The organism is Dermacoccus sp. 147Ba (assembly GCF_004151355.1).
In the GTDB taxonomy this organism is placed as follows: Bacteria; Actinomycetota; Actinomycetes; order Actinomycetales; family Dermatophilaceae; genus Dermacoccus; species Dermacoccus abyssi.
Genome location: NZ_SEHL01000004.1, coordinates 114,362 through 172,032 on the forward strand (window position 1 = coordinate 114,362; position 57,671 = coordinate 172,032).

Here is a 57,671-nt window from a genome sequence, read left to right on the forward strand (position 1 = left end):
TCGGTGCGGGGGCCAGCACCTCGGTGCAGATGCCGTCGGTCTGCACGGTCTCGACGACGGGCCAAACCGCCACCTGGCCGCTGGGGCTGCGACCGATCATGACCGACAGTTCGCGGGTGAAGTCGACGGCCTCCTCGACGAGCAGCGGAGCGCCTTCGGCCTTGGCGAACCAATCCGCGGCGTCCTCGGCCGCTTTCACGACGCGAACGCCCTTGCCGTCGTAGCCGCCCGTCGGCGTCTTGAGCACGACCGGCCAGCCGTGCTCGTCACCGAAGGCTGCCAGCTCGTCGACGTCGACGACCGCGCGCCAAGCCGGGCACGGCACGCCGAGACCTTCGAGCCGCTCGCGCATCGCGAGCTTGTCCTGGGCGAAGCGCAGGGCGCTGGGCTTGGGGTGCATCGGCACACCGTCCGCCTCGAGGGCCGAGAGGACGTCGGCCGGCACGTGTTCGTGATCGAACGTGACGACGTCGCAGCCCCGGGCCCACTCGCGCACGGCCTCGGGGTCGGTGTAGTCGCCGACCGGCGAGTGCGGCACGACGAGGGCTGCGGCCGCGTCCTCGGACTCGGCGAAAATCGAGAGCGTCAGGGCCAGCTCGACCGCCGGAGCGGTGCACATGCGGGCCAACTGGCCCGCTCCGATGATGCCGACGACGGGGAATCCGCCGGGCGCGGTGGGGGCTTGGGTCTTGGAGCGCGTCACGGCCCCAAGGGTACGTGGCGGCTCGCAGGAATCAGCCTTCAGCCCGTCACGGACCACACCGTCGCGCCACCGCCGTGGTCGGCGTCGGCATCGCCGGGCGCCAGGACGAAGCCCGCACCCCTGACGGTCTCGATGCGCCAGGCCTCACCACATACCTGCGGCAACTTGCGGCGCAGGTTTGCCACGTGCATGTCGATGGCCTTCGGCGTACCGCTCCAGTGCCCGGTCCACAGCGCCGCCCCGATGTCGTCGCGCAGGACCACGCCGTCGGACGCTGTCAGCATCTCGAGGACCATGGCCTCCTTGGCCGTGAGCTCGACGCGGCCGCGACCTCCGACGACCTCCCGACGCCGCACGTCGACCCACGGACGCGAGGAGGCGGTGAGCGCTTCGCCCCGTTCACGCGTGACACGGCGTACCCGCGCGGCAACTCGTGCCCCGAGTTCGGCTGGGTCACCGTCGAGCAGGACGACGTCGTCGGCTCCCGCGAGCAGGAGTTGTGCCACGACACCGGAGCGTTGCGCCGTAGCGTCACCGAACGCGACGGCGGCAACGAAGGCCGTCTTCGGGTGCCGCTCGGTGAGACGGCAGAGAGCCTCGAGGACGTCGGCATCGAGGGGCTCACCGGCGCGGCCTGCGGCGAAGAGCACACACGCGGGAGCACTGCGGTGCGTGGGCGCCACGTGGTCGGAGCAGATGTCGACGAGCGAACCGGCGACCGTCCGAACCGACAGGTCGGCGGCCTGGTGGAGCCGTAACAGCGTCGTGTCGTCGCCAAATCCGCCGCGCGCGAGGAGAACATCGGTCATGTCGACCGAGAATATGGACCTTTTCGGCGTAGCGGGGTGAAAGAAACCGGTTGATTTCTCAACAACCAAGCGCCCCGTTCAGTTGTGCGCTACAGGAGTACCCATGACGGCGACGTTCCGATCCCTGAGAGGTCGAGCGCCTCGTGCGCCCGAAGCGTCGACTGGGGGTCGTGACGCAACGCGTCCGCCGTGGTTTCGTCGATGAGAATCTGCCCCGCCTCCGCGGCGTTGGTCAGGCGAGCGGCGCGGTTGACCGTCGTGCCGTAGATGTCGCCGAGGCGCGCGAGCACGCGCCCGGTCGACAGGCCGACGCGCATGCGCGGGATGACGTCGTCGGTTTCCGAGGCTTCCTTGAGCGCCCGGGCGATGCGGGACGCACCTGCCGGATCCTGGTGCGAGAAGAGCACCTCGTCGCCGACCATCTTGACGACGGCGCCGGAGTGCTCGCTCACGATATCGGAGGCCATGGCCTCGAACCGCGTCACGAGGGCCGCGAGGTCGCTCTCGCTCAGGCTGCGAGCCAAGCGGGTGAAGGACACGAGGTCCGCGAACCCGACGGTGCGCACGACGCCGAGGTGACTCTCGGGCTGCGCGTCGGCCAGCAGTCGCGACAGCGCCACCGAGAGGTTGCGCCGCCACACGTAGTTCATGATCGGTTCGAGGTCGTCGGCGATGTCGGCCATCGTGCGCGCGGTCGCCTTGGCCAGCTCCTTGCCCTCCGGTGGGGCGTCCTGACGCTGGGAGATCATGTCGGCGACGAGCTGCGTCTGCCACATCGCGAGGCGATCGGTCGTGCGGCCGAGGGCCCGCGCCAAGCCGAGCAGCGTGTCGACATCGAGGTCGTGCGTCGCCGTCACGGACATTGCGGCGCGCAAGGCGCGAAGGTCGGTGTCGCTGAAGGCCACGTCACCCTCGCGGGAGTTGACGAAGCCGAGCGCGCGCCAGACGCGGCGTGTCTCCTCGGGGTCGACGCCCGCGTGTTCGGAGAGTTCACGACGTCGGTAACGACGCGAGCTCCCCATGAGGATGCGCTCGATACCGTCGATGAACGTCGAGTCATCGGCGGTGAACTGGTGGGGGATCTCGCTCATCACTGGCCCGTTCTCAGATCGTCGCTGCGGTGCAGCCGCGCATGGACGATGTCGGCCACCGAGTACGCCATCCTATTCGGCGAGTCGGCCTGCTCGCCGAGCGGCACGGCCTCGAGCCGGCCCTCGTCGTCGATGCCGGTGGCGCACCGGCGATGCACCGCCCCGTCGGGGGTGTGGATGTCGACGTCGGCACCGATGGTGAGGCAGTGATCCCGCATCCGCTTCCGCAGCGCGGCGACTTCGTGGCCAGAAGCCCTCCCCCACGTCACAGCCGACGCCATGACGTGGGCGGCCACGGCCTCGATGACGGCTTCGCGCCCGATGTCGTACCCGGCACAGCGCAGCGACGTAGCCGTCTCGACGGGCAGTTCCTCACGCTCCTGGCTGACGTTGAGTCCGACGCCCGCGACGACGAGCGGTGTACCGTCCGCCGAACGCGTCATCTGACACAGAATGCCGCCGACTTTGCGCCAGGTGCCGTCGGGGTCGCGCACGAGCAGGTCGTTGGGCCACTTCGTTCCGACTCGCCCGACGCCCTTGTCCCCCAGGACGTCGACGAGGGCCCCGCGCACGGCGTCACCGACGAACAAAGGAGCCCACCCCCAGGTGGCGCCGTCGGCAGGGAGCGGCAGCGTCATCGACATCGTGACGGCGGAACCCGCCGGCGCCTGCCACGAACGGGTCAGACGGCCCCGGCCGGAGGTCTGCAGATGGGCCGCGACGAGGGCCCAGGGCTGGGGCTTCCCCATGGCTCGGGCGTTCGTCGAGTCGACCTCGTCGAGCAGCTCGACGACCCACCCCGCACGACTCAAATTCCGCGCCAGGCGGGGTGAAAAGCCTACTGACAAGTTCACTTCCGAGGTCACGACCCCAGGTTAGGGTGTGGCCCATGACCTTGGAAGACGTGCCCCCGGACACCTCGATCGACCTGCACACCACGGCCGGCCGTCTGCAGGACCTGGCCAACCGAACGGAAGAGGCGGTTCACGCCGGTTCTGCTCGCGCCGTGGAGAAGCAGCACGCCAAGGGAAAGCTCACCGCGCGTGAGCGCGTGGAGCGGCTGCTCGACGAGGGATCGTTCGTCGAACTCGACGCCCTCGCCCGTCACCGCTCGACGCAGTTCGGTCAGGACAAGTCGCGCCCCTACGGTGACGGCGTCGTCACCGGGTACGGCACCGTCGACGGCCGTACGGTCTGCGTCTTCAGCCAGGACTTCACCGTCTTCGGCGGCTCCCTCGGCGAAGTCTTCGGCGAGAAGATCTGCAAGGTGATGGACCTCGCGATGAAGCTGGGTGCGCCCGTCATCGGCATCAACGACTCCGGCGGCGCGCGCATCCAGGAGGGTGTCGTCGCCCTCGGCATGTACGCCGAGATCTTCCGGCGCAACGTCCACGCCAGCGGTGTCATCCCGCAGATCTCGCTCGTCATGGGCCCGTGCGCCGGCGGCGCGGTCTACTCCCCCGCCATCACCGACTTCACCGTCATGGTCGACCAGACCTCACACATGTTCATCACCGGCCCGGACGTCATCAAGACGGTCACCGGTGAGGACGTCGGCTTCGAGGAGCTCGGCGGCGCGCACACCCACAACTCGCGCTCGGGTGTCTCGCACTACATGGCCACCGACGAGGATGACGCCATCGAGTACGTGAAGTCGATGCTGTCCTACCTGCCGAGCAACAACATGGACGCGGCGCCCACGTTCGACGCCGAGGCCGACCTCGAGATCAACGACGACGACCGCGCGATGGACACGCTCGTGCCCGACTCGGCCAACCTCGCGTACGACATGAACGACGTCATCGCGCACATCGTCGACGACGCCGGTGACGGCCCCGACTTCCTCGAGGTGCAGCCGCTGTTCGCGCCGAACATCATCTGCGGCCTCGCCCGCGTCGAGGGCCACAGCGTCGGCATCGTCGCCAACCAGCCGGCCCAGCTCGCCGGCACGCTCGACATCAACGCGAGCGAGAAGGCCGCGCGCTTCATCCGCTTCTGCGACTCGTTCAACATCCCGATCGTCACGCTCGTCGACGTGCCCGGCTTCCTGCCCGGCACGGACCAGGAGTGGGGCGGCATCATCCGTCGCGGCGCGAAGCTGCTCTACGCCTACGCGGAGGCGACGGTGCCGCTCGTCACCGTCATCACGCGCAAGGCGTACGGCGGTGCGTACGACGTCATGGGGTCCAAGCACCTCGGTGCCGACATCAACCTCGCGTGGCCCACGGCTCAGATCGCCGTCATGGGCGCCCAGGGCGCGGCGAACATCCTGTACCGCAAGGAGCTGGCGAAGGTCGCGGAGAAGGGGTCGAGCGAGGACGTCGAGGCACGCCGCGCCGAGCTCATCACCGAGTACGAGGACACCCTGGCCAACCCCTACATCTCGGCCGACCGCGGGTACGTCGATGCCGTCATCCCGCCGCACGAGACGCGCGTCCAGGTGACGAAGGCGCTCCGCGCCCTGCGCCACAAGCGCGAGGAGCTGCCGCCCAAGAAGCACGGGAACATCCCGCTGTGAGCGCCGAGAACACCGAACCCACGCCGGGCACCGACGAGGCTCCTGCCTCCGAAACCCCGGACGCAACCCTTGCTGCCGCGCCGACGATCCGCGTCGTCTCGGGTGCACCGACGGATGAGGAGTTGGCCGCCGTCGTCGCGGTGCTCACCGCTCGCGCCGCGGCTGCGGCAGACTCCGTCGAACCACCCCGCGAGGTCGCCTACTGGGGTCGCCCGGCGCACGTGCGTCACGGCCGTCCGCGCAGTTGGGCCGAATCGACGCTGCCGCGCTGAGCGCACGTCAACAGTGCCAAGGGTGCTGTCACCGAGGCCGGTGACAGCCCCCCTTGGCGTCGGCCCGGACGAGCGTCGAGCGGACCGTCACTTACGCAGGCGGGCCTCGTAGTCACGCTGATGGACGCTCGGAAGAACACCGGCTTCGACGACCCGCGCAAGGACGTCTCGCCCACCGGTGGTGCGGGCGCTGAACACGTCGGCCACCGTGATGCCGTGGGCAGGCCGGTACACCTCGACGATGTCGTCGCCGGCGCTGATGCGCCCGGGTTCGACGACGCGCGCGTACGTCCCCGCCCGCCCGCGCTGGGTGAAGCGCTTGAGCCACCCCGGAACGTCCATGGCCCAGGCGAACGTGCGGCACGGAATACGCGGCAGGCTCGCCTCGAGCACTGCGGTGCCGACGCGCCAGCGCGTGCCCACGAGGGCCCCGTCGAGGTCGATGCCCGAGGTGGTGACGTTCTCACCGAAGGAGGCGTTCGGTAGGGAGCGGCCGAGTTCGCGCTCCCAGTGGTCGAGTTCCTCACGTGCGACGAGATAGACGGCCTTGTCGCTGCCTCCGTGATGCTTCTCGTCGCCGACGAAATCGCCCGCGACACCACTGCGCCCGCCGCCCTCGCGCGGGCCGGGGTCGCTCACCTCGAGGTACCCGACGGGCTGTTTGTGGATGCCCGTCCGGTGCTGCTTCGGATCCCACTCCTCCGGGCGCCCCACGTTCACCGAGAGCACGTTCGGCCCCGCCGCTGAGGTTTCACGCACCCCGTCATCAGCCATGGCGCGAGACTACCGAAGGCGATCGGGCCCAAGTCGAACCTCTCGCCTACAGTCGTGGCATGAACACCTCCGCGTCCCCTCGCGCCACGACCCGTGTCGACGAACTGGCCGACTCGTACTTCGATTCCGCGGTGGAGCTCTCTCCCATCGAAGCCACCAGCTTGGGCGTTCCGGGCCAGGACGAAATGCTCGACGACTTCTCCCCCGAGGGCTATGAGCGCATCAGCGAACTGCGTCGCACGACGCTGTCCGCGCTGCGCACGGTCACGGCCGAGGACGACGTCGACGAGGTCACGATTGCCGCCATGACGGAGCGGCTCGAGCTCGCCGAGGAGATCCACGAGGCCGGGTACGACCTGGCCGACCTCAACGTCATCGCCTCGCCCCTGCAGAACGTTCGCGACGTGTTCGACCTCATGCCCACCGACACTGACGAGGACTGGGCCGTCATCGCCACGCGCATGCGCGCGGTGCCGGAGGCCCTCACCGGGTGGCTGCAGTCGCTGCGCGTCGCAGCGGACGCCGGCAACCGCCCCGCGCGCCGTCAGGTGGAGCGCTGCATCGAGCAGTGCGCTGACCACATCAGCTCCGAGGGCTACTTCCACGCGCTGACACAGCAGGCCGTCGACGGAACCGAGGACGAGGCACTCGCCGACGAGCTGCGTCACGCTATCGACGAGGCCGCCCGGGCTTATGAGGAGACGGCCGAGAAGCTGCGCGAGGAGGTGCTCGTCGACGCTCGGGAGGCCGACGCCGTCGGCGCCGAGCGATACGCGCTGCACAGCCGGCAGTTCCTCGGTGCGCGCATCGACCTCGAAGAGACCTACCGCTGGGGCCAGGAGGAACTGGCGCGCATCACGGCGGAGATGAAGGAGGTCGCAGAGCGCGTCGCCCCGGGGGCCGGCGTCAAGGGCGCCATCGCGTCGCTCGACGAGAGTGCCGCCTACACGCTGCACGGTACCGACGCGCTGCAGGAGTGGATGCAGCAGAAGGCCGACGAGGCCGTCACCGCCCTCGCCGACACCCACTTCGACGTGCCGGATCCGGTGCGCCGCATCGAATGCATGATCGCGCCGACGAACTCGGGCGGCATCTACTACACGGGTCCGAGTGCGGACTTCTCGCGCCCCGGCCGCATGTGGTGGGCGGTACCGCGAGACGTCGAGAAGTTCGGCACGTGGCGCGAACTGACGACGGTCTACCACGAGGGCGTACCCGGCCATCACCTGCAGATCGGGCAGACGATGTACCGCTCGGGGCTGCTCAACCGCTGGCGGCGCCTTGGCGCCTGGACGTCCGGGCACGGCGAGGGCTGGGCGCTGTACGCCGAACGCCTCATGGCCGAGCTCGGCTACCTCGACGACGACGGCAACCGTCTCGGCATGCTCGACGGGCAGTCGTTGCGCGCGGCCCGCGTCGTGCTCGACATCGGTGTGCACTGCGGTTTCGAGGCGCCGGCCGAGGTCGGCGGCGGCGAGTGGACCTACGACAAGGCATGGAGTTTCCTCAGTGCCCACGCGGACATGGCCGAGGGCTTCCTGCGCTTCGAACTGGACCGTTACCTCGGTTGGCCGGGGCAGGCGCCGTCGTACAAGGTCGGCGAGCGCCTGTGGTTCGACCTGCGCGAGAAGACCCGCGAACACGAGGGAGCCGACTTCGACCTCAGGGCCTTCCACCGTCGCGCGCTCGACGTCGGAAGTGTCGGCCTCGATGTCCTGCGCGATGCGCTCCTGCCCCCTGCCTGAGGCTCGTTCGCACGGCTGCGTCAACCGTCGCCCGGAGCTCAGCACGCCCGCGCGCCCTCGATACCAAGCGGAGCGTCGCGGGTAAACTGAACCGGATCTCGAGAAGCGCCGGTCAATCGGCTTCCCTCACCATTCGGCCAAGGAGGACGACTGCATGTCGCCTGCACCCACGTCCGGTTCGACCTCGTCGACGTCGCCCGCCTCCCTCGTGAAGGATGGTCTGCGTTCGGCGATGTCGATGGCAGAGCGTGTGAGTTCGACGGCTGCGGCGAAGGTCGCCCCGGCGCGCGGACGCACCCCGGGTGAAGGTGGCACACCGCCCGTCCTGCCGGTGGTGCTCGACTTCACGCTCTCGGGGTACGCGCTGGCGCGGGCCTTCCACGAGCGTTACGACCTGACGAGTGTCGCCATCGTGCCGCTCCACACCCCGGCTGTCGGTGACTCGAGCCTCTTCCACGAGGTGCGGGTGCTCGGTCACGAGGCTCTGACGAACCATCAGCTCGTCATGGACGAGCTCGTTCGTGTGGCCGCAGCGCACCCAAACCTCACCGTCATCCCGTTGACGAACAACGACAGCTACGTGCAAATGCTCTCCGCCCAGCGCGACTCGCTCGGCGCGAACGTCGTCGTCCCGCACGAGTCCCCGGAGATGCTCGTGCGTATCTCGGACAAGAACCACTTCAACGCCGTCTGCGCCGAGGCCGGCGTCCTCACCCCCGGCACGGCTGTGCTCGACTTCGGTGCGGGGCGTCCCAGCGCGGCTGAGGTGACGTTCCCGTTCCCGATCATCGTCAAGCCTGCTGACTCCGCGCTGCACAACAAGCTGACGATGCAGGGCAAGCGCAAGCTCTACGAGATCGACGACTCCGCGGCCCTCGAGGACCTCATCGACCGGCTTCACGCCGCCGGCTTCACCGGCGAGATGCTGGCGCAGGATCGCATCCCCGGTGACGACATCCTGTCGGTCACGATCTATCGGGCACGCAACGGTGAGGTGACGCTCGCGCGCACCTCCAAGGTGCTCCTGCAGGATCCGCGTCCGGCGTACCTCGGAATCCCGGACGTCCAGGTCGTGCAGGACATGCCCGACGTCGTCGACGCCTCCGTTCGCATCCTCGAGACGGCCGACTACTACGGCTTCGCGAACCTCGACGCCATCCGAGATCCACGTGACGGCTCGGTCAAGTTCTTCGAGGTCAACCCGCGCTACGGACGCAACTGTTACTACGCCACGGGATCGGGCGCGAACATCGCCGAGCAGCTCGTGACCGATCTCGTCGAGGGCCGACCGATGGCCGCACCCGCACTCGAGAACGAACTCGTCTACACCGTGCTTCCGCCGCGTGCTCTGCAGCGCCTGCTGCCCGAGGGCAGCGACCGCAGCCTCGTCGAGCGTCTCGTCAAGGCCGGCCACTGGGCCGACCCGCTCAAGTACGGCGGCGAGCGCAACCCGAAGCACAAGGCGTATGCACACGCCGCGGCCTGGCACCACGCCCGTGCTTACCGCGGTGCGCCACGCGTCATCGGCGGCTGACCGCCCGCACCGGCGCGTGACTCCCCCGCTGGACACCGGCGGGAGGGGTCGCGTCCAGCCGTCATAATGGCCGGGTGCATGTCGCCCTCCCCATCGTCCTCCTCGTCGCCACGACGATTCTCGGAAGCCTCGTGGCCCGGCGGGTCGGGCTCTCCGGTCCTCTGCTGCTGACGGCGGTCGGGGTCGCGCTCTCCTACGCCCCCGGCGTGGGCGAGGTCCACCTCGACTCCGAGGTCGTTCTCCTCGGTTTCCTGCCGCCGCTGCTGTACGCGACGGCGCTGCGCATCTCGCTCGTCGATCTGCGGCGCGACGTGTACCAGATCATCCAGTTGTCGGTGCTGCTCGTGCTCTTCACCGCGATCGTCGTCGGACTCGTCTCCTGGTGGCTCATGCCCATCGGTTTCGCGGCGGCACTGGCCCTGGGCGGTGTCGTCGCTCCCCCGGACGCCGTCGCGGCCACCGCCGTCGCGCGTCGCATCGGGTTGCCACGCAGGCTCGTCGCCGTCCTCGAGGGTGAGTCCCTCTTCAACGACGCGACGGCCCTCGTCACCGTGTCCACGGCCACGCTCGCGCTGCAGCAGTCCGTCACGCCGCTGAGCGTCGGGGTCGACTTCCTCGTCGCGACGGTGGGCGGCATCGCGATCGGCGTCGTCGCGTTCCTCGCCATGGCGTTCATCCAAAAGCACGTCAAGGACACCCCGACGAGCGTCGCGCTGAGCTTCATCTCGCCGTGGGTGGCCTTCCTGCCCGCCGAGGAGATCCACAGCTCCGGCGTCATCGCCGTCGTCGTCATGGCCGTCCTGCTGGGCTACAAGGCGCCCTACATCCAGACGGCGCAGGCTCGCGTCTCCGAGCGGATGAACTGGGATTCGGTGCAGTTCATCCTCGAGAACATGGTCTTCCTGCTCATCGGTCTGCAGGCGGCGACGATCATCACCGACGTCATCGAGTCCGACATCGGCCTGGCCCGTACGAGCGCCTACGCGCTCACCGTTCTCGCGACGGTCATGTTCATCCGGCCGGTCTTCATCATCTTCGCGGCGTGGCTGGGCCGCGTGGCGAGATGGGATTCGCGTCCCCTCTCCCTGCGTGAGGGTGCGGTCGCCGGTTGGGCCGGCATGCGCGGCGTCGTGACGCTCGCCGCCGCGTTCCTGCTCCCCGAGGGCGCCACCCCGCATCGCGAGACGCTCATCTTCATCGCGCTCACCGTGACGATCGGCACCCTCGTCCTCCAGGGCTTCACGCTCGGCACGGTGGCGAAGGCCATGAAGCTGCACGCCCCCGATCCGCGCGAGGACGCCCTCGCGGCGGCCCAGGTCGTCCAGGCCTCCATCGACGCCGGTGAGGTGGCGATGCACAAGGCACTCGAGGATCCGCGGCTCGCCGACACCCCTGAGCCGATCATGAAGTCGCTCGAGAAGCAGGGCATGCGCCGCGCCAACCTCATGTGGGAGCGCCTGGGCAGCAGCGATGTTCTCGGCCCGACGCAGCAGTACCGCGAGATCCGTCAGCAGATGCTCGCCGCGGAGCGCAACAAGGTGCTCGAGATGCGTGATCACGGCCTCGTCGATCACGAGGTCATCGACAACATCCTCTTCCAGCTCGACATCGAGGAGTCGATGATCCTCACGGCCGAGGATCGCGACGCTGTTCTCGGGGAGACCAGACCCCTCCTCACGCCGGAGGGCCGCCGAGGCGACTGCGAGCACCTCGTCGAAGCCGCTGACTCCAGCGCCGCGCCGCAGTCCCACGAGGGATGTCAGACATGCCTCGAGCAGGGCATGAAGTGGCTGCACCTGCGCATGTGCACCGCGTGCGGGTTCGTCGGGTGCTGCGACTCATCCCCGGGTGCACACGCGAGCGCTCACTTCCGCGACACTGCCCACCCCGTCATGCGCTCGTTCGAGCCCGGCGAGGCATGGCGTTGGTGCTTCGTCGACGGCCTCCCGGGCTGAGCCGGCCCGCCCGATAGCCTGGGTCGCATGACCGAACTCGTCCTCGCCTCGCAGTCGCCCGCCCGCCTCGCCACGTTGAGGTCGGCCGGCATCGAGCCATTCGTCCTCGTCTCCCACGTCGACGAGCAGGCCGCACTCGACTCCGCGGGCGCGGATCACGGGCCGCTGGCCGCCGAGGACGTCGCCCTGCTGCTCGCGCACGCGAAGTGCCAGGCGGTCGCCTCCCGCTTCGCCGAGGGCGACGTCCCCGACGACGCGCCCGAGAGCGCGCTCATGCTCGGCTGCGACTCGGTGCTCGAGTTCGAGGGCCGGACGCTCGGCAAGCCGGTCGACGCGGGCGACGCTGCGGCCCGCTGGCGGGAGATGCGCGGTCGAAGCGCGACGCTGTTCACGGGGCACTGGGTCATCGACGACCGCGAGGACGGCACGAGCGCCACGTTCGGGGCGGTCTCGGGCACCGAGGTCCACTTCGCCGACATCAGCGACGCCGAGATCGAGGCGTACGTCGCCACGGGCGAACCGCTCGCCGTCGCCGGCGCCTTCACGATCGACGGACTGGCCGGCCCGTACGTCGAGCGCATCGAAGGCGACCCGCACACCGTCGTCGGGATCGGTCTGCCGCTGCTGCGCGAGATGCTCGCCGAGATCGGCGTCGAGTGGCACACCCTGTGGAACCGACCGCGCGGATGAAACGTCCCAGGACGGCCCGCCGGTTTGGCACACTGTCACCAGCACATTCGGGGAGGACGAGGATGACGACATCACGCGCGAGGAAGGCGCTCGCAGCGACCGCCGTCACCGTCGGGCTCGCCACGACGAGCGCCGCACCGGCGTGGAGCGCGCCGAAGTTGGCGGACGGTAACGGTTTCACCACGGGCGGCAAGAGCATCGACCTCCGTGTGGCCTCCGGCGACGGCACTCCCCTCGACCCGGGGATGTATCAGACGACGTTGCCCGTCGACGAGACCTCCCGCTACGCGTCCATTTCCCGGGGTGAGGGCGAGCGCCTCCAGATCGGCGTGCTCGGCTCGGCCACCTGGAAGAACAACGCGTGGAGCGTTTCCGACGGTTCGCAGGGCCTCGAGATCAAGCTGACCACGCCGGACGGCGAGACGACCTGCGCCACGTCCACCGACTCCCTTTCCACCACGGGCGCCCCGGGCCTGCTCAAGACGAACGTCGCCGTTGACCCCAAGGCGTCGAAGCGCATCACGGACTCGGGCGATTCGGCCGACGCGTGTCGCAAGGCCACGTCCTACCGGCTCGAGGTGAAGCGCACCAACAGCGGTGACAACTCCACGCCGATGCCCGTGCAGATCGCGATCGTGCGCACTCCGAAGGTGAACGGCGAGGTCAAGACCCCGAGCGGTGACGTCGAGGCCCTCTCCACCCAGCCCCTCGACGCCTCGCAGGCGATGGAACCGGGCGCCGGTTTCGCGAACGCCACGACGCTTCCCAGCTCCGAAGGCGGGTACACCGTCGAGGCGCAACCGGGACGCCGCATGTTCTTCCGCGTCCACCTCAGCTGGGGCCAGCGCATGTCCGTCGGCTGGGAAGTGCCGAAGAACGGCAGCGGCTACAACCCGACGCAGGACATGAACCTCGATCTGCAGGTCTACAACCCCGCGCTCACCGAGGTGACGGTCTCGGGCTCCGGTTCGAACACCGGGTACCTGTTCAAGTCGACCTCCTCGGGCACCGACCCGAAGCAGCTCGGCGCCTACACGGCTCCCATCGACTACGGCAACGCCGACCGCGAGACGGGCGGCGACGACAGCGTGCAGTGGCAGGCGATGCCGGGCTGGTACTACGTGGCACTCGACGTCACGCCGTCGTCGTCCTCGGACAAGCTGGACGAGTCGAAGACGATTCCGTCGGTCATTTCGGTGCGCGTGCAGGGCAACGCCAACGAGGGCCCCGCCATGGACGTCGCACAGCCGGCCCCTGCCACCCTGAGCACCGAGGGCACCTCGGGTTCGAACCCGCTGCTCTGGGGTGGAGCGCTCGTGCTTGGCCTGGGCGCGGTGGCCGGGTTGGCTTTCGTTCTGTGGCGCCGCGATAACTCCTGACCGCCACGCTTCCCACATGAAAGCAGCGCCCGATCCGGTTTCGGCTCGGGCGCTGCGTCGTACGCCAGGGGCGGGTGATCAGTCCGCCTTCTGCCATATGTAGCTGCCGTCGTCCTGATAGGTGCAGGTGAGTTGCTTGCCGCTCGACGTCGTGGCCACGGACCCGGCATCGCTGAAGTAGCAGGTGCCCCCGGTGCTGGCGTGGTTGGCGTCGTACGCGCCGTCGCCGGCACCCCAGGGCTGCCAGAGCGCGAAGCCGGCGACGAGGGCGGCGAGCAGGCCGGCGGGCGCCGCCATCCACGTCTTGACCTTGCGGCGCTGCGGCACCGGCGCGCCGTCGATGAGCGTCTGCGGCGCGGCGGAGGAGTCAGTGAAGCCATCGAGGGCGCGGGCTGCGGCTCCGGCGTGGAGCTGGACGAAGTCGCCCGAGGACTCCATCGGGGGCAGACGGTCGGGGATGTTGCGGGCGGCCGCGTCGTGCCAGGCGTTCTCGGGGAGCAGGAGCCAGGACATGGCGTCGCGAGCGTTGGCGGGACGCCTGCTGGCGACGGGGTCGGCCAGTGCGACGAGGACGTTCCACAGCGAGTCCGGCACGTCGGCGGGGCGCGGCGGAAGGTCGTCGCGTCGGGTGCGCGTGGTGTTGCCCGGGCGCACGCCGGTGAGCATGTGGATGCCCATCATGCCGGCGGAGTACAGATCCTGGCGGGGGTCGGGATCGTCGCCCTTGGCCTGCTCGGGCGACATGTAGCCCGGCGTTCCGAGAACCATCTCGTTGCTCGTGAGGCGCGGTGCGTCGACGCTGACGGCGATGCCGAAGTCGGTGATCCAGGCCGAGGGCACGCCCATTCCGGTGGCTTCGAGCAGGATGTTGGCCGGCTTGATGTCGCGGTGGACGATGCCGGCGCTGTGGCAGGCGTCGAGACCGTCGAGCATCTGGCGCATGAGTTCGGCGACGAGCGGGTACGGCAGCGCGCCGTGATCCTTGATGAGGTCGGAGATGGAGCCGCCGTCGATGAGGGGCATCGTGAAGATGACGCGCCCGTCCTCACCGGCCCAGCCGAGCGGCGTGACGACGTGGCTGTGCTCGATGCGCATGCCCTGCTCGCGCATGAAGCGCAGGAGCGAGCCGGCGTCCGACTGGCGCAGCAGTTTGGCGGCGACGAGACGGCGCGACTTGTGGTCGTGGACGCGCCAGACGGACCCCATTCCGCCTTCGCCGATCTGGTCGACCAGCTCGTACCGGCCCGCGAACATCTCACCCATGCCTGCTCCTCCCCTGCGTCGAGTCAAGGATACGGATCACGGGCGCGGGCGTGCAGCGCAGCTGTGATTCTCCTTGCGGTCTCGACCTACGACGTCGTCGCTCGCGGCGGGGTTCCTTCGAGCGATGCTGCGGTGTGGCACAGATGCTGCTCACGTCGAGCCGTGCGTGTTCACCACCAAACGTCAGCTGACGAACCGATCGGTGCCGGACCGCCCCTCGCGTCTGTCAATTACGTCGAGGTGGCTTGGTGCACGCGACGACCGAGTTGCCCTTCGCCGCATGGGGACATCTCCAACGCCGGGTCCGTCCCAGCTCTCGTGAACCCATCGATGGACTCGGGAGCGGGAAACTAGTCTGCGCCATCAGTCGGCCGACGCACGCATCGACCCGTCACACAGCGCGGTTCAGCGAATACAACGTCGGCGTTCCGTATGCAGCGGACGTGGCGAACGCCTGATCGCCGTACCCGGCCACAACGATGACGGTCTCGTTGGACCGGTGTGTCGGCTTCCCCGACACGAGCTCGCCCGATCTGTCACAGGCGAGGATGTATGAACCATCGTTACCCCACGCGAAGCCGTCCGAGATGGCGACAGGCGTCCACTTGGCTGCGATGACGGATGCCTTGCCCGAGGTGAGATCAACACGGCGGTTTCCCACAGTGGCCCAAGTCTGGTCAGGCGCAATCCGAGCCGTACCGAGGTATGCCTCCCAGCGCGGCTCCGACGGCGTCGTCCAGCGGGGCTTGAGCGTCTTGAGGTCGTACGCCCGCAGCGCTACGTTCCGCCACGTGTTCCACGCCAGAATGAGCACTTCGTCCGTGACAGCGACCACCCCGCCGGGCGTGGCGTCCTTGGGGCCCTGCAACTTGACGGGCTCGGGCTCTGGCTTCCCGGACTCGAGCTTCCATGCCTGCGCCCCGGAATCGACCACCAACATGCGGTCACCGATTGTGCCGAAGCACGATGCCTTGTCCGGGATGTCGAACGGAGCCAGGCCTTTCTTTGTCAACCCGTAGAACCGCCGTCCGCCAGTGCCGATCCAGGCACCCAACAAGCCGAAACCGACACTCGCGTCCTCCGTGGTGAAGGCGTGATCCGCGAAGGAAACACCGGTTCGAAGCTCCCAGCCGAGAAGGCGCTTCGGCGTCGCCACGAAGACGATGAGCTTGCCGTCCCGGTTCAGGATGAACGGGCCGTCCGTGACGATCTCGCCTACTTCGAGCGTTTTGCTCCACCGTCTGCGGCCATCGCGCGCACCTGCCACCACGACCTCGACGGCTCCGGTGCCCGGAGGTTGGGTGAGCACGGCGAACATGCCGTCACGCACATCGACCTGCGGCTTCGGATCGGCGACGTCTTCGACCGACCAAACTGCCTGCTCCAGCCATCCCGCAGGTGCGTTCTGCCCGTTAGGAAGTATCACCGAGCGAGAGGGTGTCGTCGAGGCTGGTTCCGGGGGCCGCTCGTCATCGCCTGCAGTGGCGAGTGCCCACCCACCGCCTGCCAGTGCAAGCGCACCGATCGCGCTGCCGCCGACGAGCAGGGCGCGCCGCGAAGGTGCCACGTCATCGCGCTTGAACCGATTGCTCCAGCCACGCCCGCCCGGCTGCCGCGGCTCGGTGCTCCACGCACTCAGGGCTGTCGGGGGTGCCGACACCGGGTCAGAGTCCAGGTTCGGCTCCTCCGCCGGAGTCACTGCACCGTCCGCACCCACGTTCACCCACACATCCGTGCCCGCTCCGTCGCGCAGGTGCGCCAACACCGGCCCCTCGATTCGAGCTCGGTCCTGCGCGTGAGCCACGAGGGCCGCGGCTGGATCCGCGCCGGGAGGAAGCTCAAGCGGTGTTCCGTCAACGAGGGCTCGCCCGCCGTCGACGACCAGGTCGAGACGCGTCACAGGTCAATCCTCGAGGCCACGGGCAATTGCTGCACCAACGGCGAGCCACGCGCGTTGCGTGCGCGGAGCCAGGTCGTCCCACCTCAACCATTCGCGCGCCATCGCCGGGTCGTGCGGGATGGTCAGCACCTCACGGGCCATGCCCTCGAACCGCGGGGCGACCTGCTCGGGTGCTGGGTCGTTCGTCGAGGCGTGCGACACGACGATGACCGCGTTTCGCGCCAGTTCGGCTCCGTGCCCGCCGGCGGCCGTGAGCGCCTCGAGCAGCAGCTTCGCTGATTCGCAGTGCTTCGGCGTGGTGGCAGTAGGCACGACGAGCGCGTCGCTGTGATGGATCATGCGCAGCCAGTTCGGTGCCGACTCGTCGTTGCCGGAGTCGAACACGACAACCCGATAAAAACGACGAAGCAACTCCTGGATCGCATCAAACTCAGCGTCGTCGAGCGCCTGGTCGCGCGCCAGCTTCTGCGGGCGGGACTGCAGAACGTCGTAGCGGTCCGTCGTCTGGTGGTGGGTGAAGCGCGCCATGTCAGCCGCGCGCTCCGACCCGTCAAAGGTGGGTAGCGCGGCGATGAGGTCTTCCTTCGTGGCACCGTGCGCGGCGTTCTCCGTCTGCCAGCCGGCGGCACCGCGGAAGGTGTTGTTGTCGTCGACCAACACCATGCCGCCCCCGAGGCGAGCAAACATCGCGGCAAGGTACAGCGATGTCGGCGTCTTGCCTGAGCCACCCTTACCGTTGGCGACGGCAATGCCCTTGGGCCGGGTCCACACCTTCGAGACGGCGATCTTGTCCGCTTCCTCGGCCTGCTGTGCCTGGCTCGGGCCACCAATGCCGAACTGGGCGAGCACGCCCGCGAATCCGCCGACGGGGGCTGGGGTGGGCGTCTCGGTGCGGTGCTTCTCGATGAACGTGTGGTCAAAGGGCCGGTGTGCCTCAGGCGCGCGCGGCTCTGGCGGAGCGAACACAGGTGTCGCTTGAGATACGTCGGACGCCTTCGCGGCCGGCTGCGGGCCTGGCAGGGGGCGGACTTCGGCGTTGGCCGCCCACGCCGAGCGCAGGGACGTCACGATGTCACCACCGTCCTTCCAGCCAGTGGCCGCCGGCGGGTCATCATCCGCCGGTTCTGGTGCTCTTGGCGTACTCGCGCCCTCGGCCGAGTGGAGACTCTGCATAGTGCCAGCGGCTGGCTCTGCTCGGGAAGGCTCGGTGGCAGATTCGATCCCGCGCGAGTTGGCAGGTTCGCCCGTGTCCGCGGACCCTGCGTCGGACGCGGTCGGTTCGACGCGGCCTGCGCTCACTTCACCGTCCGTGATGACGAGGGGAAACACTCCCTGATCGTTGCGTACTTCGATGTGCACGCTCTCGCCGGGTTTCGATTCAGCACTCGCCATCTCCTTGGCGGCTCGCACGGCGATGGTGTGCGGGTTGGCTCCCGCGGGAACATCGATGGAGCGGCCGTCGAGGGCAACCTCGTTACCGAAGACGGTTAGGTGGTGCGACGCCATAGTGCAGTTCTCCAGTGTGGTGACGGCATCGCCACGAAGCACGGGCGATGCGCAGGTGGGGGTCGCCGTCAGTGTGCGGCGCGCTCGGCTGCCCAGGCTGCGAGCGTAGGGTGAGTGACAGCGTTCGTGCCATCCGGGTCGTAGTGGATGACCTGACCGTGTGAGCCGTTCGGGCCGGGGTTGCAGTCGAGCAGGTCGAACGCTCCGGTCCCGTAGTCGTAGAACGGCACCCACCCCTTGACGAAGTCACCGTCCTTGACGCATCCGGTGCCGGGTTCGATGTTGCGCTCGCTCGGGTCGAGGTTGCCCTCCTCGACGACGTCTTCCCACAACTCGAGGAGTTCTTCGGCTGCCTCTACGGACTCCTCGATCGAGCAGAATTCACGATCGTCGGTGCCGTCGTGCCACTCCAGAACCCTTTGGTACGCGCTCGGAACCTCGATTCCGAGGGATGCCTCCAGGCTCTCGAGCTCATCCGGATCGGCAGCATCGTTCCAGACGAGCTCCTCGCGCGTCGCGATCCGCTCAAGGTTGGCCAGGAGCTGCTGGTCGTCGGTCATGCTGGTATCTCCTCGTCGACGTGATGTGTGGGCATGGGGAGCGCCGGTCACCCGAGGCGGATCGGCGTTCCGGGAGGCGTGTCTTTCACTTGGTTGTACACCTGGGCGTTGAAGCTCCAGTAGACGTCCATGTCGTTGACCTCCATGTTGGCGATGGTTTCTTCGCCTCCGAGGAACGCAGGAACCTTCAGGCCGATGCAGTCGGTGAATCGCAGGCCGAAGATCTGCAGGGCTGCGAAGGCTTCTTGCATCACTGCTTCTTCAAGGAATTCGACGGCCCCGGGGTCGTCGAGGAGGAAAGCGACGGTACCGGCGTAGTCGGTGAGGGGGCTCGCTTCATTGAACGCACTGTCCGCCCGCAGCGCCATGTCTTCGCCGTCGAGCTGCACCCGGCAGAAGTGACGGCCGCGCCAGTCGAAGGCGAAGGGGGTGAGCTCACTCGCGCGATCGCCGAAGAATTCGTACAGGTTCTGCTGCGCGAGTTCGGCAGATGCCGCGTTGTGGAAGCGGAGCAACCCGTTGTTGAACGTCGCTCCAGCAACGTTGCGTTCGGAGAGAACCCCGTCGAGGAGAGTCGCCTCGTAAGGTCGCGTGTCGGCGTCGGTGGCCGTGAGTGTCAACGACATGAGAACCTCTCGTGTTGCGGGCAGTTGGGTCGGCCGGGCGAACTCGGAACGCCGCTGGGCCGGAAAGCCGACACTAGCAGGGTGGCACCCACACGCCGGGACAGATTCACCGCCCGACCGGACCAAGGAAGCAAACGGATCTTTCCCGCGCTGAGTCGGCCACTCGTCGCACGAGCGTTCACCTCCACCTCGAATGCCGTTCGCTGAACGGGTCCTCTCCCCCGCCCTCGGTACTCTCTTCTCCTGAAGAAGGGGATTGGACATTTCGCCGCCCCTGATTACGCAACCGCGCACCAACACTACGATTCACCGAACGCTCCAACCACTGCACATTCGACTCCGCATCATCCAAACCGCCAACCTGCACATCACGCGGGCGATCGAGAGCGAACGCACACAACACCCCATCACTCATGGGCCACCTCAGAGATTGCGCTGACGCTCCTGCTCCAACCACGCCTCATACCGCGCCGACCCATACGGGCCCGCAGGCACACTCGCACCCGAAACCTCCGCAGGAGGCAACTTCCCCAGCGCACGACGACGAGCCAAACTCGTCCGCTCAGAACGCCGATACGGCAACAAACCCTTGAACCCATCCGGCAAATCCACGCGCTCATCCACCTCAAAAACCGGCAACGCCGAACTCAACCCCAACACCCGCCGCAACAACCCCGCATCAGCCACCAACTCATCCTCAAAATCCTGAGCCGACAACCCCAAATCGTTATACGCAGGCCAAAAACGATACGCAGCCATCTTTGCAATATTCTGCAACAAATTCTTGACGCCCACGACGCGATCATGCGCCCAATATTCATCACAATTCATGTCGGAACCGTTGATAAAGCGACGCGTCACTGGGAAGCCCAGCGCTTTGGACGTCAGCTCCAGCCCCAAATCATCCGCATCGCACGGATCAAAAAACAACCGCTCCCAACCCGGCAAGCTCAACACCTGAGCACACCAATGAAGCGCGCCGCGCTCCATCCCGCGCGCCACCAGACCATCCTTGCCCTGATCCTCGGTCGCCTGGGCACGCATCAACGCGACAGCAACGTCGCGCTGCCCCATCACCGTCGCCAACATCGCCACATTGCGGCACCCCTCAGCGAAACCGGCCTCGGTCGCCAACTCAGAACGAATCTCCGGACCCAAATACTCATTCGCCAGCCGTGAAATGCTCCGATCCCACAACGACAGGGCCTCATCCACACACGCTAACGTCGCCGGGGGAACCTGGCTGTACTCCTCCCACTTGATACCGCGAAACCAACTCACCGCGCCGCCCCCGCCACAAACTCAGTGACCTGCGTACCCGTACCAGGCCCTCGGAAACTTCCGCTCTTGACGAAAGGATTCACAACTCGCCGCCCCTGATTACGCAACCGCGCACCAACACTACGATTCACCGAACGCTCCAACCACTGCACATTCGACTCCGCATCATCCAAACCGCCAACCTGCACATCACGCGGGCGATCGAGAGCGAACGCACACAACACCCCATCACTCATGGGCCACCTCAGAGATTGCGCTGACGCTCCTGCTCCAACCACGCCTCATACCGCGCCGACCCATACGGGCCCGCAGGCACACTCGCACCCGAAACCTCCGCAGGAGGCAACTTCCCCAGCGCACGACGACGAGCCAAACTCGTCCGCTCAGAACGCCGATACGGCAACAAACCCTTGAACCCATCCGGCAAATCCACGCGCTCATCCACCTCAAAAACCGGCAACGCCGAACTCAACCCCAACACCCGCCGCAACAACCCCGCATCAGCCACCAACTCATCCTCAAAATCCTGAGCCGACAACCCCAAATCGTTATACGCAGGCCAAAAACGATACGCAGCCATCTTTGCCATGTCCTGCAACAAATACCTCATGCTCGTTACCTGATCGCTCGACCAATACGAATCCCTGGTCGCATCAGAGCCAGCAATGAAGTACTGAGTCACCGGAAAGCTAAGAATCTCAGACGTCAGCTCCAGCCCCAGATCATCCGCATCGCACGGATCAAAAAACAACCGCTCCCAACCCGGCAAGCTCAACACCTGAGCACACCAATGAAGCGCGCCCCTGCTCAACCCGCGCGCATGAATGCCAGGAATGCCTTCCTCATAGGTCGCCCGAGCGCGCATCAACGCGACAGCAACTTCCCGCTGCCCCATCACCGTCGCCAACATCGCCACATTGCGGCACCCCTCAAAGAAACCGGCCTCGGTCGCCAACTCAGAACGAATCTCCGGACCCAAATACTCATTCGCGAGTGCTGAAATGCTCCGATCCCACAACGACAGGGCCTCATCCACACACGCCAACGTCGCCGGGGGAACCTGGCTGTACTCCTCCCACTTGATACCGCGAAACCAACTCACCGCGCCGCCCCCGCCACAAACTCAGTGACCTGCGTACCCGTACCCGGCACGTCGTATCTTTCGCTCTTGACGAAAGGATTCACAACTCGCCGCCCCTGATTACGCAACTGCGCACCAACACTACGATTCACCGAACGCTCCAACCACTGCATATTCGACTCCGCATCATCCAAGCCGCCCACCTGCAAATCACGCGTGTGATCGAGATCGTACTTACGCAACTCCTCGCGAATGATGCCCTCGTACTGGCTCTTACTGAGTGAACCAACACGACTGCTTTCAGCCCTCACAGCCGCAGCCTCGATTTTCGCCTGGACATCGGCCGGAACCTTCATGCGCTCGAATTCCCTCGGCATCGATCCCCCCGAAACACGCTGCGCGTACGCCCTATCCGCAAAGTCTGACATCACCCGCGCACGGGTGGACGTGCGGGGCGCCTTCTCCTTGACATAGGTGACATCACCCTTCTTGTCGATTGCGTCGTTGAGACCGTCCACCTTCTTGGTGAACTCCGCCCTCTGCCCCTCGCTCCACTTGTCACGAGGGCGGAGAAGAACCTCGCCCTCCTTCGGCACATAGCTCGGATCGGCTGCGGCCGGCAGGTGTCCATTGCCGCTACCGGAACCACCACCCGGCGGACGCGTCGTCGCCACTTGCTCTTGACGCGTCTTGAGAAGGGTCGCGAAGTCACGCTCCGGGCCGAAGCCGGGGATGCCACCCGGAGCGCCCCGGCGCACCGCCGCGGTACCGTTCTGGTTGCTCACAGCGTGAGCGGTTGATGACTTACGCTCCCACGGTTCCACAACCGCGTCGCCCGCCGCTCGAACATAGGGGGACACCTGGTTGTTGAACCTCGTGATCGTGGCGCGAGCGCGATCGACATGCGGCACCACGCGATCCATCACTGGGTTGGTGACGCGATAACCCGCCTGACGCGTTGCGTGACCCACATCATCGATCTTGAACGCAACCGTGTTCATCGTCTTGGTCACCGCGTCCGTTGACGTCTTGACGACGCGTTCAGAGGCTCCCAACTTCGTGGCAACCTGACCGGCTCGGCCGACGACCCTGCTGGCCCTACCGGCGACAACCACTGCTCGGCCACCACCCACGCCCGGGATGAGTGTCTGCAGAACATCACCAGTCAGCATGCCCGCCGCCTTGGCCGGGTTGCGCTTCCACTCCTCGACGTTCAGCAGAGCGGTGCCAACCTGCTTGAGCCGCGTCCGCGACTCCTTCGCCCGCTCCGGCATGAGCACAGTGGCCACTGGGCTCGTCGCCACGGCTACGTCGAGGGCAAGGGTGCCGACCCCCTTCCACGTGCTCGAGAACGTTTTCCAGTCAAACGGATTCAGCATGGCCTTCAGGCCCGTCACCGTTCCCTTGACGCTCTCCCACAACCCCGACCCGAACGACTTCACACCGTCCCACACGTCGCGGTACCACGGTTTGTCCCACTCGGCCACCTTCGCCCAGGGCAGGTCACCGGCACCTGCCGCCGAGTCGAGCACTTCCTTCGTGTAGCCGTAATGCTGCTCACCGTTCGGCGCTTCCCCGCCGTCAGCTCCCTGCTGGCGGTAGCGCACACCTCCGTAGATCGCAGCGATCGCGTTCTGACACGTGATCTCGGCCGCCGTATGGTCAGCGGCCAACTGGTTCATACGCCCGACAAGGGCCTGCTGCGCCTTGACCTTGTCCTCGTCCTTCTTCCACTCGTCATCGCCCTCGATGGACTTGTCGAAGTTGGCGATGTCGGTCAACAGCGTCGTCTTGCGCGCCTGCAGCGTGCGCTCCGTCTTCGCGTACGCCTCCAGCGCCTTGGCAACGGTCTCGGCATCTGTCTTGACCGAGTCACCATCGGTGATGCCGGGCTTGAGCGCAGCCGTCAGGGTCGCGGTGTCAGGCGATTTGAAATGCGCCGCAAGCTTCTGCCACTCCTTGTGGATCGTCGTGGCCGTCGTCGAAATCTTCGCACCCTGGGTGCGAATCTCCTTCGCCTGTGTCTCGAGCCCTGCCGCATTCGCCAGGACCGGCAGCTTGCCCGGATAGAGGCCTGAATCAGTCACTGCCGTTTCCCTTCGCAGCAGGTGCCTGGGCGGGTGTGCCCTTCGGTACGTTGTCCCCCACGCCGTCGGTCTTGTCGAGCGACACAATCGAGGAATGTGCCATCTCGTCGTCGCCCGACGCGATGTAGCCCAAGGCTTCGGCCAAGCCGCTGCGGGCGTTGTTCGTCAGCGTGCTGATCGACTGAACGTCCGTGTTGTAGGCGTGCGCTACATAGCCGTTGATCGCGGTGGCGACAAGGGTTGACTTCGAATCCGTCGCGGCAGCCTGCGTGGCTTTGCCCATCGCTTTGTTCGCCGCGTCGTAATCCTTCATGTCCGTCGCGACGTTGTTGGACACGACATTGCACTGGCTGACATCCACGTCATAACTCACGGTGTTCCCTCCCTGCCGCACGACCACGACTGAGACGCGTGGGGCGGAGCATCTGCGCACCGAGCCCCACGCGTCTGCGCCGCATCACCCGATGTTCGAAATGGCCGTTCGCGTCTTCGACTGCGTCGTCGTGGCCGTCTGGTCGTTGGTCGACAGCGTCGACTTCACGAGGGCAATGATGCCCTTGACCTCCGTCGAGGCGTTCTTCCAGCGAGTCTCGACGTGCTGGTACTCGTCAGAGGCGCCGTCCATCTGGAAGTCGGACATCGCCGTGGAGACCTGACGGTCACGCTCGCTCATCAGCGTCTCCAAGCGCGCAACGATGCTCTGGATGTCGCCCTGAACATTCGACGACGCGTCGGTGTCGAAAGAAATACGGTCAGAAGTTGCCATGCGTTGTCAGTCCTCTCTCGTCCGGTCAGCGGTTGGCGCTGAAGCGCGCACCATCGAAGTTGGCGTTGCCCTCGCTGCGCGACCAGTCATCTGCCGCGTCCTGGTCACCGGTCTGCGTGGCGGTGTTCATCTCGCTCTGGCCCTGGTTGATGGCCGACAGCGAACTGCTCAGGTCGTTCGTGATCTCGTCGACGCGCTGCTTGAAGGAATCGAACTTGGCACGCCCGGCACCGTTGAACTTGCCCTCCATCGGACTCGCAGCGTCGACCAACTGGCGCACGAGGCGGACCAGTTCGTCGGAAGAACCTCCCGTCGATTTCGTCAGCGTTCCCAGAGCGTCACTACCCATGTCGAACTTCATGTTTGCCATCCCTCCTCGAACTTGCGTTCCCACTCACGCGGACGGAAACGCCTCTCGGTGACTATACAAACCGATCCATAGGGGCGAAATCAATCGGATGGATACACAGTCCACCTTCTGGCGGGCGCAGGCGGGAATGGTTGAAATATCAACTCAAAACGCGAGCGACCGCAATTGGTCGCCACCCCGAGAGGTCGCCTACGATGCGCGAGTCAGAGGCGTCGTCGTCGCGGGGAAGGATCGGGTGTGCGCAAGTTCGACCAGCAGATCGTCGAATCGGTCACCCTGCGTCGTGGTCGCCTGCGTAACGCTTTCTTCTTCGGGCCGGAGCGTTGGCGCCGACAAGCCCAAGACCACGTCAAGCCACTCGTGTTTGGCGTCATCGCCGCCGCCGTGCTCTGCGCGGGCTGCGTCGCCACGTCCTTCGTCGCAAACCTTCTCGACAAGCAGGCTCAGCAGGAACGTCAGCGCAACGCGCCCGTCGTGACGAATTCGCACGCGCCCTCACCGGCATCATCGACGACGAGCCGTGCCGGTACGACTTCGACCTCAGGAAGCACCAGGTAGCCATGGCCCCCACTCTCACCCGCGTCACCGTCTCCGGGGTCGGCAAGAACGCCGAGCTGCTCCTGCCCAGCGATCAGCCCATCGCGACGATCCTGCCGCGCCTGAGCGAAATCGTCGGCGACCCGCGCCGAGGTAGCGACGAAGCGACGCGCACGGTACTCAACCGAATGGGCGGGCCCGCCCTGTCGGAGCGCTCGACTCTGGCCGACGAAAACATCGCCGACGGCGCATGGCTCTACCTGACCAGCACGCAGGACGCGCTACCGGAGCCCATCGTTTTCGATGTGGCCGATGTCGTCGAGGACGAGCTTCCCCCGTTGGACACCGAGAACCGGTGGAGCGCTCCCGGACTCGTGAGCGCCGCGCTGGGCGCGTCATGCTTCGTCATTGCGTTGTGGCTGCTCTCCACCTGGCGCCCTGAGTTCCTCGGTCGTGGCGCGGCCGTCCTCGTCGTCGTCTGCCTGCTGGGTGCCGCCGCACTGTCCCGGCGCTTCACCGTGCACAGCATGGCCCTGTGCACCACAGCCCTCGTCGCCACTGGCCTTTACGCACACTCAGTTCGGCCCGATGCTCCGCACGTAATCATTCTTGCGGCTGCGGTGATCGGCGGCGTCCAACTGGCGCGCGAAATCCATCGCCGTTCCTATCGCGGGGCGGTAGTGCTCATCTCCACGATCGTCCTCGTCGCCGTGACGTGGGCGGGAGCCTGGCGTCTGCCGGTGGATCATCGCACCGGCGCGGCGTGCGTCGGCGTCGCATGCGCCTTCCTCCTCGGCCTCGCGCCACGCATCGCGGTAGCGCTCGCCGGCTTGAACGCACTCGACGATGCGAGGAGCAACGGCGCGACGCTGCGGCGCGACGTGGTCGTCACCGTTCTCGCCACTGCGCACCGCGCGCTCGCCTCATCGCTCCTGTGGTTCGCCGGCTCGAGCGTCGTCGCGGCTGCCGTCGTCACGCGAGGGGTGAACGCGACCTGGCGTTGGGACCTGCCGCTCATCGCAGCCTGGGGCATCCTGCTGCTCCTGCGATCACGCCACTTCCCGCTCGGCATCGAACGACTCCCCCTCGCGTTGACCGGCGTCGTGATTCTCACCCTCGTCGGTGCGGCACTCGCCGACCATCTCGAGCGATCGACGATTGACGGGATCGTCATCGCCCTGCTCGTCCTCGCCGGTCTCATCAGCCTCGCGGGCCCCCACCTGCGAGCGCCGGCTCACGTCACTGCTCGTGGCCGACTTCTGGCCGATCGCATCGAAGCGGGGGTCGCCCTCCTCGTCGTGCCGCTGCTCGTCGGACACTTCGGCGTCTACTCCGCTCTCACCCAGACCTTTCAGAAGTGACCCGTCCCGAGGGAGAAGGTATGCCCACACGCCGCTCCGACCGTCACGCCACGCCCCTCGAACACCCCGCCGGGCCCCGCCTGCGGGCCGCCCTCGCCGCCACCGGCAGGTTGATCGGACGCGACTCCTTTCCCCAGACGCTCGTTGCGGCAGCCGCCGACATCCAGCATCCCATCGCCACCGGCCGACGCATCGTCGTGTGTTCACCCTCAGAGGGCAGCGGAGCGTCCACCGTCGGGATGGGCCTGACGCTCGCCGTACACACGCTGCGCGACGACCTGGTCGCCACCATCGATCTCGCGGAGTCGCCCGGAGGTCCACGTGGAGACGACGACAGACCGGCGCTCACCCCCGCCACCGCCTTAGGGGCCCTCGCCGTCAACGAGCCGGCAACGCGCGACGACTTTCGTCGCACCATGCGCCTTCAGCCGCACGACGACGTCGTCATCATGCGCAAACCTCCTGGCGAAGCCGACCTCAACGGTGCCGCCGTCCACGCCCTCGTGGCCGGGTGCACCCGGCACTGCGGTGTCACCGTCGTCGTCACCCCGCCCGGGCTGGAAGATGCGCGAACGGTTGAAGCTCTCGCGAGTGCTCACGCCGCCGTCGTCGTCACCGATCGGCACGCAAACGAGGAAGGGGTGGCCCGGTCTTTCGTTTCGCTGTTGAGGCACCTCCACCCGAACCTGCCTTTCGTCGAGGTGATGAACGAACCGGCGAGGTTGCGCCGACGCGAGCGCAGAGAGCTCGGGAGACACGCGTGCGCACTGCGGCACGCGCCGACTCTCTCGCACGGGCAGCCCACCTCGTTCGCCTCATTGCGTGAACGCGAGACGGCAGAGATCCTCACGCTGACCGCCCGAGCCATGAGGCTGTCTCGCGCCGGAAGCATCGCCGTCGAAGGAGGCTCCGCATGACGTACGACGTCGTCCACCGCCCCGCACGCTCCACTCAGCCACTTGCTCTCGGTGAAAAGCACGAACTCGAACGCGCACCCGTCATCGACCAAGAGGGAAGCAAAACCAATCTGCTGACGCTCGTGCCCCTTCTGGGCGCCGCGACATCCATGACCGTGATGATGCTGTTCCGCGGATCACCGTTCGCCGCCGTCGGGGCGCTCATGATGATCGTCACGGTGCTCGCGAGTGTCGTCCTACTGTTCACCCAGCGTGGCAAAGCCCGCCGCGAGCGCGAGCACAAGCGCGACGCCTATCTCGAATACCTCGACGACAACCGTCGCCACTACCGCGAGGACGACGAGCGACTCAAGCGTGAAGCGCGAGTCAACGCTCCCGCATTCGACGCCCTGCCCACCCTGATCGGCGACCCCGCGCGCCTGTGGGAGCGCCGTCGCACGCACAGCGACTTCCTGACCCTGCGCCTCGGCACCGGCGAGCGCCGCGTCCGCACGATTGAGATGCGCAAGCAGGAGTCCGGAATCGAACGCCCCGACTTCTTCCTCGATTCAGAAGCGCGCAGCGTTGCACAACGTTACGAAACGTGCCCCGGATTACCGTGCGAATTCGACTTCGACTCACGGGGCGAAATCACGGTGCTCGGGCCGCCCGACCTGGCGCAATCTGTCGTACGGGAGTTGATCTGCCGCACTGCCGCTGCGCACTCCCCGGAGGATGTGCATCTGGCCGTTGTGGTGCCGCCCTCCAAGCGCGATGCCTGGGAATGGGTCTGGCTTCTGCCCCACGTGGCAGACCAAGAACGCCCGACAGCCCTCGGCCCGACGCGCCGCGTGTACTCGTCGACGGAGACACTCGCGGCCGATCTGCGCCGCGACCTCAACAAACGGTCCCGTCGGGTGGCCGAGGCGCGCAAGAACACCCGGGACGTCTCGATCGGCATGCTGCTGCCCCGCCTCGTCGTCATCGACCTCACGGGTGAGGGGCCGGCGACGGCGCTCGCCTCCCCGGACTCCAGCCTGAGCGCCGCCCAACTCGGCGTCACCTGCGTCCGCCTGATCGACGAGCGCACCCACGAGCCGGATGAAGTCGCCGCCCGATTCACCGTCAGTGAGAGCGTTGACGGCGACGCGTCCGGTTTCCAGGTGACCTACGAGAAGGTGGGCCACGCGGACACGACTCGCGGCAAGCAGGACTTGCGCGCTGAGTGGGTCGACGTGGCGCAAGCCGAGGCCGTGGCTCGAATGCTTGCTCCACTGCGACTTTCGCCTGATTCACTCGAGTACAACGACGTGGCCGACGCCGCCCGATACACCGAGATGCTCTCGCTCACCGAGTTCACCGCAGACGAGATCCGCGAGAACTGGCAACCGCGCTCTGATCAGGACTTCCTGCGCATACCGCTCGGCCCGGACTCCGAGGGAAAGCCCGTGCTGCTCGATCTCAAGGAATCCGCTCAACTCGGCATGGGACCGCACGGTCTGTGTGTCGGCGCCACAGGTTCGGGCAAGTCGGAGCTCTTGCGCACCATCGTTATCGCGCTCCTGACGACCCACGCCCCGGAGCGGCTCAACATGGTGCTCGTCGACTTCAAGGGGGGTGCCACGTTCGCCCCCTTCGAAGGAGCCCCGCACGTCAACGGCATCATCACCAACCTCGCTGAAGACCCGTCGCTCATCGACCGGGTGCACGACTCGCTGGCTGGCGAGATCCGTCGTCGCCAGGAAGTGCTCAAAGCCGCCGGCAACATCGCCAACATCACTGACTACGAACTACATCGACGCGAGGCGCAGGAGCGCGGCGAGACGTGGACTCCGCTTCCCCACCTGCTCGTCATCATCGACGAGTTCGGCGAGTTGCTCACCGCGCAGCCCGACTTCATCGACCTGTTCCTGTCCATCGGGCGCATCGGACGCTCGATTGGCGTCCACCTCATGCTCTCGAGCCAGCGCATCGAATCCGGCAAACTGCGTGGCTTGGAAACCTACCTGTCATATCGACTCGGCCTTCGCACCCTTTCCGAGGCGGAGTCACGCACCGTGCTCGACACCCCGGATGCGTTCAACCTCCCGGCTATTCCAGGGTACGGCTACCTCAAGGTCGACACGTCTGTCTACGAACGGTTCAAGGCCGGATTCGTGTCGGGTCCGTTCACCGCAGCTCAGACAACGGCTGACGCAGGCACGCCAACCCCACGAGAGGCGCCTGTGCTCCGTGCGCCCTTCTACGTGGAGGAGCAACGATCCGTCGTCCAGGCTCTCGATGCCGAAGAGAACCACGACGAGCCCGAAGAGGCCACGGCATCCGAACGCACAACTGGAACGACGGTGCTCAGTCACCTCGTTGATGTGTTGCGCGAGTTCCCTCGAGCGACCCAGGAAATCTGGCTTCCGCCGCTGAGGAATCGCATGGCCCTCGATGACGTCACCGGCGCGCGCCAGATGACGAGTGTTGGAGCCGTCGCACCCATTGGGGGAGGCCTTTCCATACCCGTGGGGATGCTCGACGACCCATCGCGTCAGTGGCAGGACGTATGGTTCGTCGACCTCAAGCGCGCAGGTGGCAACATGGCCGTGATGGGTGGACCTCAAACGGGGAAGACAACGGCGTTACGGACGCTGACACTGGCCGCGGCACTCACACACTCCCCGAGCGAGCTCGCGTTCTACGGCATCGACCTCAAAGGCAGCGCACTGCTTTCCCTCGAGCAACTACCCCACGTCGGTGGCGTCGGGGTGCGGACGGTCCGCGAGAACGTTCGCCGAACCGTCGAAGAGGTGCACGCCATGCTGGTGCATCGAGAGCGTGTCTTCCAGCAGTACGGCATCGACTCCGTGGAGTCGATGCGGGCCATGCACCGCGACGGGCGTCTGGCCGAGCTTCCCTCTGCCGACATCGTCCTGCTCATCGACGGGTACGGACAACTGGCCGACGAGTTCGAGGAGATCGAACCCCTCGTCCACGAGTTGCTCGCACGCGGATCGGGGTACGGCGTTCATGTCATCGCGACCGCGACCCGTTCGAACGAGATCCGCATCTCCCAACAGTCGTTCTTCGGAAACCGGATCGAATTCCGCCTCACTGAGCCAGCCGAATCTGCCTTCGGGAAGAAGCGGGGTGAGTCTCTGCCTGCCAACCGCCCCGGACGGGCGCTACAGAACGACGAACTCATCGGCCACTTCGCCCTGCCCCGGTTCGACGGCATGAGCGACACAGAGGGAATGAGCGAGGCCTTCACCGCCATCGCCGATCAGCTCGCCCAACAGCACTCTGACTCTCCTGTGGCGCCCGTTCGCGTCCTGCCCCCTCAGCTGGCATTCGAGAAAATGCAGCCGGCACCACGCGGCGGAGTGCTCGCTCTGGGCCTGCGCGAGCATGACTTCGCGACGCAGTACGTCAACCTCTTTGGCCGGGATCGGCACCTGCTCGTCATGGGCGACTCTCAAAGTGGCAAGACGAACCTGCTGCGCAGCATTTGTCGTCAGCTCGTTGCCGAGGCTTCACCGGATGACTTGGTTATCGCGCTGTTCGATCCTCGCCAGGAATTGGACGGTGCGGTTCCGGAGGATTTCCTCGGCGGGCATGCCAAGAGCCCCATGTTGGCACGGAACCTCGCGGCGGCCATCGGCAAGGAACTGACGACCCGTGTGCCGTCGGACCCCACGGCCAGCGGCCCGGTTCAGACCCCGACGCCGCGGATCGTGCTCGTCATCGATGATTACGACGTCCTGACAGCAGGTGGATCCTCGCCACTTGCTGAACTCGCTCCCTACGCCTCCATGGCGCGCGAGGTCGGTCTGCACGTCATCATGACGCGCAAGGTGGCCGGAGCCGCTCGCGGGATGTACGAGGGATTCACCGCAGCCGTGCGCGAATCGGGTGCAGCAACCCTCCTCATGGACGGCGACCGTACCGAGGGGGCTCTCGTGGGCGGCATCCGGCCTCGCCACTTCCCGCCCGGTCGGGGCATGTACATCCAGGGCGGACGTGCTCCCCACGTCATCCAGGTCGCCTACGACGCCGAGCTCGACACATCGGAGGAAGACTTTGAGTAATCGCTTCACGGTCATCACGCTCAATGCACCCGACCCTGCACAGATTGCGTGGGCCCTTGCCCAGGTCGACCCGCAGTTCGTTCTCGCTGTCGACCCCGGATCCGAGCGGTGGGAGGTCTACGACGAGGAACAGTCCCACCTGCTGTTCACGATCGACGAGCCCTACCTCGTGCAAGTGCCGGGTGAGATCGAGCGACTCTTCGGCTCGAACGTGGGCCTCGATCTCAGCGCCCTGCCCGAAGAACCTGCAACCTACTGGCAGGACATCAACGTCACAACTCCAGGCCCTGGGGAGAGCGCGGCGGCACAATTCGCCGAGCTGGCAGCACACCTAGGGCTCGGCACCGCCGTCGACCACCAACCCGTGCCCGTTCACCTCGGCGCCCCCGATGCCGTACTGCGCCCCGAGTGGAGGATCTGAACCATGGGCTTTGCCAGACGAGTCAGTGGGCACACGACTGTGCTGTATTCCGAGGCGCCCGTCGTCGGTCACATGCAATGGGTGTCCAAAGCGATCAGCGAAGCGAAGGCAGCCGGCGGCGGCCTGGTGCTCCTCACGCCGGACACAACGAAACTCACGCGGCCTATGGCACACCTGTGCGATGTACTCGGTGTCATGTGGGTCGTCGACGACGGACGCGGCGCCCTCTACGTCGGAACGACCGGCCAGCGTGTCCATGAACGGGACGGCCACTACTTCGCGGACGACGCCCTGCACGAGCAGTACTCGCGTCAGGGCTCGGCGCAGGACATCGGCGGTGTCCGGGTGCAAGCAGAGACGCTCATGCCGAGGCGCACGAACATCCGGGTCGGAGGGCTCGCAGAAGCCGTTTGTCGAGCACTGAGCGGAGCGCAGCCGCTCGGCTGGGGTGTGCAGGAGCCGGTCACCCAACCCTGGTCGGTTCCCGATATTTCGTCACGGTACGGGCGCGCGAACGCAGACGGCCACTTCCTCCACTTCGTCGGCCCGCGCCCCGAGGGTGAACGCGGCCAAGTGAACGGCTCCCTCGAAATCCAGAAACCCCGGGACGGCATTGTGGAGCACATCGAGGCGTCGGTCGCCCTGCCAGCGCCGTGGTCGGACGACGAGCGGTTGGATTTCGCGCGTTCGCTGCATGCGATGCAGGTCCGCTGGGCTCGCGTTTACCACGTCGTGGGAACGGACCCTGCTCTCGTGCCGCCGTTGTTCCTCGGGCTACCTGTGCCGAGTGTGCTCATCTTCGGCGCAGAAGCCCTCACCGGCCGCGATGCACACGAATACGGTGAACTGGCGCTCATGCACGGAGCCCTTCGCTACGAGGTGATGAGGGGTGGGTCCGCCCCATCCCTCACCGTCCTCCTCCGGGACGAACCGCGGGAGGGAGTCCCCGCCCCAGCCGTCATCATGGAGGCGATGTATCGCGCCTTGATGCCCGAAGTCGGCTGATGGGTTCACCCCCACGTGCCGCCGCGAGCAGGTGCTCGCGGCGGCCACACCGTCAGTTGAAGTCGTTCGGGTGGGGGCCGATGCGACCGTCGGAGCTGTCGAGGTCACTGATGGCGAACAAGTCGTCCTCGGTGAGCCCGAAGTCGAACACGTCGAAGTTCTCGGCGATGCGGCTCGGCGTCACCGACTTGGGAATGACGACGTTGCCGATCTGCAGGTGCCAACGAATGATGACCTGCGCGACCGTCTTGCCGAGTCGCTCCGCGATGCCGTCGAGCACCGGGTTGGTGAGGATGTCGCCGCCCTGACCGAGCGGACTCCACGCCTCGACCGCGATGCCGTTGGCAGAGCAGAAGTCGCGCACGGCCTTCTGCTGGAACTTCGGGTGCAGCTCCACCTGGTTGATCGCCGGGAACTCGCCCGTCTCGTCCTTGAGGCGCTGCAGGTGCTCGGGCTCGAAGTTACACACTCCGACGGCGCGCACGCGCCCGGCGTCACGCAGCTCGAGCATCGCCTTGAACGTCTCGACGTAGGTGTCCTTCTCCGGAGTGGGCCAGTGGATGAGGTACAGATCGAGCGGTTCGACGGCGTCCTTGCCGCCCAGGCGCTCGATCGAGGCGTCGAACGCCTTCTTCGTCGCCTCGTAGCCCTGATCCTCGTTCCACACCTTCGTCGTGAGGAAGATGTCGCGGCGCGGCACGTCCGCACTCGCGATAGCGGCGCCGGTACCGGCCTCGTTCTCGTACACCTTCGCGGTGTCGATGCTGCGGTAACCGACCTTGATCGCCTCGCGCACGGCGTCGGCGGCCTGGTCGTCCTCGACCTGCCAGACGCCGAAACCGAGCTGCGGCATCTCGACCGTTTCGGAGCCTGCCGAGAGGGAGACGGTGGGCACATTCGTGTTTTCAGCCATGTTCGCGCCAACCCCGAGAACCGCCTTGCTATTCCGCATCGGAGGCATCGATTCGCAACGAAAACTTCTACCGTTGGGTAGCCACGCCGGGCGTTGGGCCGCCCGATATGGTCTCCCCATGGGTTCTGTCACCAAGGTTCTGATCGCCAACCGCGGCGAGATCGCCGTCCGCATCGCACGCGCCGCCAAGGACGACGGAATCACCTCCGTCGCCGTCTACGCCGAGCCCGACCGTGACGCTCTGCACGTCAAGGTCGCCGACGAGGCGTACTCCCTCGGCGGCTCCACCCCCGGTGACTCCTACCTCGTCGTCGACAAGATCCTCGAGGTCGCCAAGACCTCCGGCGCCGACTCCGTCCACCCCGGCTACGGCTTCCTCGCCGAGAACGCGAGTTTCGCCCAGGCGGTCATCGACGCGGGCCTGACGTGGATCGGTCCGTCCCCCGAAGCCATCGACGGCCTCGGTGACAAGGTCAAGGCCCGCCACATCGCCACCAAAGCAGGCGCCCCGCTCGTGCCCGGCACCAAGGACCCGGTGGCCGACGCCGACGAAGTCGTGGCCTTCGCGAAGGAACACGGCCTGCCCGTCGCCATCAAGGCCGCCTACGGCGGTGGCGGCCGCGGCCTCAAGGTGGCCCGCAGCATCGAGGAGATCCCCCACCTCTACGACTCGGCCGTCCGAGAAGCCGTGAGCGCGTTCGGGCGCGGCGAGTGCTTCGTCGAGCGGTTCCTCGACAACCCCCGCCACGTCGAGACCCAGTGCCTCGCCGACAGCCACGGCAATGTCGTGGTCGTCTCCACCCGTGACTGCTCGCTGCAGCGCCGCAACCAGAAGCTCGTCGAGGAGGCCCCCGCCCCCTTCGTCACGGACGAACAGCACGCGGAACTGCTGCGCGCCTCGAAGGCGATTCTCACGGAGGCCGGGTACACCGGCGCGGGTACGTGCGAGTACCTCATCGGCACCGACGGCGTCATCAGCTTCCTCGAGGTGAACACGCGCCTGCAGGTGGAGCACCCCGTCTCGGAGGAGGTCACCGGCATCGACCTCGTGCGCGAGCAGTTCCGCATCGCCCGCGGCGAGGAACTCGGCTACGACGACCCCACGCCGCACGCGCACTCCATCGAGTTCCGTCTCAACGGTGAGGACGCCGGCCGCGGCTTCCTGCCCGCACCGGGCACCGTCGAGACCTTCAAGGCTCCCAGCGGCCCCGGCGTTCGCGTCGACTCCGGCGTCGTCTCCGGTGACGTCATCGGTGGCGCCTTCGACTCGATGCTCGCCAAGATCATCGTCACCGGCCGCACCCGCAAGGAAGCTCTCGAACGTTCCCGCCGCGCGCTGGCCGAGACGGTCATCGAGGGCATGCCGACGGTGCTTCCCTTCCACCAGGTCGTCGTCGAGGATCCTGCGTTCGCACCGGAGTTCACCGACTCCCCGGACGACGCGTTCAGCGTTCACACGCGCTGGATCGAAACAGAGTTCGACAACCAGATCGCCCCGTTCGACGGCTCCCCGGAGGCCGCGGCCGAGCAGGCTGCCCGCCAGAACGTCGTCGTCGAGGTCGGCGGCAAGCGCCTCGAGGTCTCGCTGCCGGGTGACCTCGCCGTCGCGCCCGCCGTAGGCAAGGGCAAGTCGGCCGGCCGTCGCACGTCCCGCAAGAGCGGCGGTGGCTCCGCCGCCAGCGGCGACTCGCTCACCGCTCCGATGCAGGGCACCGTGGTCAAGGTCAGCGTCGAGGACGGCGCCACCGTCTCCGCCGGTGACACGATCGTCGTCGTCGAGGCGATGAAGATGGAACAGCCCATCACCGCTCACAAGGACGGGGTGGTCACCGGCCTCAAGACCGCTGTCGGCGAGACCGTCACCGCGGGCAGCGTCATCGCGGAGATCAAGGACGCCGAGTAAGCATCTTGAACGTGTGTTGGCCCGAGCCGTTGCGGCTCGGGCCTTCACACATTCAAGGGAGAAAACGTTCACTACAGACGCGCACGCGCCTGCGTGTGCGGATCAGTCCTGCGGGGCGGTTCCCTGGAGCACCGTACGCAGCGTGGCGTCGATGTAGGCGCCACGTTCCTCGGTGCGCACGGCGAGCGCCGACAGCACGATGCCCTCGATGCTGGCCACGGCGGTCTCGGCGCGCAGGCGGGCGTTGTCCGTCGTCGTACGGCTGACGATGCCTTCGACGATCGTGACGAGCTCACCGCGCCACTCCCCCACGGCCGGAACGAGTTCCGGTGACCGCAGGGACTCGAGCGACAGCTCGAGGATGGCGATCATGAGCGCGCCACCGTCGTCCGTCACCCATCGTTCGAGCAGGGCGGTGGCGAACGGCGCGGTGATCATCGGGTCGCCGGACACGTCTGGGAGCGAATCGCCGAGCGCACGCACCTCGTCGGCCAGGCGCGCCCCGACGTGGCCCGTCAGCCCCGCGAGCAGCGCGGCGCGGGTGCGGAAACTCACCGAGCACGTGCCCTCGGGAAACCCGGCCTGACGATCGACGGCGCGGTGCGTGAGTCCACGCAGACCCGACGTGGCGAGCACCGCCGTCGCAGCGTCGAGCAATGCCTCACGCCGTGGCTGGGGCTCACTCGTGGCGGCGTTCGTCGAGGTCATGTGGGATCAGATGATGTCGCTGCTGTGCAGGCGACGTGCGGCCTCCGCGATCGAGCCCGTCATCGACGGGTACACCGAGAACGTGTTGGCGACCTGGTCGACCGTCAGGCGGTTCTGCACCGCCATACCGATCGGGTAGATGAGTTCCGAGGCCTGCGGTGCGACGACGACGCCGCCGACGATCGTGTTCGACCCCGGCACCGCGAACAGCTTGACGAAGCCGTCGGTGATGTTGCGCATCTTCGCGCGCGGGTTGGTCGACAGCGGCAGCGTGACCGTGCGCGCCTCGATCTTGCCCTCCTCGATGTCCGTCTGGCTGTAGCCGACGGTGGCGATCTCGGGGTCGGTGAAGATGTTGGCCGTGACACCGCGCAGGTTAAGCGGCTGCACCGCGTCGCCGAGCGCGTGGTGCATGGCGACGCGGCCCTGCATGGCGGCGACGGACGCGAGCGGGTACACGCCCGTGCAGTCACCTGCGGCGTAGATGGCCTGGGCCGTCGTGCGCGAGACGCGGTCGGTGACGATGTGACCCGACTCGGTGAGGTCGACGCCCGCGGCCTCGAGGCCGATGCCCTTCGTCTGCGGGATCGAACCGACGGCGAGGATGGCGTGGCTGCCCTCGACCTTGCGCCCGTCCTCGAGCGTGACGATGACCTTGTCGCCCTCGCGCGTTGCGGCCATGGCACGGCTGCGGTTGAGAACCGTCATGCCGCGGCGGCGGAAGACGTTCTCGATGACGGTGGCGGCGTCGGCGTCCTGACCGGGCAGCACGCGGTCACGCGACGACACGAGCGTGACGTCCGAACCGAGGCCCAGGTAGGCGTGCGCCAACTCGGCACCCGTGACACCGGAACCGACGACGATGAGTTTCTCGGGCACCTCGGTGAGGTTGTAGATGTGCTGCCACGTGAGGATGCGCTCACCGTCCGGCTTGGCCGAATCCATGATGCGCGGGCTCGTACCCGTGGCGAGCAGGATGACGTCAGCGCGGATGTCCTCGGTCTCGCCGTTGTCGAGCTCGGCCTCCACCCAGCCGTGGCCCTTGATGCGGCCGATGCCGCGGCGAATGCGCACACCCACACTCTCGAGCTGTGCCTGGATGTCGCGCGACTGGGCCTTCGCGAGCTTCATGATGCGCTCGTTGACCTGCCCCAGGTTGGCGTGCGCGTGCTGGTCCTCCTGCGACGCGTCGAACCCGACACCCAGACGGCCGGCCGCCTCGAAGCGCGACAGGAAGTCGGACGTGGCGATGAGGGTCTTGGAGGGGACGCAGTCGGTGAGCACCGCAGCACCACCGAGACCGTCACGATCGATGACGGTGACCTGCGCACCGAGCTGAGCGGCGACGAGCGCGGACTCATAACCGCCCGGGCCACCACCGATGACGACGACAGACTTCTTCCGAGAGCTCACAGACCTATCAAATCACTTGACGTCAAGATAAATCGAATCCCCGATGAGGACTCTCACCACCCATTCTCGCAGACTCCGCCCACCGCGTTCGGTTCCCCGCTGTCGGTGGGGAGCACTACCCTGAACGACGTGAACGCGCAGAACGAGCAGAACGAGCAGACGAGCCTCTCCCCCCTTGCCGACCCTTCCGTCGACCCCTTCGAGGTCGCGCGTGACGCCGCCCGCGTCATCCGCGAACGCACGAGCGTCGAGAAGCACGACGTCGCCCTCGTGCTGGGCTCCGGATGGGGCCAGACGGCCGATCTCATCGGTGAGGTCAAGGCCACGGTCGACAACACGGACGTTCCCGGTTTCGCAGCCGCCGCCGTGGCCGGCCACTCCGGTCAGATGCGCTCCATCGAGATCGAGGGCAGTGGCAAGCGTGCTCTCGTCTTCGGTACGCGCACCCACTACTACGAGGGCAAGGGCGTGCGCGCCGTCGTCCACGGCATGCGCACGGCTGCGGCGGCCGGCTGCGACACGGTCGTCCTGACGAACGGTTGCGGCGGACTGCGCCCCGAGTGGGCGCCGGGCACGCCGGTGCTCATCAGCGACCACATCAACCTCACGGCCACGTCGCCGCTCGAGGGCGCCACCTTCGTCGACCTCACCGACCTCTACTCCTCGCGCCTGCGTGACGTCGCCCGCGGCGTCGACGCCGACCTCGACGAGGGTGTGTACGCCCAGTTCCCCGGGCCGCACTACGAGACGCCCGCCGAGGTGCGCATGGCCAAGACGCTCGGCGCCGACCTCGTCGGCATGTCGACGACGCTCGAAGCCATCGCCGCGCGTCACGCGGGCCTCGAGGTGCTCGGCATCTCCCTCGTGACGAACGCCGCCGCCGGCATCAGCGAGAACCCCCTGAGCCACGAGGAAGTCATCGAGGCCGGTCAGGCCGCCGCGGCGCGTTGCGGCCAGCTGCTCTCCGGCATCGTCCGCGCACTCTGATCCCCTCGACCCGCCCGAAAGGCACCACGCGATGAGTCTCGAGAACCTGCTCGCCTCGGCCCGATCCTGGATCGCCGACGACCCCGACGCCGCCACCCGCGCGGAGCTCGAGGCCGTCGTCGCGCGCGCCGAAGGTGGCGACGACGTGGCGGCCGCCGACCTGGCCGACCGCTTCGCCGCGTTCCTCGAGTTCGGCACCGCGGGCCTGCGTGGCGCGCTCGGTGCGGGGCCGAACCGCATGAACCGCGTCGTCGTGCTGCGCGCCGCGGCCGGGCTCACGCGGTACCTGCAGGATTCGCTGGCACGCCGTGACGTCACCGTCGTCATCGGCTTCGACGCCCGCCACAACAGCGACGTCTTCGCCGCGGACACGGCCGCTGTCGTCACGGCCGCGGGTGGGCGAGCGCTCGTTCTGCCCCGTCCGTTGCCGACGCCCGTTCTGGCCTTCGCGATCCGACACCTCGGCGCCGACGCCGGCGTCATGGTGACGGCCAGCCACAACCCGCCGCAGGACAACGGGTACAAGGTCTACCTCGGCGACGGCAGCCAGATCGTGCCGCCGTCCGACGTCGAGATCGCCGCGGCGATCGACACCTTCCCCACGGCCGCGTCGGTCGCTCGCGCCGAGGACGGCTGGGAGACGCTCACCGACGAACTGGCCGCCGACTACGTGGCGGCCTGCGGGGCGTCGGTCGGCGCACCCGCCGCCGAGCTCTCGATCGTGCACACCGCCCTGCACGGCGTCGGTTCGGCCACGCTTTTCGAGGCCTTCGAGGCGGCCGGCTACGCCCGCCCGCGCCCGGTCGCCTCGCAGGAGCAGCCCGACCCCGAGTTCCCGACCGTCGCCTTCCCCAACCCGGAGGAGCCGGGCGCCATCGACGCGGCGCTTGAGCTCGCTCGCGAGACCTCCCCGGACCTCGTCATCGCCAGCGACCCGGACGCCGACCGGTGCGCCGTCGCCGTGCCCGACCCCAAGGCGGCCACCGACGCCGACCCGCAGGGTTGGCGCATGCTGCGCGGCGACGAGGTCGGCGCGCTGCTCGGCCACCGTGCTCTCGGCCTCATCACGACCGGAGCCGCCACTGGTGCTGATGGCGGCCCGGGCGTCGTCGCGAACAGCATCGTCAGCTCGCGGCTGCTCGGCGCGATGGCCCGGGCCGCCGGCGTTCCGCACGAGGAGACCCTCACGGGCTTCAAGTGGATCGCACGCGTTCGCGACATCGCCTACGGCTACGAGGAGGCGCTCGGCTACTGCACCGCTCCGGCGGTGGCCCGCGACAAGGACGGCATCAGCGCGGCCCTCGCGGTCGCGGAGCTCGCCGCCGGTCTCAAGGCTGACGGCCGCACCCTCGTCGACCTGCTCGACGACCTGGCTCGCGAGCACGGCGTGCACGCGAGCGACTCGTTCAGCATCCGTGTGAGCGACCTCGCCCTCATGCCCGCGCTCATGGGGCGCCTGCGCGAGCAGCCCGCAACGCAGATCGGCAACGTCGTCGTCGCAGCCTTCCACGACCTCGCGAAGGGCGACGGAGGCCTGCCGCCCACGGACGGTCTGCGCTACCTCCTGGCCGACGGCACCCGCGTCATCGTGCGCCCCAGCGGCACCGAACCCAAGGTCAAGGTCTACCTGGAGGCCATCGCTCACGTCGACGGCGACGACCTCGCCGGCGCCCGCACTCAGGCTGCCGAACGCCTGGCGGCCACGCGCGCGGCGATGGAAGCTCTCACGGCGCTGTGACGCAGGCTCGATCGTCCTCTCCCCTCGCCCGCGTCGTCGTCGTGTCGGGGCCTTCGGGCAGCGGCAAGTCGCGCTTGGCCCGGCACCTGGCGGCCACGCACGGGTGGGCCTTCGTCAACCTCGACGACTTCTACAAGGACCACGACGCTCCCGACCTACCCCGCTTCGCGAACGGCGAGATCGACTGGGACCACCCGGGCACGTGGAACGAAGAGGCTGCTGCCGTAGCGCTCGACACGCTGTGCCGCGAGGGCACCGTGAACGCACCGACGTACTCGATCTCGCACAGCCGCGCCGAGGGCACCCACCCCGTGCACCTCGACGGTGCGCGTTTCGTCGTCGCCGAGGGCATCTTCGCCCCGCACGTCATCGCCGGCCTGCGTGAGCGAGGGCTCCTCGAACAGGCCTGGTGCCTGCGTCGTAACCGCTACGTGACGGCGGCTCGACGTTTCGCTCGTGACCTTTCCGAACGACGCAAGCCGCCGGGCGTCCTCGTGCGCCGTGGATGGCGGCTGTGCCGTGACGAGCCCTCCATCGTCGCCGCTCACATGGACCTGGGTGCCGAACCCGTCTCGTTCCGTCAGGCGGTGCGACGGGCGTCTGCGCTCCAAAACGGCTGAACTCCGTTGCCCGCCGGTGTCCGTCCAGGCCGATAGGGTGATCGCGCACGATCAACTGGGAGGAACATCACCGTGAGCAACTGGGGTCAGCAGCCGCCACCCGGCCCGTACGACGGGCAGGTGCCGGGCGAAGGCGCGGGCCAGTACGGCAGCCAGGACAACCGCACACCGTGGGGCGGGCAGAACGGCCCGGCGAACCCTGGTTGGCAGGGTGCGCCCCAGCAGCAGCCTTACGGGCAGGGCGCCTACGGCCAGGGCGGTTATAGCCAGGGTGGTTACGGCGCGCCTCAGAATCCCTACGGTCAGCCCGGGTACGGGCCCGGCCAGGGCGGCTTCGTTCCCCCCGGCCCCGCCTTCGTCCCGCAGGCGGCCAAGCCCGGCGTCATGTCGCTGCGTCCTCAGAACGTCGGCGACATCTTCGACGCCGCCTTCCAAACCATTCGCGGTAACCCCGGCGGGTCCGTGGGCACGGTCCTCGTCGGCGCGCTCCTCGCTGCCATCCTCTCGGCTGCGTTCGTCATCACGGGTGCGATGAACAGCTCGAGCGCCGACGGCACTCCGGACACGGCGGCGCTGGTCGTCATCGGTCTCGCTGCGCCGATCGCCGGGCTCGCCGCCATGGCGTCAGCCGCCGGTCTCGTCCACGTGTTCGCCCAGGCCGTCATGGGCCGCCGCGCCACCGTCAGCGCATCGCTGCGTGTGGGAGTGCGGCGCATGTGGTCGATGCTCGGCGTGGGCTTGCTCATGGTTCTCATCATGGTGGCCGTCATGGTGCCCCTGATCCTGGCGATCGTCCTCGCTGCATCGCAGGACAACGGCGGCCCCATCTTCCTGGCCGTCCTCGTCGGCATCGCAACCATCTGCGCCGTGGTGTGGGTGGGCATTCGCCTCTGCTTCGCCGGGCACATCGTGGTCATGGAGAAGGCTGGCCCCACCACGGCACTGCGGCGGTCGTGGCAGCTGACGAAGGGCCGCTTCTGGCGCACTCTCGGCATCACCATCCTCGCGCAGCTCATCGTCTCGGCGATCAGTTGGGTGGTGCAGTTTATTGTGTCCCTGATCATGCTCATCTTCCTCGGCGTGAGCCTCGCGGGTGCCTCCAACGGAGGGGAGGTGTCCGATGCGAGCGTCGGCGCCGCGATCGCGGCTGGTGTGCTCGCCGTCGTCTTCACCCTTCTGTCCTATGCCCTCATCTACCCGTTCACGACGAACGTCACGGGAGCCCTGTACGTCGACGCGCGCATGCGTGACGAAGGCCTGGCGAACCAGCTGATGCAGCTGCCGTCGAACGCCATGGCCGCCAAGGTGAAGCTCACCGACGGGGCGCTCGACTTCCCCTTGCCGGGAGCCGGCGCCCCGGGTGGATTCGGCCAGGCGCCGTACGGCGCTCCCGGTACGGGTCCGATCGACTACCGCTGACCTTTCGCGCGGACGTGCACGATGGCCGACTCGCCTCCCCTCACCCCTGACAGCCCGACGGCGCGCCGCTGGCTGTCCGAGGAGTTGGCGAAGCCGGAGTATCAGGACAACCCGTCGCTGATCGAACGCCTCATGAAATGGCTGTCCGAGCACTTCGGAGGCGGCGTCGGTGTCGGTGGTGTCTCGATCCCCGCGTGGCTGATCGCCGTCGTCCTCCTCGCCGTCCTCGTCACGCTCTTCGTCGTGTCGTGGCGTCGGCATCGCCCCAGTGCGCGCGTCGAGAAGGACGCGAGGCGCAAGCGTTCGGCCACCGTCTTCGACGCGGCCCGCCTCGAGGCAGGCGACTACCTCGCCTGGGCCCGCGAACTGCGCGGGCGTGACGACGCTGCGGCGCTGCTCGCTGCCTACCGTGCGCTCGTCGTGCGGGCCGAGGACGGCGGCCTGCTCCTTCTCGACGACGCGACGACGGTCGGGGACGTCACGCACGTCCTGCGCGACGCGCTGCGCCGTCGGGACGTGCAGGAGCCGTCGTTCGGGGTGCCCGAGGCAAGCCACGCATTCGAGTCGGTGCGCTACGGCCACCACACGCCGACGACCGCGCAGGTCGACGACGTCCTCGCTCTCGAGGCTCTCGTAGGCGAAGCCCCCAGTCCGAGCGGAGCCGCGCGATGAAGCGCCGGCCCAACGGGTTGATCGTTGGTGTGCTCACGCTGAGCGTCCTTCTCCTCGTCCTCCTCGTCATGACGGCGCGCCCGCACACGAACACCCCGCTCGACCCGGACAACCCCTCGCCTCACGGAGCTCAGGCCGTTGCGCGCGTCCTGGAGCAGCACGGGGTTGCCGTCGACCGAGCCGGAAACCTCGACGAGCTGCGTCGTGGCAACACCGGCGACGAGACGACGGTGTTGCTGACCGACGAGTTCCTCATTCCGCACGACGAGCGGCAGGACTTCCTCGCGTCGGCCCGCACGGCCGGCACCCTCGTCGTTGTCGACCCCAGCGACAGCCTGCGGGAGTCGCTGTTCGACCAGGAGGCCGACGAGTCAAAGAACGGGCCCGTCTACGCCGCCTCGGCCGGGGACGGCAAGAAGATCGTCGCGATCAACGACCCCACGCTGCTGACGAACGCGTCCGTCGACGACGGTGACAACGCCCGCCAGGCTCTGACCAGCCTCGGTGAGCGCCGGCGCATGGTGTGGATCTCGACGTGGAACGGCGCAACCGGCGAGCGGACCGGCCTCGACTGGCCCGCCTGGAAGACGCCGCTCACGTGGGCGATCGGGCTGTCGGTGCTCTTCCTCGTCGTCCTGCGCGGGCGACGCTTCGGTCTACTCGCGCTCGAGCCCATGCCGGTGACGGTCAAGGCCGTCGAATCGACACGGGCCCTTGCCTCCCTCTACCGCCGCTCGTCAGCACGGGATTCGGCCGCGAGCGCCCTGCGCGACGGCACCGCCTCCCGCGTCGGAGCCGGCCTCGGCCTGGCTCAGGGACGCCGCTCCCCCGACCTCGTCGCGGACGCCCTGCGAGCTCGCGGAGGCACCACCACGGAGGGCGACGACGGCGCAAAGACCCCGAACGTCCCTCACGACCTGGCGGAGCGGCTCACCGGGCCGCCGCCCGAGAACGACAAGGCCCTCGTCGAGCTCGCCCGAGAACTCGACCGCCTCGAGAAGGAGATCCTGCGATGAGCGAAGCACCCCGTCCCAGCCACGACGAGGCCCGTCACGTGCTGCCGCGTTCGCACGACGATCAGAGTCAGCGCTCGACGAGCCCGTCGTCCGACCTCCCGTCGGCGCAGGAGGCCCGGGCCGCGCTCGACGAGGTGCGCCGTGAGGTGGCCAAGGCCGTCGTCGGGCAGGACGCCGCGGTGTCGGCGCTGCTCGTGGCGCTCCTGGCGCGGGGGCACGTACTGCTCGAGGGCGTGCCCGGTGTCGCGAAAACGCTCCTCGTGCGTTCGCTCGCCGAGGCGCTGTCGGTCGACTCCAAGCGTGTGCAGTTCACGCCCGACCTCATGCCGGGCGACATCACCGGCTCGATGCTCTACGACGCGGGGACGTCGGCCTTCGAGTTCCGCGAGGGCCCGGTCTTCACCAACCTCCTGCTCGCCGACGAGATCAACCGCACGCCTCCCAAGACGCAGGCCGCGCTGCTCGAGGCGATGGCGGAGCGTCAGGTCTCGGTCGACGGGCGGACGTACGCTCTGCCGACGCCGTTCCTCGTCGCGGCAACCCAGAACCCCGTCGAGTTCGAGGGCACCTACACGCTGCCCGAGGCCCAGCTCGACCGCTTCCTCATGCGCATCACGCTGCCCGTGCCGGAGCGCGACGCCGAGATCGAGATCGTCCGCCGTCATGCACAGGGCTTCGACCCGCGGCGCATGCAGTCGGCCGATCTGCGTGCCGTGGCAACCCCCGCTCACCTCGAAGCCGCGTCGCGCGCCGTCGAGTCGGTCCGCGTCGACTCCGACGTGGCTGCGTACATCGTCGACCTGGCCCGGGCCACGCGCGGCTCTGCCGCAGTCCAGCTCGGCGTGAGCCCACGCGGTTCCACCGCCCTCATGGCCGTCTCGCGGGCCTGGGCGTGGCTGAGCGGCCGCGACTTCGTCACCCCGGACGACGTGCGCAGCCTCGCGCAGGTGACGCTCGCCCACCGCATCGTGCTGCGCTCCGAGGCCGAGATGGACGGCCTCGACGCCGCGCAGGTGCTCGACCAGGCCGTGAGGTCGGTGGCCGTCCCGCGCTGAGGCCCTGCCCCCAACACCCCGACGTCCCACTGACCACAACGATCCCGTGAGGAGGTAAGCCGTGTATCTGAGATGGCCCGCAGTCGCCGCAATGGCCGCGGTCTGCCTCGTCGTGTTCGTCGTGCCCTCGACGCAACTCGTCCTCGTGTGGTTCGTCGTCGTGGCGCTCCTCGCCGGCCTCGACGTCCTCCTGGCGCCGCGGCCGTCGTCGTTGCAGTTCGAGCGCCGCCAGCCCGATGGCGTTCGTCTCGGCGAGGAAACCGTCTCGCACCTCGTCGTGACCAACCCGACGTCGCGTACGTTCCGGGGCGCCGTTCGCGACGTCTGGTCGCCCGGAGCCGGCGCCCAGGACGACCGTAGCGTGTTGAACCTCGCCCCCGGCGCGAGCGTCGACCACGTCGTTCACCTGCTCCCCACGCGGCGCGGAATGCGCCCGAACGACGCCATCACGGTGCGCTCGGCCGGTCCGCTCCGGTTGGCCGGTCGCCAGACGCGCCTCGACGAACCGGGCCTGGTGCGCGTGCTGCCCGCCTTCAGTTCACGCGCCCACCTGCCGAGTCGTCTCGTGCAGCTTCGCGAGATCGAGGGACGCTCGCTGGTGCGCGCTCCCGGCAGCGGCAGCGAGTTCGACTCGCTGCGCGACTACGTTCGCGGCGACGACGTGCGCAGCATCGACTGGAGGGCCACGGCACGACGCCGCGCTCCCGTCGTCCGGACGTGGCGGCCCGAACGCGATCGCCGCGTCTCGATCCTGCTCGACACCGGGCGGCTCAGCGCAGGGCGCCTCGCCGACACCACACGCCTCGACGCCGGCATGGAGGCCAGCCTCCTCCTGGCCGCTCTGGCCGGTCACGCCGGCGACAACGTCGAATGGACGGCAGGCGACCGTACTGTTCTCGCGCACGTCCCGCCGACGAGCGGTCGCAATGAGGCGGTGCGGCGCATGATGCTCGCCATGGCTCCGCTCGAGTCACGCCTCGTCGAACCCGACTGGTCACGCCTCGTGCAGGAAGCCACTGCCGACGCGCGCCGCGGCTCGTTGCTCGTCATCGTCACGCCGTTCGAACCCGCCGCGGTCGAGGAATCCCTCGTTCCGCTGCTTCCGGCTCTGGCCCGCGAGACCCGGGTCGTCATCGCCTCCGTGGCCGATCCGGAGGTGGGCGCCATCGCGGCGAAGCGCGACAACGTGCGCGACGTCTACGGAGCCGCGGCCGCCGAACGACTCCGGCACCGCACGACGACGATGCGCGCGGCGTTGGAACGTCACGGCATCTCGGTGCTGCACGAACCACCCGAGCGCCTCGCGCCGGCCCTCGCCGACCACTACCTCGTCCTCAAGCGCGAGGGCCGCCTGTAGCGCCGGTCAGCCGGCGACGAGTTCGTCCTCACGCAGGCGGGCGTCGACGTCACCCGTCACACCGGCCGCCACCGCGCGGCGACCGAGGATGACGACGTACGCGATGAAAGAACACCACGCCGTGAAGCCGATGAGCAGGCGCACCGGCGTGGGCAGCCCGGACGGCGTGACGAAGGCCTCGATGAAGCCGCACAGCGCCAGAACGGCGACGAGGCCCATCGCCGCAGTGAACGCCGTGCGCATCTCCGCCGCGAACGCGTCGGCGCGCGAGCGGGGGCCCGGTTCGATCCACGACCAGAAGCCGCGCAGACCGATGCCGGCGGCGACGAAGATCGACGTCAGTTCGAGCATGCCGTGGGGCAGGATGAGGCCGAAGAACAGCGAGAGCCGGTCGTCGGAGGCCATGAGGCCAGCGGAGACGCCCGTGTTGACGATGTTCGACCACAGCAGGAGCGGAATGGGAAAACCGAGGGCGCCGAGGGTGATGCACAGGGCCGCGACCCACGCGTTGTTCGTCCAGACCCGGAACGCGAAGTCTTGGGCCGCGTAGGAGGAGTAGTAGTCCTCGAAGTCGTGCCGCGTCAGCTGCGAGATCTCCTCCGGGCTGAGGACGCTCGAGACGAACGCGGGGTGCGTCGCCGTCCACCAGGCCACGAGCGCCGTCAGCACGACGAAGGCGACGCCGACGCCGGCCCACCAGCGCCAGGCGCGGTAGCAGATGGCCGGAAACGTCTCGAGGAAGAAGCGGGCGAACGCCCCCGGATCGGCCCGGAAGTCGCGCGAGGACTTCACCCGGGCACGGGCGATGATCGTCGAGAGGTACTGCGTGAGAACGGGATCGGCCGACGTGGACTGCACGAGCGAGAGGTGTGACGCCGCGCGCTGGTAGAGGTCGAGCATCTCCTCGGCCTCGGTGCCAGTCAGGCGCCGTTTGCGCCCGAGTTCGTCGAGACGGGCCCACTCCTCGCGGTGCGCTGCGACAACGGCTTCCACATCCACGCTCGTACTCTACGCACCGGCTGCGGCCAGTAACCTGTTCGCGTGGCACACGTCGACGATCGGGAACTGCGCCCGCTGCGGGATCTCACCGGCCCGGCGCAGATCACCGGTGAGGCGGTCGCTCTCGACCTGCCCCCGGCCGGCGTCGGCATGCGCATTCTCGGCGTGATCATCGACCTCATCGTGTGGGCGGTGACCTTCTTCTGCCTCAACTGGGCCGCGCTGAAGCTGGTCGGCACCGCCTCGGATGCGGTCCGAGCAGGGTGGAGCATCGTCGTCCTCGTGACCTCCTTCGTGCTCCTGCCGACGGTGGTCGAGACCCTCACGCTCGGGCGTAGCCTCGGAAAACTCATTCTCGGCATGCGGGTCGTGCGCACCGACGGCGGCGCCATCTCGTTCCGTCACGCTCTCGTCCGCAGCTTCGTGGGCTTCGTCGAGATCATCGGCACCGCAGGCATGGTCGCTCTCGTCACGGCCACGCTGACGAGCCGCGCGAGGCGACTCGGCGACCTCGCGGCCGGTACCTACGTCGTGCGTGAAACCCGAGGACTCACGCTACCGCCGCCCGCCCAGATGCCGAGGCAACTCGCGGCGTGGGCTGACTCCCCCGCCGTCGTCAGCCCGCTACCGCAGGACCTCGCGGCACGGATGGCCCTCCTCGTGCGCCAACAGCACGTCATGCGTACCCCGGCGTTCAACGCCGTTGTGACGCAGACGCTGCGCGAGGTCCTCCCGCATGTGCAGCCGCCTCCCCCGCCGGGCCACGACCCCTTCGCCGTTCTCGTCGCCGTCAGCGTCCTGCGTCGCGACGCCGACGCCCGCCGCATCGAACGCGACGCGCGCATCAGGCGCTCCGTCCTCGGACGCTGACCCGTCTGAAACGCGAACGACGGCCCGTTTCCCCTTGAGGGGAAACGGGCCGTCGTGTTCGTGCGGTCGTCAGCCCTGGCCGCGTGCCACGGCGTAGGCCGGCTTGATCACGGTCATGATGATGTCGAGTCGCTCGTCGAAGCCCACAAACGCGGACTTCATCGCGTTGACGGTGACCTTCTCGAGGTCGGCCAGCGTCCAGCCCGCCTCGCGGACGAGGCCCGTCATCTCCTTCGTCATCGACGTGTCGCTCATGAGGCGGTTGTCGGTGCTCAGTGCGACGCGGAAGCCCAGCGCGAGCAGCAGTGAGATCGGGTGCGAACGCAACGAGAAAGCAGCGCCCGTCTGGAGGTTCGACAGTGGGCAGACCTCCAGCGCGATGCGGCGGTCACGCACGAACGCGGCGAGGCGGCCGAGGCGAACATCGGCTTCCCCCGCGCGCACGCGGGCCGGGAGCGCGGCACGTGCCGGTTCGTCGAGTTCGCCGTACTCCACGCCGTCCACGCTGATGTCGTCGGTGATGCGCACGCCGTGGCCGAGCCGCTCGGCGCCGCAGTACTGAATGGCCTCCCAGATGCTCGGCAGACCGAACGCCTCACCGGCGTGAATCGTGAAGTGGGCGTTCTCGCGGCGCAGGTACTCGAAGGCGTCGAGGTGGCGTGTGGGAGGGAAGCCGGCTTCGGCGCCGGCGATGTCGAAGCCGACGACACCCTTGTCACGGTAGGCGACGGCCAGCTCGGCGATCTCGACGCTCTTGGCCGCGTGACGCATCGCGGTGAGCAGGGCGCGCATCACGATCGGGCGTCCCTGGCTCTCGGACTCGCGGGCGCCGGCCTCGAAGCCGGCCAGCACTGCGTCGACGACCTCGTCGAGACCAAGTCCCTGTTCGATGTGCAGTTCGGGCGCGAAGCGCACCTCGGCGTAGACGACGCCGTCGTTCGCGTGGTCGAGGGCGCACTCTCGGGCCACGCGCTCGATGGCCTCGCGCGTCTGCATGACGCCGACGGTGTGCGCGAACGTCTCGAGGTAGCGCTCGAGCGAACCGGAGTCCGCGCTGTCGCGGAACCACGCGGCGAGCGATGCCTCGTCGGCGGCGGGCAGGGCGTCGTAATCGGTCTCACGGGCGAGTTCGAGCACCGTGGCCGGGCGCACGCCGCCGTCGAGGTGGTCGTGGAGAACGACCTTCGGCAGCCGCGCGATGACGTCCTCGCTCAGGGTGCTCTTCGTGGTCTCGTCGCTCATGCGTTCGTTCCTTCGTCCTCGCGGCCAACCGTTTCGGGCGTGAACGCCGGCAGGCAGACGGCAACGTACTCGGCGCCGTCGGGGCCGACGGTGTAGCGAACGCGCTCCCCCGCGCGAGTGACGACGCTCTGGCCGGCCTCGACCTCGAGCGTGCCGCCGTCGTGCTCGACGCGCACCTGACCAGCGAGCACGAGCGTCACCTCGTCGAACTGGGGCGTCTGCGCCGGCTCGTCCCACCCGGCAGGCGCCTTCATGTGAGCCACGGAGACCGCGCGCTCGCCGGTTGACGCGACGCCCACGTGTTCGTCGATGATCTTGCCGCCGGGTACGGGAATGCGCACCGGCGTGGTGAGGAGTTCAGGCATGCGGTCAGCCTAGTGCTCCGCGGCGGTCCCACTTGCCACGCGACGCCACCGTGGAGACGGGCGAAGCGGCGTCCCCCTGAGTGGCTGCGTTTACTGCGGTTGGTGACGGTGCACCGTCACCAACCGCAACCAACGTAGCCGGCGAGCATCGTCAGCTGATGCGCTCCAGCACGATGTCGCGCGGCGTGAAGTCACCGATGTTCGCCGAGATCTCGTAGCCGCCCTCGAGCGCAGCGACGGCGCGGTCGAAGCGCTCCGGGGTGTCGGTGTGGAGCGTGAGCAGCGGCTGGCCCGCCGTGACGTGGTCGCCCGGCTTCGCGTGCATCTCGATACCGGCGCCCGCCTGCACCGGGTCTTCCTTGCGCGCACGACCGGCGCCGAGGCGCCACGCGCTGATGCCGACGGCGAGGGCGTCGAGCTTCGTCAGCACACCGGACGACGGCGCGGTGATGACGTGCGTTTCCTTCGCGGTGGGCAGCGTCGCCTCGGGGTCACCGCCCTGGGCGCCGAGCATCGCGCGCCACTTCGTCATGGCCCGGCCGTCGGTGAGCGCCTTGCGCACCGCGTCCTCGTCCTGTGGGCGACCGGCCGCCGCGAGCATCTCGACAGCGAGCGCCACGGTGAGGTCGACGACATCCTTGGGGCCGCCACCGGCGAGCACCTCGACCGACTCGCGCACCTCCAGGGCGTTGCCTGCGGTGAGGCCGAGCGGCGTCGACATGTCGGTGAGCAGCGCGACGGTGTTGACGCCCACGTCCGTGCCGAGGCCCACCATGGTGCGCGCAAGCTCGCGCGCGTTCTCCTCGTTCTTCATGAAGGCACCGGAGCCGACCTTGACGTCGAGCACGAGCGCACCTGTGCCCTCGGCGATCTTCTTGCTCATGATCGAGCTGGCGATGAGCGGGATCGCCTCCACCGTGCCGGTGACGTCGCGCAGCGCGTAGAGCTTCTTGTCGGCCGGCGCGAGGCCGTCACCGGCTGCGCAGACGACGGCGCCGACGCGCTCGAGCTGACGCATCATCTCGGCGTTCGTCAGGGAGGCCCGCCACCCGGCGATGGACTCCATCTTGTCGAGCGTGCCGCCGGTGTGGCCGAGGCCGCGACCCGAGAGCTGCGGGACGGCGACGTCGAAGACCGCGACGAGCGGCGCCAGCGGCAACGTGATCTTGTCACCGACGCCGCCGGTGGAGTGCTTGTCGGCCGTCGGCACGGACAGCGACGAGAAGTCCATGCGCTCACCGGAGGCGATCATCGCCTTCGTCCAGCGGGCGATCTCCTCGCGCGACATGCCGTTGAGCAGGATCGCCATCGCCATGGCGGCCATCTGCTCGTCGGCGACCGCACCACGCGTGTAGGCGTCGATCATCCAGTCGATCTCGTCGTTCGAGAGGGTTCCGGAGTCACGCTTGGTGCGGATGAGGTCGACGGCGTCGAACGCTTCGTGCGTGGAGTTCGCGGGGGTCATGAATCACCTTTCAGGGTCGCTGCTGCGGTGGCGACGGCACCCAGGTTGGGGGCGCCGAACGCGTGGGGAAGGAGGTCGGTGAGCGGCAGCGGCGGCCCACCGTCCATCTCGATGAGCATGTCGGGGCTCGCGTGCTCGAAGAGCAGCTGACGGCATCGGCCGCACGGCGTGATGGGCGTGCCGTTGCCGTCGACGCACGAGAGGGCGACGAGCAGTTCGCGCTCCGCTTCGTGGTCGAGCACCGGGCCGTCACCGCGGGACTCGCCCGTGCCGTAGAGCGACGAGACGAGGCCGCACTCGGCACACAGGACGACGCCGTAGGCGGCGTTCTCGACGTTGCAGCCGGTGAGGATGCGACCGCGCGTCGTGAGCGCGGCCACGCCGACCGGGAACCGGGAGTACGGCACGTACGCCCTGGCGCAGACGGCGACGGCCTCGCCGCGCAGCAGCTCCCAGTCCACAGAGTCGGGTACCTGTGTCATGTCGAGGCCGCCTTTCACCTTGAGGCCGTCTGGAGACGTGCGACGCGTGTCGCACCGAGGGGGGAGGCTGAGCTTGCGAAGCCTCCCCGCCGGAAGACGCGCTAGACAGCCGTGTCGCACCGAGCGGGGCGGCTGAGCTTGCGAAGCCTCCCCGCCGGAAGACGCGCAGAAAAACTAGCCTGCTTCGCCCTTGCGGTAGATGGCGCCGTCGGCGGCCGGCATCCGCAGGTGTTGGCTGGCGAACGCCATGACGAGGAGTGTGACGACGTACGGCGCTGTGGCCGTGAGGTTCGGGTCGATCGTGTCCGATCCGAAGTACCACATGAGCACGAGCACACCGGCGACGGCGAGGATGACGGCGTGGAGCACGCGCTTCTTGACCGCCATCCACACGGCGCCGACGAGAACGCCCGCGCCCACGAGGAGCAGCAGCGCGTGGACCTGGTCGCCACCGCGCAGCTGGAGCGCCTGGGTGTAACCGAAGAGCAGTGCGCCGAGGGCGGTACCGATCGGCATCCAGTTACCGAAGATCATCGCGGCCAGACCGATGTAGCCGCGGCCACCCGTCTGGCCCTGCTGGAACCCGTCGGAGGCAACCATCGCGAGGAAGCCACCACCGAGACCGGCGAGACCACCGGAAACGACGACGGCGATCGTCTTGTAGAGGTACACGTTGACGCCGAGGGTCTCGGCCGCCTGCGGGGCCTCACCACAGCTGCGCAGACGCAGACCGAACGAGGTCTTCCACAGGATGAAGATCGTGCCGATGACGAGGCCGATGGCGAGCAGCGTGAGCAGCGAGACGTCCTTCGTCAGACCGGCGAGGATGCCGGCGACATCGGAGACGAGGAACCAGTGGTTCTTCTCGATGTCGACGAGAGCGCTCGACCCGGGAAGGGTGACGCTCGCGACGTCGGGCAGGCTCGGGCTCTGGGTGGGGCCACCACCGGGCAGTTCGGAGAAGAAGCGCTCGGCGAGGAACTTCGTCAGGCCCGCACCGAGCAGGTTGATGGCCACACCGGAGACGATGTGGTCGACGCCGAAGAACACGGTGGCGATGGCGTGGAGCAGGCCGAAGAGCATGCCGCCGAGGATGCCGCCGAGCACGCCGGCCCACGGGCCGTAGTGGTAGGCCGCGAAGGCAGCGCTCCACGAGCCCATGATCATCATGCCCTCGAGACCGATGTTGACCACACCGGCCCGCTCGGACCACAGACCACCGAGACCGGCGAGGGCCAGCGGCACAGCGGCCACGAGGGCCGCAGAGATGGCGTTCGAGGAGTCGATGTCGTTGACGCCGGTGGCGACGCGAAGGATCGACAGGCCGAGAACGACGGCGACGAGCGCGAGCGGAAGGAGCGCCTTGCGCGGCAGCCCGAGCGTCCGCTTCGGCTGGGTTGCGGTAGCAGCGACGGTGCTCATGCGGTGGCTCCTGCGGTCTTGCCTGCGGCGAGTTCGGCGGCGACACGTCGAGCCTCGATGCGCTTGTCCCAACGACGCACGAGTTCGTACGCGATGACGACGGCGAGCACCATGACGCCCTGGATGATGTTGACGAGCGAGGCGTTGACGCCCGCGTTGATCTGCAGTGCGTTCGACTGACCGTTGAGGTAGGCCCACAGCAGCGCGCCGAAGCCGATGCCGATCGGGTGGTTACGGCCGATGAGCGCGACGGCTATGCCGGCGAAGCCGAGGCCCGTCTGGCTGTTGGAGCCGTAGTTGAAGTCCTGACCGAACAGCTGCGGCATACCGACGAGGCCCGCAACGGCGCCCGAGAGCAGCATCGCGGTGATCGTCATCTTCTTGACACTCACACCGGAGGCGACGGCGGCCGACTCGGACGAGCCCGTCGCGCGCAGGTCGAAGCCGAAGCGCGTGTGGTTGATGACGTACCAGTAGGCGATGCCGACGAGCACGGCGAGGATCGTCAGACCGAAGATCTGGCCCGTGGCGGTCTGCGCGAGCGCCGGAACGTGCGAGCTCTCCGGGATGTTCTTCGTGTTCGTCGCGTTCGAGCCCTCCCGCTTGTCGGCGACCTTGAACAGCAGCCAGGAGACGACGCCGGTGGCGATCGAGTTGAGCATGATCGAGCTGATGACCTCGGAGACGCCGCGCGTCACCTTGAGCACCGCGATGATGCCGGCCCAGGCGGCACCGACGAGCATCGCGAGCACGAGGGCACCGATGACGTTGAGGAAGCCAGGCAGCCAGCCCTGGCCGGCGAAGAGCGCGGCCGCGAAGGCTGCGACGCGGTACTGGCCGTCGACGCCGATGTTGAACAGGTTCATCCGGAAGCCGATGGCCACGGCGATACCGGAGAGGTAGAGGACGGCGGCGTCGTTGACGATGGCCTCGGCGACGCCCTGCATCGGCGTCGACAGGAAAACCTGCCAGACCGGCCCGACGGCGTTGCCGAGGGCGAGCAGGACGATCGAGGTCAGAACGACCGCGATCGCGATGGCGAGCAACGGCGCAGCGACAGCCACGCCGATCCTTCGGAGCGTGGAGTTCATCGTGCAGCTTCCTCCTGCGCATCGACGGTGGTGGCGTTCTCGGGGGTGTTGGCGCCCGTCATGGCGGCACCGAGCTGCTCGGCGGTGACGGTCTTCGGGTCGAACTCACCCGAGAGCTTGCCGCGCAGGATGACGCGGATTGTGTCGGACAGACCGATGAGCTCGTCGAGGTCGGCCGAGATGAGGAGCACGGCGAGACCCTCGCGGCGGGCGTCCTTGATGTGGTCCCAGATCGCCGACTGGGCGCCGACGTCGACACCACGGGTGGGGTGGGCGGCGACGAGCACGCGCGGGGCGTGCGACATCTCGCGGCCGAAGATGAGCTTCTGCTGGTTACCACCCGAGAGCGAACCGGCGGTGACGTCGATGCTCGGCGTACGCACGTCGTAGGCCTCGACGATGCGCTGCGTGTCGTCCTTCGCGGCCTTGGGCGTGAGACGCCAGCCCTTGCTCGCCGGCTCCTGACGCTGGTGGCCGAGCATGCGGTTCTCCCACAGCGGCGCGCCGAGAAGCAGGGCGTGGCGGTGACGGTCCTCGGGGATGTAGCCGATGCCGTTCTCACGGATGCGACGCGTGGGCCACGCCGTGATGTCGTCGTTCTCGACGACGACGGTGCCGGCGTCCGCGCGACGCATGCCGAGGATCGTCTCGACGAGCTCGGCCTGGCCGTTGCCCTCGACACCTGCAATACCGAGCACCTCACCGGCGTGGATCGTGAGGTCGAGGTCGGACAGCAGCGCGGGGCCACCGGCCGGATCGGCGAGCGTGACATCGGTGATCTGCATGACGACGCGGTCGGTGACCGTCGACTCCTGCGTCTCGGGCGTCGGCAGCTGCGAACCGACCATGAGCTCGGCGAGCTGTTTGCTCGTCACCGACGAGCTCTTGACGCGGTCGATCGTCGTACCGCGGCGGATGACGGTGATGTCGTCGGCGACGCCGCGCACCTCGTCGAGCTTGTGCGAGATGAACAGGACGGTGAGGCCCTCGGACTTCATCTCCTTGAGGTTGCCGAAGAGTTCGTCGACCTCCTGCGGCACGAGCACGGCCGTGGGCTCGTCGAGGATGAGGATCTTGGCGCCGCGGTAGAGAACCTTGAGGATCTCCACGCGCTGTCGGGCGCCGACGCCCAGGTCGGCGACCATCATCTCGGGGCGCACGCCGAGGCCGTAGGCGTCGGAGATGCGCTTGATCTCGTCACGGGCCTTGGAGCCGATGCCGTGCAGCTTCTCGGCGCCGAGGACGACGTTCTCGAGCACCGTGAGGTTGTCGGCCAGCATGAAGTGCTGGAACACCATGCCGACGCCGGCCTTGATGGCGTCCTTCGGCGAGGAGAAGGAGACCTCGTCGCCGTTGATGCGGATCGTGCCTTCGTCCGGCTTCTGCACGCCGTAAAGGATCTTCATGAGCGTCGACTTACCGGCACCGTTCTCGCCGACGATGGCGTGGATCGTGCCGCGCTCGACCTGCAGGTGCAGGTCCTTGTTGGCGACGACGCCGGGGAATCGCTTCGTGATGCCGTCGAGGTCGACGGCGAGGGCCCCGCTCGGGGGCGCCGTCACATCGGCGACGGCGATGCCGCTCACGCCGGTGGGCGCTTCGGGGGTGTCGGTGGTGTCGATGACGCACACTCCTGGTCAAACCGTCAAGGTCCGGCACGCAGGATACCCGCATGCCGGACCTTGAGCCGGTGTGGAACTACTTGGACGGGGTCGGGGAAACCTTGACCTTGCCGTCGACGATCTCCTTCTTGGCGTCGTCGACAGCCTTCTTCGCCTCGGCCGACAGGTGGTTGCCCGTCGTGGCCAGCGAGACGCCGTCCTCCTTGAGGCCGAACTCCTTGTTGCCGCCGGAGAACTTGTCGTCCTTGACGGAGCCCACGAAGTCCTCGACCGTGCCGGAGCAGTTCTTCATGGCGGAGGTGAGCACCGAGCCGGCGACGGACTTGTCGGCCGTCAGGGCCTGGTCGGAGTCGACACCGATGGCCCACTTGCCCGCGGAGTGCGCGGCCTGGATGACGCCGTCACCCGACTTGCCGGCAGCGGCGTAGACGACGTCGGCGCCCTTCTGGAACATCGAGTTGGCCGAGGCCTTGCCCTTGTCCGGAGCAGCGAAGCCGCTGAAGTCACCGGCCGGCGTGAGGTACGTCTTGTCGATCTTGATCTTCGGGTTGGCGTGCTTGGCGCCCGCGAAGTAACCGGCTTCGAACTTCTGGATCAGCGGAACGTTGACGCCACCGACGAAGCCGATGTGGCCCGTCTTGCTCATCTTCGCGGCGGCGACGCCGGCGAGGTAGGACGCCTCGTGCTCCTTGAAGGTGATCTGCTCGACGTTCGTGCCCTTGGAGTCGGGCGACGCGTCGTCGATGATGGCGAACTTCACGTTCGGGTACTTCTTGGCGACGGTGCCGATGGACTTGGCGTAGACGAAGCCGACCGCGACGATCGCCTTGTTGCCCGACGCTGCGAGCTGGCTGAGACGGTTCTCGCGAGCCTGGTCGTTCTCACCCTCGCCGGCCTCGGCGGTCGTGATCTTGAGGTTCGGGATCTTCTTCTTCGCCGCTTCCATACCCGCGTACGAGGCGTCGTTGAAGGAATGGTCACCACGACCGCCCACGTCGAAGGCGATGGCGGCCTTGAACTCGGAACCCGAGGAACCGTTGCCGGAACCGCCGGGGGACTTGTCGTTCGAACCACAGGCGGCGAGGCCGGCCGTCATAGCGACGGCGGCA

Annotated in this window: 51 protein-coding genes (2 of these 51 running past the window's edge); 23 read left to right on the forward strand and 28 right to left on the reverse strand. The window is 67.8% G+C overall.

The window, feature by feature from the left end; translation table 11 throughout:
- The 4 genes from EVU97_RS06825 to EVU97_RS06840 all read right to left on the reverse strand — a co-directional run.
- On the reverse strand, window positions 1-703 hold the 5' portion of the coding sequence (locus EVU97_RS06825; RefSeq protein WP_047311873.1) for a 5-(carboxyamino)imidazole ribonucleotide synthase. 494 nt of this gene lie to the left of the window's left edge; the window shows 703 of its 1,197 coding nt (coding positions 1-703); it begins with the start codon at window positions 701-703; its stop codon lies off the left edge, out of view.
- 38 nt (window positions 704-741) lie between these two features.
- Window positions 742-1,512 carry a winged helix-turn-helix domain-containing protein gene (locus tag EVU97_RS06830; protein ID WP_052947026.1) on the reverse strand — a complete coding sequence of 257 codons (771 nt, stop codon included), beginning with the start codon at window positions 1,510-1,512 and terminating at the stop codon, window positions 742-744.
- Window positions 1,513-1,601: 89 nt separating this feature from the next.
- Window positions 1,602-2,603, reverse strand: a complete 1,002-nt coding sequence (locus EVU97_RS06835) for an adenylate/guanylate cyclase domain-containing protein (RefSeq protein ID WP_129664546.1) — start codon at window positions 2,601-2,603, stop codon at window positions 1,602-1,604.
- A complete protein-coding gene (locus tag EVU97_RS06840; RefSeq protein WP_129664548.1) occupies window positions 2,603-3,415 on the reverse strand; it encodes a biotin--[acetyl-CoA-carboxylase] ligase in 813 nt (270 codons plus the stop codon). Before EVU97_RS06840 ends, EVU97_RS06835 begins: the two co-directional genes overlap by 1 nt.
- A 77-nt stretch (window positions 3,416-3,492) precedes the next feature.
- On the opposite strand from EVU97_RS06840, the gene EVU97_RS06845 reads away from it, so the two are divergent.
- Together EVU97_RS06845 and EVU97_RS06850 are read left to right on the forward strand one after the other, a co-directional pair.
- A complete protein-coding gene (locus EVU97_RS06845) occupies window positions 3,493-5,121 on the forward strand; it encodes an acyl-CoA carboxylase subunit beta (protein WP_047311871.1) in 1,629 nt (542 codons plus the stop codon).
- Window positions 5,118-5,393, forward strand: coding sequence for an acyl-CoA carboxylase epsilon subunit (locus tag EVU97_RS06850; RefSeq protein WP_082128814.1), 276 nt, complete (start codon window positions 5,118-5,120; stop codon window positions 5,391-5,393). The genes EVU97_RS06845 and EVU97_RS06850 overlap by 4 nt, the downstream gene beginning before the upstream one ends.
- An 87-nt stretch (window positions 5,394-5,480) precedes the next feature.
- Here EVU97_RS06850 and EVU97_RS06855 read toward each other — a convergent pair whose 3' ends face one another.
- On the reverse strand, window positions 5,481-6,167 hold the full coding sequence (locus tag EVU97_RS06855) for an MOSC domain-containing protein (RefSeq protein WP_052947024.1): 687 nt from the start codon (window positions 6,165-6,167) through the stop codon (window positions 5,481-5,483).
- Between the two features lie 59 nt (window positions 6,168-6,226).
- On the opposite strand from EVU97_RS06855, the gene EVU97_RS06860 reads away from it, so the two are divergent.
- The 5 genes from EVU97_RS06860 to EVU97_RS06880 all read left to right on the forward strand — a co-directional run bounded on the left by EVU97_RS06860 (window position 6,227) and on the right by EVU97_RS06880 (window position 13,470).
- On the forward strand, window positions 6,227-7,912 hold the full coding sequence (locus tag EVU97_RS06860) for a DUF885 domain-containing protein (protein ID WP_129664550.1): 1,686 nt from the start codon (window positions 6,227-6,229) through the stop codon (window positions 7,910-7,912).
- A gap of 154 nt (window positions 7,913-8,066) precedes the next feature.
- On the forward strand, window positions 8,067-9,446 hold the full coding sequence (locus EVU97_RS06865) for a carboxylate--amine ligase (RefSeq protein ID WP_129664552.1): 1,380 nt from the start codon (window positions 8,067-8,069) through the stop codon (window positions 9,444-9,446).
- 74 nt (window positions 9,447-9,520) lie between these two features.
- Window positions 9,521-11,401, forward strand: coding sequence for a Na+/H+ antiporter (locus EVU97_RS06870; RefSeq protein ID WP_129664554.1), 1,881 nt, complete (start codon window positions 9,521-9,523; stop codon window positions 11,399-11,401).
- Between the two features lie 27 nt (window positions 11,402-11,428).
- Window positions 11,429-12,091 (forward strand): nucleoside triphosphate pyrophosphatase, encoded by a 663-nt coding sequence (locus EVU97_RS06875; RefSeq protein WP_047311868.1) that lies wholly within the window; start codon window positions 11,429-11,431, stop codon window positions 12,089-12,091.
- Window positions 12,092-12,153: 62 nt separating this feature from the next.
- Window positions 12,154-13,470, forward strand: a complete 1,317-nt coding sequence (locus EVU97_RS06880) for a hypothetical protein (protein WP_129664556.1) — start codon at window positions 12,154-12,156, stop codon at window positions 13,468-13,470.
- A 78-nt stretch (window positions 13,471-13,548) separates the two neighbouring features.
- On the opposite strand, the gene EVU97_RS06885 is transcribed toward EVU97_RS06880, so the two are convergent.
- The 11 genes from EVU97_RS06885 to EVU97_RS06935 form a co-directional block, all read right to left on the reverse strand.
- Complete coding sequence (locus EVU97_RS06885) at window positions 13,549-14,733, reverse strand: serine/threonine-protein kinase (protein ID WP_129664558.1); 1,185 nt, start codon at window positions 14,731-14,733, stop codon at window positions 13,549-13,551.
- 391 nt (window positions 14,734-15,124) lie between these two features.
- Window positions 15,125-16,159: a hypothetical protein gene (locus EVU97_RS06890; RefSeq protein WP_129664560.1), complete on the reverse strand. Its 1,035-nt coding sequence runs from the start codon at window positions 16,157-16,159 to the stop codon at window positions 15,125-15,127.
- Window positions 16,160-16,636: 477 nt separating this feature from the next.
- Window positions 16,637-17,701, reverse strand: coding sequence for a ParA family protein (locus EVU97_RS06895; protein ID WP_129664562.1), 1,065 nt, complete (start codon window positions 17,699-17,701; stop codon window positions 16,637-16,639).
- A 506-nt stretch (window positions 17,702-18,207) separates the two neighbouring features.
- Window positions 18,208-18,699, reverse strand: a complete 492-nt coding sequence (locus tag EVU97_RS06900; RefSeq protein ID WP_129664564.1) for an SMI1/KNR4 family protein — start codon at window positions 18,697-18,699, stop codon at window positions 18,208-18,210.
- 47 nt (window positions 18,700-18,746) lie between these two features.
- A complete protein-coding gene (locus EVU97_RS06905) occupies window positions 18,747-19,319 on the reverse strand; it encodes a hypothetical protein (RefSeq protein WP_129664566.1) in 573 nt (190 codons plus the stop codon).
- Window positions 19,320-19,748: 429 nt separating this feature from the next.
- Window positions 19,749-20,540, reverse strand: a complete 792-nt coding sequence (locus EVU97_RS06910; protein ID WP_129664568.1) for a hypothetical protein — start codon at window positions 20,538-20,540, stop codon at window positions 19,749-19,751.
- Window positions 20,541-20,850: 310 nt separating this feature from the next.
- Entirely contained in the window at window positions 20,851-21,642 is a 792-nt protein-coding gene (locus tag EVU97_RS06915; RefSeq protein ID WP_129664570.1) for a hypothetical protein, read from the reverse strand.
- A gap of 62 nt (window positions 21,643-21,704) precedes the next feature.
- Complete coding sequence (locus tag EVU97_RS06920; RefSeq protein ID WP_129664572.1) at window positions 21,705-23,774, reverse strand: hypothetical protein; 2,070 nt, start codon at window positions 23,772-23,774, stop codon at window positions 21,705-21,707.
- Window positions 23,767-24,135, reverse strand: coding sequence for a DUF6507 family protein (locus EVU97_RS06925; protein WP_129664574.1), 369 nt, complete (start codon window positions 24,133-24,135; stop codon window positions 23,767-23,769). The genes EVU97_RS06920 and EVU97_RS06925 overlap by 8 nt, the downstream gene beginning before the upstream one ends.
- A gap of 96 nt (window positions 24,136-24,231) precedes the next feature.
- Window positions 24,232-24,540: a pore-forming ESAT-6 family protein gene (locus tag EVU97_RS06930; protein ID WP_118913403.1), complete on the reverse strand. Its 309-nt coding sequence runs from the start codon at window positions 24,538-24,540 to the stop codon at window positions 24,232-24,234.
- 25 nt (window positions 24,541-24,565) lie between these two features.
- On the reverse strand, window positions 24,566-24,910 hold the full coding sequence (locus EVU97_RS06935) for a hypothetical protein (RefSeq protein WP_319803795.1): 345 nt from the start codon (window positions 24,908-24,910) through the stop codon (window positions 24,566-24,568).
- A gap of 237 nt (window positions 24,911-25,147) precedes the next feature.
- On the opposite strand from EVU97_RS06935, the gene EVU97_RS06940 reads away from it, so the two are divergent.
- The 6 genes from EVU97_RS06940 to EVU97_RS06965 are packed head-to-tail and all read left to right on the forward strand — an operon-like array spanning window position 25,148 to window position 33,203.
- On the forward strand, window positions 25,148-25,468 hold the full coding sequence (locus tag EVU97_RS06940; protein WP_129664576.1) for a hypothetical protein: 321 nt from the start codon (window positions 25,148-25,150) through the stop codon (window positions 25,466-25,468).
- 2 nt (window positions 25,469-25,470) lie between these two features.
- Window positions 25,471-26,808, forward strand: a complete 1,338-nt coding sequence (locus EVU97_RS06945; protein ID WP_129664578.1) for an EsaB/YukD family protein — start codon at window positions 25,471-25,473, stop codon at window positions 26,806-26,808.
- A gap of 20 nt (window positions 26,809-26,828) precedes the next feature.
- Complete coding sequence (locus EVU97_RS06950) at window positions 26,829-27,725, forward strand: hypothetical protein (RefSeq protein ID WP_129664580.1); 897 nt, start codon at window positions 26,829-26,831, stop codon at window positions 27,723-27,725.
- Window positions 27,722-31,777, forward strand: a complete 4,056-nt coding sequence (gene eccCa, locus EVU97_RS06955; RefSeq protein ID WP_129664582.1) for a type VII secretion protein EccCa — start codon at window positions 27,722-27,724, stop codon at window positions 31,775-31,777. Before EVU97_RS06950 ends, eccCa begins: the two co-directional genes overlap by 4 nt.
- Window positions 31,770-32,198 carry a hypothetical protein gene (locus EVU97_RS06960; RefSeq protein ID WP_129664584.1) on the forward strand — a complete coding sequence of 143 codons (429 nt, stop codon included), beginning with the start codon at window positions 31,770-31,772 and terminating at the stop codon, window positions 32,196-32,198. The genes eccCa and EVU97_RS06960 overlap by 8 nt, the downstream gene beginning before the upstream one ends.
- A 3-nt stretch (window positions 32,199-32,201) precedes the next feature.
- A complete protein-coding gene (locus EVU97_RS06965; RefSeq protein ID WP_255417458.1) occupies window positions 32,202-33,203 on the forward strand; it encodes a DUF6177 family protein in 1,002 nt (333 codons plus the stop codon).
- Window positions 33,204-33,255: 52 nt separating this feature from the next.
- On the opposite strand, the gene EVU97_RS06970 is transcribed toward EVU97_RS06965, so the two are convergent.
- On the reverse strand, window positions 33,256-34,116 hold the full coding sequence (locus EVU97_RS06970; RefSeq protein ID WP_129664588.1) for an aldo/keto reductase: 861 nt from the start codon (window positions 34,114-34,116) through the stop codon (window positions 33,256-33,258).
- A 118-nt stretch (window positions 34,117-34,234) separates the two neighbouring features.
- Between EVU97_RS06970 and EVU97_RS06975 the strand changes: the two genes are divergently transcribed.
- Window positions 34,235-36,019, forward strand: coding sequence for a biotin carboxylase N-terminal domain-containing protein (locus EVU97_RS06975; protein ID WP_129664590.1), 1,785 nt, complete (start codon window positions 34,235-34,237; stop codon window positions 36,017-36,019).
- A 102-nt stretch (window positions 36,020-36,121) separates the two neighbouring features.
- Here EVU97_RS06975 and EVU97_RS06980 read toward each other — a convergent pair whose 3' ends face one another.
- Together EVU97_RS06980 and EVU97_RS06985 are read right to left on the reverse strand one after the other, a co-directional pair.
- Window positions 36,122-36,727: a TetR/AcrR family transcriptional regulator gene (locus tag EVU97_RS06980; RefSeq protein ID WP_129664592.1), complete on the reverse strand. Its 606-nt coding sequence runs from the start codon at window positions 36,725-36,727 to the stop codon at window positions 36,122-36,124.
- Between the two features lie 6 nt (window positions 36,728-36,733).
- Window positions 36,734-38,140: an NAD(P)H-quinone dehydrogenase gene (locus EVU97_RS06985; RefSeq protein WP_129664594.1), complete on the reverse strand. Its 1,407-nt coding sequence runs from the start codon at window positions 38,138-38,140 to the stop codon at window positions 36,734-36,736.
- A 129-nt stretch (window positions 38,141-38,269) separates the two neighbouring features.
- On the opposite strand from EVU97_RS06985, the gene EVU97_RS06990 reads away from it, so the two are divergent.
- The 8 genes from EVU97_RS06990 (at window position 38,270) to EVU97_RS07025 (ending at window position 47,004) form a co-directional block, all read left to right on the forward strand.
- A complete protein-coding gene (locus tag EVU97_RS06990; protein WP_129664596.1) occupies window positions 38,270-39,127 on the forward strand; it encodes a purine-nucleoside phosphorylase in 858 nt (285 codons plus the stop codon).
- Between the two features lie 31 nt (window positions 39,128-39,158).
- Complete coding sequence (locus EVU97_RS06995) at window positions 39,159-40,865, forward strand: phospho-sugar mutase (protein WP_129664597.1); 1,707 nt, start codon at window positions 39,159-39,161, stop codon at window positions 40,863-40,865.
- Window positions 40,862-41,485, forward strand: coding sequence for a uridine kinase (locus tag EVU97_RS07000; RefSeq protein ID WP_129664599.1), 624 nt, complete (start codon window positions 40,862-40,864; stop codon window positions 41,483-41,485). The genes EVU97_RS06995 and EVU97_RS07000 overlap by 4 nt, the downstream gene beginning before the upstream one ends.
- Before the next feature lie 72 nt (window positions 41,486-41,557).
- Window positions 41,558-42,904 (forward strand): glycerophosphoryl diester phosphodiesterase membrane domain-containing protein, encoded by a 1,347-nt coding sequence (locus EVU97_RS07005; RefSeq protein WP_129664601.1) that lies wholly within the window; start codon window positions 41,558-41,560, stop codon window positions 42,902-42,904.
- A gap of 21 nt (window positions 42,905-42,925) precedes the next feature.
- Window positions 42,926-43,576, forward strand: a complete 651-nt coding sequence (locus EVU97_RS07010; protein ID WP_129664603.1) for a DUF4129 domain-containing protein — start codon at window positions 42,926-42,928, stop codon at window positions 43,574-43,576.
- On the forward strand, window positions 43,573-44,592 hold the full coding sequence (locus tag EVU97_RS07015) for a DUF4350 domain-containing protein (RefSeq protein WP_129664606.1): 1,020 nt from the start codon (window positions 43,573-43,575) through the stop codon (window positions 44,590-44,592). The genes EVU97_RS07010 and EVU97_RS07015 overlap by 4 nt, the downstream gene beginning before the upstream one ends.
- Entirely contained in the window at window positions 44,589-45,647 is a 1,059-nt protein-coding gene (locus EVU97_RS07020) for a MoxR family ATPase (RefSeq protein WP_129664608.1), read from the forward strand. Before EVU97_RS07015 ends, EVU97_RS07020 begins: the two co-directional genes overlap by 4 nt.
- 61 nt (window positions 45,648-45,708) lie before the next feature.
- Window positions 45,709-47,004, forward strand: coding sequence for a DUF58 domain-containing protein (locus EVU97_RS07025; RefSeq protein ID WP_129664610.1), 1,296 nt, complete (start codon window positions 45,709-45,711; stop codon window positions 47,002-47,004).
- A gap of 6 nt (window positions 47,005-47,010) precedes the next feature.
- On the opposite strand, the gene EVU97_RS07030 is transcribed toward EVU97_RS07025, so the two are convergent.
- Complete coding sequence (locus EVU97_RS07030; RefSeq protein WP_047311857.1) at window positions 47,011-48,003, reverse strand: stage II sporulation protein M; 993 nt, start codon at window positions 48,001-48,003, stop codon at window positions 47,011-47,013.
- Window positions 48,004-48,045: 42 nt separating this feature from the next.
- On the opposite strand from EVU97_RS07030, the gene EVU97_RS07035 reads away from it, so the two are divergent.
- On the forward strand, window positions 48,046-48,873 hold the full coding sequence (locus tag EVU97_RS07035) for an RDD family protein (RefSeq protein ID WP_129664612.1): 828 nt from the start codon (window positions 48,046-48,048) through the stop codon (window positions 48,871-48,873).
- A 69-nt stretch (window positions 48,874-48,942) separates the two neighbouring features.
- Here the strand turns inward: EVU97_RS07035 and EVU97_RS07040 are convergent, their stop codons facing one another.
- The 8 genes from EVU97_RS07040 to EVU97_RS07075 form a co-directional block, all read right to left on the reverse strand.
- Window positions 48,943-50,115: an adenosine deaminase gene (locus tag EVU97_RS07040; protein ID WP_129664614.1), complete on the reverse strand. Its 1,173-nt coding sequence runs from the start codon at window positions 50,113-50,115 to the stop codon at window positions 48,943-48,945.
- A complete protein-coding gene (locus tag EVU97_RS07045; protein WP_118913383.1) occupies window positions 50,112-50,480 on the reverse strand; it encodes a cupin domain-containing protein in 369 nt (122 codons plus the stop codon). The genes EVU97_RS07040 and EVU97_RS07045 overlap by 4 nt, the downstream gene beginning before the upstream one ends.
- A 151-nt stretch (window positions 50,481-50,631) precedes the next feature.
- Window positions 50,632-51,945 carry a thymidine phosphorylase gene (locus EVU97_RS07050; protein WP_129664616.1) on the reverse strand — a complete coding sequence of 438 codons (1,314 nt, stop codon included), beginning with the start codon at window positions 51,943-51,945 and terminating at the stop codon, window positions 50,632-50,634.
- Window positions 51,942-52,427 (reverse strand): cytidine deaminase, encoded by a 486-nt coding sequence (locus tag EVU97_RS07055; RefSeq protein WP_118913381.1) that lies wholly within the window; start codon window positions 52,425-52,427, stop codon window positions 51,942-51,944. The genes EVU97_RS07050 and EVU97_RS07055 overlap by 4 nt, the downstream gene beginning before the upstream one ends.
- 174 nt (window positions 52,428-52,601) lie before the next feature.
- Window positions 52,602-53,849, reverse strand: a complete 1,248-nt coding sequence (locus tag EVU97_RS07060) for an ABC transporter permease (RefSeq protein WP_129664618.1) — start codon at window positions 53,847-53,849, stop codon at window positions 52,602-52,604.
- Complete coding sequence (locus EVU97_RS07065) at window positions 53,846-54,940, reverse strand: ABC transporter permease (protein WP_129664620.1); 1,095 nt, start codon at window positions 54,938-54,940, stop codon at window positions 53,846-53,848. The genes EVU97_RS07060 and EVU97_RS07065 overlap by 4 nt, the downstream gene beginning before the upstream one ends.
- Window positions 54,937-56,571 (reverse strand): ABC transporter ATP-binding protein, encoded by a 1,635-nt coding sequence (locus EVU97_RS07070; protein WP_129664622.1) that lies wholly within the window; start codon window positions 56,569-56,571, stop codon window positions 54,937-54,939. The genes EVU97_RS07065 and EVU97_RS07070 overlap by 4 nt, the downstream gene beginning before the upstream one ends.
- Window positions 56,572-56,638: 67 nt before the next feature.
- Window positions 56,639-57,671: the 3' portion of a BMP family protein gene (locus EVU97_RS07075; protein ID WP_129664624.1), read on the reverse strand. 23 nt of this gene lie beyond the right edge of the window; the window shows 1,033 of its 1,056 coding nt (coding positions 24-1,056); its start codon lies off the right edge, out of view — the gene reads right to left on this strand; the stop codon is at window positions 56,639-56,641.

Excerpts from the sequence above, each read along its gene's own strand:
- EVU97_RS07010 (WP_129664603.1), top strand. The coding sequence starts at position 42,926 with ATGGCCGACTCGCCTCCCCTCACCCCTGACAGCCCGACGGCGCGCCGC.
- EVU97_RS06885 (WP_129664558.1), bottom strand. The coding sequence starts at position 14,733 with ATGGGTGAGATGTTCGCGGGCCGGTACGAGCTGGTCGACCAGATCGGC.
- EVU97_RS06945 (WP_129664578.1), top strand. The coding sequence starts at position 25,471 with ATGGCCCCCACTCTCACCCGCGTCACCGTCTCCGGGGTCGGCAAGAAC.
- EVU97_RS06995 (WP_129664597.1), top strand. The coding sequence starts at position 39,159 with ATGAGTCTCGAGAACCTGCTCGCCTCGGCCCGATCCTGGATCGCCGAC.
- EVU97_RS06860 (WP_129664550.1), top strand. The coding sequence starts at position 6,227 with ATGAACACCTCCGCGTCCCCTCGCGCCACGACCCGTGTCGACGAACTG.
- EVU97_RS06970 (WP_129664588.1), bottom strand. The coding sequence starts at position 34,116 with ATGGCTGAAAACACGAATGTGCCCACCGTCTCCCTCTCGGCAGGCTCC.
- EVU97_RS06835 (WP_129664546.1), bottom strand. The coding sequence starts at position 2,603 with ATGAGCGAGATCCCCCACCAGTTCACCGCCGATGACTCGACGTTCATC.
- EVU97_RS07065 (WP_129664620.1), bottom strand. The coding sequence starts at position 54,940 with ATGAACTCCACGCTCCGAAGGATCGGCGTGGCTGTCGCTGCGCCGTTG.
- EVU97_RS06830 (WP_052947026.1), bottom strand. The coding sequence starts at position 1,512 with ATGACCGATGTTCTCCTCGCGCGCGGCGGATTTGGCGACGACACGACG.
- EVU97_RS07020 (WP_129664608.1), top strand. The coding sequence starts at position 44,589 with ATGAGCGAAGCACCCCGTCCCAGCCACGACGAGGCCCGTCACGTGCTG.
- EVU97_RS07060 (WP_129664618.1), bottom strand. The coding sequence starts at position 53,849 with ATGAGCACCGTCGCTGCTACCGCAACCCAGCCGAAGCGGACGCTCGGG.
- EVU97_RS06965 (WP_255417458.1), top strand. The coding sequence starts at position 32,202 with ATGGGCTTTGCCAGACGAGTCAGTGGGCACACGACTGTGCTGTATTCC.
- EVU97_RS06935 (WP_319803795.1), bottom strand. The coding sequence starts at position 24,910 with ATGGCAAACATGAAGTTCGACATGGGTAGTGACGCTCTGGGAACGCTG.
- EVU97_RS06980 (WP_129664592.1), bottom strand. The coding sequence starts at position 36,727 with ATGACCTCGACGAACGCCGCCACGAGTGAGCCCCAGCCACGGCGTGAG.
- EVU97_RS06865 (WP_129664552.1), top strand. The coding sequence starts at position 8,067 with ATGTCGCCTGCACCCACGTCCGGTTCGACCTCGTCGACGTCGCCCGCC.
- eccCa (WP_129664582.1), top strand. The coding sequence starts at position 27,722 with ATGACGTACGACGTCGTCCACCGCCCCGCACGCTCCACTCAGCCACTT.
- EVU97_RS07015 (WP_129664606.1), top strand. The coding sequence starts at position 43,573 with ATGAAGCGCCGGCCCAACGGGTTGATCGTTGGTGTGCTCACGCTGAGC.
- EVU97_RS06880 (WP_129664556.1), top strand. The coding sequence starts at position 12,154 with ATGACGACATCACGCGCGAGGAAGGCGCTCGCAGCGACCGCCGTCACC.
- EVU97_RS06875 (WP_047311868.1), top strand. The coding sequence starts at position 11,429 with ATGACCGAACTCGTCCTCGCCTCGCAGTCGCCCGCCCGCCTCGCCACG.
- EVU97_RS07040 (WP_129664614.1), bottom strand. The coding sequence starts at position 50,115 with ATGAGCGACGAGACCACGAAGAGCACCCTGAGCGAGGACGTCATCGCG.
- EVU97_RS06845 (WP_047311871.1), top strand. The coding sequence starts at position 3,493 with ATGACCTTGGAAGACGTGCCCCCGGACACCTCGATCGACCTGCACACC.
- EVU97_RS06975 (WP_129664590.1), top strand. The coding sequence starts at position 34,235 with ATGGGTTCTGTCACCAAGGTTCTGATCGCCAACCGCGGCGAGATCGCC.
- EVU97_RS06930 (WP_118913403.1), bottom strand. The coding sequence starts at position 24,540 with ATGGCAACTTCTGACCGTATTTCTTTCGACACCGACGCGTCGTCGAAT.
- EVU97_RS07050 (WP_129664616.1), bottom strand. The coding sequence starts at position 51,945 with ATGACCCCCGCGAACTCCACGCACGAAGCGTTCGACGCCGTCGACCTC.
- EVU97_RS06855 (WP_052947024.1), bottom strand. The coding sequence starts at position 6,167 with ATGGCTGATGACGGGGTGCGTGAAACCTCAGCGGCGGGGCCGAACGTG.
- EVU97_RS07045 (WP_118913383.1), bottom strand. The coding sequence starts at position 50,480 with ATGCCTGAACTCCTCACCACGCCGGTGCGCATTCCCGTACCCGGCGGC.
- EVU97_RS06950 (WP_129664580.1), top strand. The coding sequence starts at position 26,829 with ATGCCCACACGCCGCTCCGACCGTCACGCCACGCCCCTCGAACACCCC.
- EVU97_RS06900 (WP_129664564.1), bottom strand. The coding sequence starts at position 18,699 with ATGACCGACGACCAGCAGCTCCTGGCCAACCTTGAGCGGATCGCGACG.
- EVU97_RS07055 (WP_118913381.1), bottom strand. The coding sequence starts at position 52,427 with ATGACACAGGTACCCGACTCTGTGGACTGGGAGCTGCTGCGCGGCGAG.